The organism is Kitasatospora sp. NPDC096147 (assembly GCF_044763225.1).
Lineage (GTDB): Bacteria > Actinomycetota > Actinomycetes > Streptomycetales > Streptomycetaceae > Kitasatospora.
Genome location: NZ_JBIWFX010000003.1, coordinates 556,616 through 604,208, shown reverse-complemented (window position 1 = coordinate 604,208; position 47,593 = coordinate 556,616). Strand labels below are relative to the sequence as shown.

The window sequence follows — 47,593 nt, the reverse complement described above, 5'->3', positions numbered from 1 at the left end:
CGGTGGCGGAGTGGGTGGTCGGCCGGTGAGGGCTGGTGTTCCGTGCTCCACTCGCCGTCAGTGGCCTGGTTGCCTGGTCAACTGCCGCTCGGGGTCGGCGACTTCAGCTGCTCCTGGCTGCTCGCGACCACCCGCCCCGCCGGGCGCCGCAGGGCGGTGGCGGAGTGGGTGGTCGGCCGGTGAGGGCTGGTGTTCCGTGCTCCACTCGCCGTCAGTGGCCTGGTTGCCTGGTCAACTGCCGCTCGGGGTCAGTGACTTCAGCTGCTCCTGGCTGCTCGCGACCACCCGCCCCGCCGGGCGCCGCAGGGCGGTGGCGGCGATCGCGGTGGCCGCCAGCAGGAGCAGGGTGCCGAGCAGGAAGGCCGCCCGGAAGCCGCCGGCCAGCGCCTCGGCCTGACTGCGGCCGGCCTCGGCCAGCGCCTCGCCCCGGCTGCCCGCCAGGGTGACCAGCACGGCCACCCCGAGCGCGCCGCCGACCTGCTGGGTGGTGTTGAACAGACCCGAGCTGACCCCCGCGTCGGCCGGAGCGGCGTCCGCCATGGCCAGCGAGGTGAGGGCGGCGATGGCCAGTCCGAAGCCGCCCGCCAGCACCATGGTGGGCAGCAGGTGGAGGGCGTACGAGGCGTCCGCCGGGAGCCGGGTGAGCAGGCCGATCGCCACCACCAGCAGGCCCAACCCGCCCAGCAGCACGGCCCGTTCGCCGAAGCGGGCGACCAGCGGGGCGGACAGCAGCAGCGAGACGCCGCCGATCACCACGGCGGCCGGCAGCATCGCGAAGCCGGTGGCGGCGGCGCCGTAGCCGAGCACGTTCTGCAGGTACAGCGCGATCAGCACCTGGAAGCCGAACAGTGCGGAGACCATCAGCACCTGCACCAGATTGGCCGCCGCCACCCGGCGCGAGCGCAGCAGCCGCAGCGGCAGCAGCGGCTCGGCCGCGTGCCGCTGGCGGAGCAGGAAGCCGGCCAGCAGCAGTACCGAGACCGACCCGAGCAGCAGGGCGCCGGGGCCGGAGCGCTCGATCGAGACGATCGCGTAGACGCCGAGCATCAGACCGGCGGTGACCAGGGCGGCGCCCGGCAGGTCCAGGCCGCGCAGTGAGCGGGCCGGGCCGTCGGCGGCCAGCACCCGGAGCGAGAGCAGCACGGCGGCCAGGCCGATCGGCAGGTTCACGAAGAAGATCCAGTGCCAGCCGACCGCCTCGGTCAGCACCCCGCCGAGCACCTGCCCGAGCGAGGCCCCGGCGGCTCCGACGAAGCTGAACGCACCGATCGCCTTCCCGCGCTCGGCCGGTTCGGGGAACAGCGTGACGATCATCCCCAGGCTGACCGCCGAGGCCATCGCCCCGCCGACGCCCTGGGCGAACCGGGCCGCGATCAGCAGTTCCTGACTGCCCGCCAGCCCGGCCAGCAGCGAGGCCAGCGTGAAGACCGCCAGCCCGGCCGTGAAGATCCGGCGCCCGCCGAGCAGGTCGCCGAGCCGGCCGGCCAGCAGCAGCAGTCCGCCGAAGGCGATCAGGTAGGCGTTCACCGTCCAGGTCAGGCCCTCGGCGGTGAAGCCCAGGTCGGCCTGGATGGCGGGCAGCGCCACCGTGACGATGGTGCCGTCCAGGATGATCATCAACATCCCGGCGCAGAGCACGGCCAGGGCCGTCCAGCGCGAGTACGTGGTCATGGGTTTCCTCCCCGTTGCCGTTGGCGACAAGAAGGAAGCTATCAGATAGTCCCGTAGTGGACTATCTTTTACGGTCTTGGATTGTGGTGGACGGTCCGGTCGGCCTCAGCCGCGTGGCCGGCGGGCCCGGCGTACGGGGCGCTCGCTCTCCGCCGGGGTGGCGAGGTGGCCGTCGTACAGCGTGGTCAGCCCGCGCAGCAGCGCCGCGCGGTCCTCCTCGGCCACCGCGGCCAGGGCGGCCCGGTGCACCCCGTCGGCCACCTGCACCCCGGCCGCCACCGCCTCGGCGCCGGACGGGGTGACCGAGATGATCCGGGCCCGGCGGTCGGTGGAGGACGGCCGCCGCTCGGCCAGGCCGAGCCGCTCCAGCTCGTCCACGGTGACCACCATGGTGGTCTTGTCGAGGTCGGCGATCTCGGCCAGCTGGATCTGGGTGCGCTCCTGCTCCAGGGCGTGCAGCAGCACGCAGAAGCCGCGCGGGGTGATGCCGAGCCCGCTGGCCGCGAAGGCGGCGGACATCCGGGTGGAGAGCACGTGGCTGGTGTGGGTCAGCAGGGCCGACAGGTCCGGCTCGGTGCGCGAGGGTTCGGTCATCCCCGCAGTCTACAAACTGCGGCACCAGCGGGATTATCCGGAAGTGGACTACTCCACTCCCGCCGCCGTCGGCCCCTACTCCACCGCGAGGCTGAGGCCCTCGCGCAGCACCAGGGAGACCAGCTCGTGCTGGGAGTCGGTGAGCTTCGGGTCGGCGCAGTGCACCGTCCGGCCGTCCACCGTGATCGCGTAGTGGAACCCGTCCGGCACTCCGTAGGAGGGGTTGCGCAGCCCGCCGGCCACCGCCTCCCTGGCCAGTGCGTGGACGTGCGGCGCGTCGGTGCGCGCGGCGGTGTCCAGTTCGGCTCGGAAGGGGTGGCCGGCCAGGCCGCCGGTCCGGGTCACCTGGATACGCATGGTTGCCAGTGTGCTACCCACGGACGCGGTGGCGCTGCCCGTTTCGGTGAAAATTCGGCACCGGATCGGCGAGCGGATCAAGGAGGTGACACCCCGTCCGGCTGACGGCGCGTCAGTTCGAGCCGTCTCGCTGGGTGGGACAGTGGCCTGCCTCACTTCGGCGGGCACGTCACCTGGGTTACGCTGGGCGACATCATGCGCTACCGGCTGCTTCTTCTTAGCTGCCGCGGCGAGGGCCTGTAGACCACGAAGGCCGGCTCCCTCGCCGCGGGATGCTGTGCTGTTCCCGTACGGATGCGGGGCAGTGGTCGGCCGAGTCGGGTGTCATTCCACCCCGACCAGCCCGCAATCGAGTTCGGAAGCCGAGAGTCCCTTCATGACTGAGCAGTCCGCCATCGCTCGTGCCTTCAACGACCGCCCCACCCCGATCACGGCCGGCAGCGTCCAGCAGAAGCCGTCCGGGATGCCGTTCCAGCGGTACGTGCCGTTCGGCACCATCGACCTGCCGGACCGGACCTGGCCGTCCAAGGTCATCACCCAGGCGCCGCGCTGGCTCTCCACCGATCTGCGGGACGGCAACCAGGCGCTGATCGACCCGATGTCCCCGGCCCGCAAGCGCAAGATGTTCGACCTGCTGGTCAAGCTGGGCTACAAGGAGATCGAGGTCGGCTTCCCGTCCTCCGGCGCCACCGACTTCGACTTCGTCCGCTCGCTGATCGAGCAGGACGCGATCCCCGAGGACGTCACCATCTCGGTGCTGACCCAGGCCCGCGAGGACCTGATCGAGCGCACCGTGGAGTCCCTGGTCGGCGCCCCGCGCGCCACCGTGCACCTGTACAACGCCACCTCGCCGCTGTTCCGCCGGGTGGTCTTCAAGGGCAGCAAGGACGACATCAAGGCGATCGCCGTGGACGGCACCCGCCTGGTGATGGAGTACGCCGAGAAGATCCTGCGGGACGAGACGGTCTTCGGCTACGAGTACTCGCCGGAGATCTTCATCGACACCGAGCTGGACTTCGCCCTGGAGGTCTGCGAGGCGGTGATGGACGTCTGGCAGCCCGGCGAGGGCCGCGAGATCATCCTGAACCTGCCGACCACGGTCGAGCGCTCCACCCCGAACGTCTACGCCGACAAGATCGAGTGGATGTCCCGGAACCTGACCCGCCGTGAGTTCGTCGCGCTCTCCACCCACCCGCACAACGACCGGGGCACCGGCGTGGCCTCGGCCGAGCTGGCCATCATGGCCGGCGCCGACCGGGTCGAGGGCTGCCTGTTCGGCCAGGGCGAGCGGACCGGCAACCTGGACCTGGTCAACGTCGGGATGAACCTGTTCTCCCAGGGCGTCGACCCGATGATCGACTTCTCCGACATCGACGAGATCCGCCGCACCGCCGAGTACTGCTTCCAGATGCCGGTGGCCGAGCGTCACCCCTACGCCGGCGACCTGGTGTACACCTCCTTCTCCGGCTCCCACCAGGACGCCATCAAGAAGGGCTTCGACGCGCTGGAGGCCGACGCCGCGAAGGCGGGCGTGCCGGTCGGCGAGTACACCTGGGGCGTCCCCTACCTGCCGATCGACCCGAAGGACGTCGGCCGCTCCTACGAGGCGGTCATCCGGGTCAACAGCCAGTCCGGCAAGGGCGGCATCGCCTACGTGCTGAAGAACGACCACAAGCTGGACCTGCCGCGCCGTCAGCAGATCGAGTTCTCCCGGATCATCCAGGCCAAGACCGACGCCGAGGGCGGCGAGGTCACCCCGGCCGAGATCTGGAGCGTCTTCCAGGACGAGTACCTGCCCACCCCGGGGAACCCGTGGGGCCGGATCTCGCTGAGCGGCTCGCGCAGCCTGGAGACCGAGGACGGCCGCGACGCGCTGCGCGCGGAGGCCGTGGTGGACGGCCGCCCGGTCACCCTGAGCGGCACCGGCAACGGCCCGGTCTCCGCCTTCGTCAACGCGCTGGCCGGGATCGGCGTCGACGTACGGGTGCTGGACTACGCCGAGCACGCGCTGAGCGAGGGCGGCGACGCCCAGGCCGCCGCGTACGTCGAGTGCGCGGTGGACGGCAAGGTGCTGTGGGGCGTCGGGATCGACGGCAACACGGTGCTGGCCTCGCTGAAGGCCGTGGTCAGTGCGGTGAACCGGGCCCAGCGCGGCTGACGGTGCGTCAGGGGGGCCGCTCCGGCGGCCCCTTCGGCGTCTCCGGGGGCAGTTCTGGCGGGGGCGCGAGGATGTGTTCTGCGACACATTTTTACCCGTTCGGGGTGCTGACACCCGCGCTTAACCATGGCAGCATCTACCCACCGGAACCGGGGTCGGTGGGACGACCGCGGCGTCCGGTCGCGTGACCTGCCCATTGTTGTGCAGGCCGCCTGCCATGTCTGGGGAGTTGGCGCCGTGACAGGGTTGTGGGGTGTCCGTCCTCGGTGGCGGACTGACGTCCTCGGTGATTTCTACTGTCCGGGCTGCGGCGGGGACCGCAACTACCGCCGGCAGCACGGCCGGCGGTGGCTGCGGTTGTTCGGCACCCCGGTGCTGCCGGTCGGCCCGGTGACCGGCTGCGTGCAGTGCACCACCTGCCACCGGCGGTTCGGGCTGGAGGCACTCGACCAGCTCACCTGCGTGCGGCTGGCCGCGATGCTCCGGGACGCGCAGTACACCGTCGCGCTCGCGGTGCTGGCCGCCGGGGGCACCGCCGCCCGGGCCGCCCGGGACGCCGCCTGCGAGGCCATCCGGGAGGCCGGCTTCGAGGACTGCGGCGAGGCCCAGGTGCTCGCCGCCCTGGCCGCCCTCTCCGGCGTCGGCGGGGACACCCCGCTCGACCTCGACACCTCCGGGAGCGGCCTCACCGTCGAACTCCACGCCGCACTGGAGCCGTTGGCCCCGCACCTGGCCCAGCCCGGCCGCGAACGCCTGGTCCTCCAGGGCGCCTGGATCGCTCTCGCCGACGGCCGCTACCTCCCGCACGAGCGCACCGCCCTGGCCGCCGTCGGCCGCTGCCTCGACCTCCCAGCCGCCCGCACCGAGGAACTCCTCGAGGTCGCCACCCGCACCACCTCCCACTGAGCCGGGCCCGACTCCCCCCTCCGGGCCCGCCGCGACCCGCACCCGCAGGACGGTTCCCCCACGGACCAGGGTGCGGGTTCGCGGCTGCGTGCTTCCGGCAGGGCCGAGCCGGCCTGCGGCGGGCTGCGGGCTGCGGGAAGCGACGCGAGCCACTGCCGGTGGCCGCGCTGGCCCTGCGCGCCGTCGGCCGATCCTCCGCGCGCCCGCGGCGGGCGGCCGGGTTCCGACTCGGCCAGGTCTCGGGGGTCGGTTGCCTGGGGTGGGCTGACGGGGCGTGAGTCGAGCCTGGTGCCGCCGGAGGCGGCCGTCGGTAGTGCGCCTGCGGCGGGCTGACGGGGTGTGAGCCGAGCCCGGTGCCGCCGGAGGCGGCCGTCCGCAGCGCGGCCCAGCAGGGTCGCCCCTGCTGTCCGAGGCTCACCGCAGGCGTTGCGCTCGGAACTTCCCCGGTTCGCCGCAGGCGCTTCCCGTTCGGCTGTCCGAGGCTCGCCGTAGGTGTTCGGCCCTTGCCGGTGCTGTTTATCGGAGGCGGTCGTTGGTGGTCGGGTTCGGCTGTGTCGCCCTGGGTGGCTGCCGGAAGCTCGCCGCAGGCGCTTTCCGTTCGGCTGTCCGAGGCTCGCCGTAGGTGTTCGGCTCTCGCTGGCGCCGGTTGTCGGAGGCGGTCGTCGGTGGTCGGGTTCGGCTGTGTCGCCCTGGGTGGTTGCCGGAAGCTCGCCGCAGGCGCTTTCCGTTCGGCTGTCTGAAGCCCGCCGCAGGCGTTCCGCTGGTGAGGGCTGTCGGTGGGGTGCGGGAGAATGGGCGGCATGAGTCTGTTCCGGGACGACGGCATCGTCCTCCGTGCCCAGAAGTTGGGCGAGGCCGACCGGATCATCACGCTGCTGACGCGTCAGCACGGGAAGGTGCGGGCGGTGGCCCGTGGTGTCCGCAAGACCAAGTCGAAGTTCGGGGCCAGGCTGGAGCCGTTCTCGCACGTGGACGTGCAGTTCTTCAGCCGCAACGCGGATCTGATCGGCCGTGGGCTGCCGCTCTGCACCCAGGTCGAGACCATCGCCCCCTACGGCGGACGGATCGTCACCGACTACACCCGGTACACCGCCGGCACCGCGATGCTGGAGACGGCCGAGCGGTTCGCCGAGCACGAGGGCCAGCCGGCCGTGCAGCAGTACCTGCTGCTGGTGGGCGGGCTGCGCACGCTCGCGTCCGGCGGGCACGAGCCGCACCTCGTGCTGGACGCCTTCCTGCTCCGCTCCCTCGCGGTCAACGGCTACGGCGCCAGCTTCACCGACTGCGCCAAGTGCGGCCTCCCCGGCCCGAACCGGTTCTTCTCCCTCCAAGCGGGCGGGGTGCTCTGCGGTGACTGCCGCGTGCCCGGTTGTGCCGTACCCTCCCCTGAGACACTGGTACTGCTCGGGGCGCTGCTGTCGGGGGACTGGCAGACGGCGGACAACAGCGAGCCCAGGTACTGGCGGGAGGGCAGCGGACTGGTCGCCGCCTACCTGCAGTGGCACCTGGAGCGGGGCATCCGCTCGATGAGATACGTGGAGAAGTGAGCATGGCAGCGCGACGGCTCTTCGGCAGCAAGCAGCGGGAGTACGCCCCGCCGACCCCGCACCCGAGCGGTGCCCGCCCGCCGAAGCTCCCGGGGGAGCTGGTGCCGGGTCACGTCGCGATCGTGATGGACGGGAACGGCCGCTGGGCCAAGGAGCGCGGCCTGCCCCGGACGGAGGGACACAAGGTCGGCGAGTCGGTGGTGCTGGACGTGCTCAAGGGCGCGATCGAGCTGGGTGTGAAGAACGTCTCGCTGTACGCCTTCTCCACCGAGAACTGGAAGCGGTCCCCGGACGAGGTGAAGTTCCTGATGAACTTCAACCGGGACGTGATCCGCCGCCGCCGGGACGAGATGAGCGAGATGGGCGTCCGGATCCGCTGGGCCGGCCGGATGCCGAAGCTGTGGAAGAGCGTCGTCCAGGAGCTCCAGGTCGCCGAGGAGATGACCAAGGACAACGACGCCGTCACCCTCTACATGTGCGTCAACTACGGCGGCCGGGCCGAGGTCGCGGACGCCGCCGCCGCCATCGGCCGGGACGTCGCGGCGGGGAAGCTCGACCCGTCGAAGATCACCGAGAAGACCCTGGCCAAGTACATGTACCACCCGGACATGCCGGACGTGGACCTCTTCCTGCGCCCCAGCGGTGAGCAGCGCACCTCCAACTTCCTGCTCTGGCAGAGCGCCTACGCCGAGCTGGTGTTCCAGGACGTGCTCTGGCCGGACTTCGACCGCCGCGACCTGTGGCGGGCCTGCGAGCAGTACGCGATGCGCGACCGCCGCTTCGGCGGCGCGCTGCCGAACGAGGTCGCCGCCGAGGTCCCGCCGCAGCGCTGAGCCCCGCAGGCGGACGACGCCGAGCCCCGCAGACGACGGAGGGCCCGTACGGACGAGATCCGTACGGGCCCTCCGGTCGTTCTGGCGCCGCGTCAGACGACGGCCTTGGCCGCGCAGCTCGCGCAGGTGCCGAAGATCTCCAGGGTGTGCGCGATGTCGCTGTAGCCGTGCTCGGCCGCGATCGAGTTGGCCCAGCGCTCGACGGCCGGGCCCTCCACCTCGACGGTGGAGCCGCAGGAGCGGCAGACCAGGTGGTGGTGGTGTCCGCTGCTGCACCGGCGGTAGACCGCCTCGCCGTCGGCGGTGCGGAGCACGTCCACCTCGCCGGCGTCGGCCAGCGACTGGAGGGTGCGGTAGACGGTGGTGAGCCCGACCGAGTCGCCCCGGTGCTTGAGGAGGTCGTGCAGTTCCTGAGCGCTGCGGAAGTCCTCGACCTCGTCCAGGGCCGCCCAGACGGCGGCTCGCTGCCGGGTCGATCGGGCGCGCGACGGGCCTGCGGTGGTCACCGTGTGTCCTCCAGGGAGTGTGGGCGGCTGGCACCTCATTGTGCCAGCCCCCGACTGGTGACCGAATCCTCCCCGCGTGACTCCCCGTCGTGCCGGGCGGGCCCGTCGTGCTCCGGTCCGCCGTGCTGGGGTCCGGCCTGGCCGGGCAGCCGGACCTCGCAGACCTCGGGGCCGGTGTCCGGGGCGGCCCGGTGCCGGCGGCGGGCCAGCGGTGCGGCCAGTGCGCTGAAGACCGCGAAGACCACGATGGCCAGCAGCACGATGGCCGGGCCGGAGGGCAGGTCGGCCTGGTAGGAGCCGGCCACCCCGGCCACCGCGACGGCCACCCCGACGCCGATCGAGGCGGCCTGGGTCAGCGCGAAGGAACGGGTCAACTGCTGGGCGGCGACCACCGGGACGACCATCAGCGCGGAGACCAGCAGCAGGCCGACCACCCGCATCGCCACCGTGACGGTGACGGCGGCCATCACCGCGAGCAGCAGGTTGAGCGCCCGCACCGGCAGGCCGGTGACCCGGGCGAACTCCTCGTCCTGGCAGATCGCGAAGAGCTGGCGGCGCAGGCCGATGGTGACCGCGATCACCGCGGCGGCCAGCACCGAGATGGTCAGCAGGTCGGCGGGGGAGACGGTGAGGATGGAGCCCCAGAGGTAGCTCTCCAGGCTGGTGGCCTGCGAGCTCATGCTGACCAGCAGCTTCCCGCAGGCCATGCCGCCGTAGAAGAGCATGGCGAGGGCGATGTCGCCGCGCTGGTTGCCGCGCGAGCGGACCACCTCCATCACCACGGCGCCGAGCACGCAGACCAGTACAGCCATCCAGACCGGGCTGGTCTGGAAGAAGAAGCCGAGGCCGACGCCGGTGAGCGCGACGTGGCCCATGCCGTCGCCCATCAGGGCCTGCCGCCGCTGCACCAGGTAGATGCCGACGGCGGGGGCGGTGATGCCGACCAGCACGGCGGCGAGCAGCGCCCGCTGCATGAAGTCGTAGCTGAGCATCTCGGTCATCGCGGCAGTCCTGGGGTGGGGGTGGGGGCGGCGCTCATGCGAGCAGCCGAGGGGTCGTCAGGTGGTCGTCCCCGTGCGGGTGGACGTGGTCGTGGCCGGGGAGGGCGTGCTGGCCGGTGTTCGGGATCGGCGGGCCGTCGTAGGCGACGCAGCCGTCGCGCAGGACCACGGTGCGGTCGATCAGCGGCTCCAGCGGCCCGAGTTCGTGCAGCACCAGCAGGACGGCCGCGCCGCGTTCGACCTCGGTGCGCAGGGTGTCGGCCAGCACCTGCTGGCTCTCCAGGTCCACCCCGGCCATCGGCTCGTCCATGATGAGCAGCTCGGGTGTGCCGACCAGCGCGCGGGCGATCAGCACCCGCTGGTGCTGGCCGCCGGAGAGCCCGGCGACGCCGTCGCCGGCCCGCTCCAGCATCCCGACGGCGGCCAGCGCGCGGTCCACCGCCGCCCGGTCCCGGCGGCGGAACGGCAGCAGCCCGTGCTTGGGCAGCCGTCCGGTGGAGACCACCTCGCGGACGGTGGCGGGCACCCCGCTGGCGGCGGTGGTGCGCTGCGGCACGTAGCCGATCCGCTGCCAGTCGCGGAACTTGCCGAAGGGGGTGCCGAACAGCTCCAGGCCGCCGCGCTCCAGCGGCACCGCGCCGATCACCGACTTCACGGTGGTGGACTTGCCCGAGCCGTTGGCCCCGAGCAGGGCGACCACCTCGCCGGGCTGGACCTTGAGGTCCACGCCGCGCAGCACGGGACGGCCGCCGAGCGAGGCGACGGCGTCGCAGAGGCAGACGGCCGCGGGCGCGGCACCCTTACGGGGGCGCCGCGCCTCGGTGTCCGTCCCCTCGGCCACCGGGGCCTGGGGCATGACTGAACTCATGGTGATCCGGTGTCCTGTCAGTTCTGGATGCCGAAGGCGGTCTGGAGGTTGCGCAGGTTCTGCTTCATGACGGAGAAGTAGTTCTCCTTGGCCGGGTCCTTGACGCCCTCCAGCGGGTCGAGCACCGCCGTCTTCAGGCCGAGGTCCTTGGCGACGGTCTCGGCCAGCTTGGGGCTGACCAGGGTCTCGAAGAAGACGGTGGAGACGCCGTGCTCCTTGGCCTCCTTCTGGATCTCGGCCAGCTTGGCCGGGGTCGGCTCGGACTCCGGGTCCACCCCGTTGATGGCCAGCTGGTTGATCCCGTAGGCGTCGGCGAGGTAGCCGAAGGCGGCGTGGCTGGTGACGAAGGACCTCCCCTTGGCGTCCTTCAGACCGTTCTTGAACTCCTGGTCCAGGGCGGCGAGTTCGGCCACCACCCGGTCGGTGTTCCGCTGGTAGTCGGCGGCGTGCGCGGCATCGGCCTTGGCCAGCTCGGCGCCGACGCTCTTGGCCACGGCGGCGTAGCGGTTCGGGTCCAGCCACAGGTGCGGATCGCCGGCCGCGCCGGAGTGGTCGTGCCCGTCGCCCTCGGCGTGCTCGTGCCCGTCGTCCTCGGAGTGGCCCTCCGGGAGGTGGTGGTCGACCAGCGGGGAGGCGGTGGTGGCGTCCACCACGTGCTTGGAGTCGCTCTGCGCGACGGCCTTGTCGACGGTGGGCTGGAGGCCCTTGAGGTAGACCACGGCGTCGGCGCCCTTGACCTTGCCGACCTGCTTGGCCGTCAGCTCCAGGTCGTGCGGCTCGACCCCGGCGGCCGTGAGACCGGTCACCTTCACGTGCTCGCCGCCGATCTGCTGGGCGAGGTACTCCATCGGGTAGAAGGACGCGACCACGTCGAGCGTGCCCTTGCCGTCCTCGGCGCTGCTGGCTCCGCCGCAGGCGGAGAGCAGGAGGGCGGCGGTGGCGGCGGTGGCGGTGAGGGCTATGGAGGAGGGGAGGCGGCGCGACTTCATGACAACCATTCTCAACTTAAGTGGAAATGATTGTCAACTCACTCATCTGTCCGACCGTCCGACGACCCGTTCGACACACGGTGTGCACGCGAATACCGATTTGAACCCCCCACGGGGCCGCCCGGTAACCTCTGTCGGTATTCGGGTACGCGCAACCAGCCGTGCCCTGACCGTGCCGTCACTCGCGTGACGTCGTACTGAAGAGAGCACTGTGGCCGCCGACAAGATCGACACGATCGTCAGCCTGAGCAAGCGCCGAGGCTTCGTCTACCCCTGCAGCGAGATCTACGGCGGCACCCGGGCCGCCTGGGACTACGGGCCGCTGGGCGTGGAGCTCAAGGAGAACATCAAGCGCCAGTGGTGGCGTTCGATGGTCACCGCTCGGGAGGACGTCGTCGGTCTCGACTCGTCGGTGATCCTGGCCCGCGAGGTCTGGGAGGCGTCCGGTCACGTCGCCACCTTCAACGACCCGCTGACCGAGTGCCTCTCCTGCCACAAGCGCTACCGGGCGGACCACCTGGAGGAGGCGTACGAGGCCAAGCACCACAAGCTCCCGGCCAACGGCCTCGCCGACATCAACTGTCCGAACTGCGGCAACAAGGGCGCCTTCACCGCGCCCAAGGAGTTCTCGGGCATGCTGAAGACGCACCTCGGCGTCACCGAGGACGCGTCCGGCCTGGCCTACCTGCGCCCGGAGACCGCGCAGGGCATCTTCACCAACTTCGGCCAGGTGCAGACGACTTCGCGCAAGAAGCCGCCGTTCGGCATCGCCCAGGTCGGCAAGAGCTTCCGGAACGAGATCACCCCGGGCAACTTCATCTTCCGGACCCGCGAGTTCGAGCAGATGGAGATGGAGTTCTTCGTCAAGCCGGGCGAGGACGAGACCTGGCACGAGTACTGGCTGGAGCAGCGCTGGAACTGGTACGTGGACCTCGGTCTGCGCACCGAGAACATGCGCTTCTTCGAGCACCCCAAGGAGAAGCTCTCCCACTACGCCAAGCGCACGGTGGACATCGAGTACCGCTTCAACTTCGGCGGCAACGAGTTCTCCGAGCTGGAGGGCGTGGCCAACCGCACGGACTACGACCTCACCGTGCACAGCGAGGCGTCCGGCAAGGACCTGCGCTACAACGACCAGGAAGCGGGCGAGCGTTACTTCCCGTACGTCATCGAGCCGGCAGCGGGCCTCAACCGCGCCATGCTGGCCTTCCTGATCGACGCCTACTTCGAGGACGAGGCGCCCAACGCCAAGGGCGGCATGGAGAAGCGCGTCGGCATGCGGCTGGACCCGCGGCTGGCCCCGGTCAAGGTCGCGGTGCTGCCGCTCTCGCGCAACGCCGACCTCTCGCCGAAGGCCCGCGGCCTGGCCGCCGACCTGCGCACCGCGTGGAACGTCGAGTTCGACGACGCCGGTGCGATCGGCAAGCGCTACCGCCGTCAGGACGAGATCGGTACGCCGTTCTGCGTCACCGTCGACTTCGACACCCTCGACGACAACGCGGTGACCATCCGCGAGCGTGACACCATGGCGCAGGAGCGCGTCTCGCTCGACCAGGTGAAGTCCTACCTGGGCGCCCGCCTGATCGGTTGCTGACGCTCCGTCGGCCGTGAGCGGCCCCGTCACCCGTCCGGGTGGCGGGGCCGCTCCGCGTTCCGGCGCTCCGGTGGGGTTCAGTGTCCCGGCGGCTCAGTGCAGCGGGAGCCCGAGCGAGCGCAGCGCGGCCAGCGCGGCGCGGCGGCGGGGCTCGTCCAGGCCGGCCACGGCGGCGAGCACGGCGCGGTAGCGCGGCGGGGAGGCGGTGAGTGCGGCGGCGTAGTCCGCCAGGTCGGCGGGGGAGCGCAGCCGGGCCGCCTGGGCGGACAGCTCGGCGGCCAGTGGCTCGTCCAACTCCATTGCGGTGGCGGCCAGTTCGCCGGGGCGGCGGCCGGCCGCCTGGTGCAGCAGGCGGTGCGCGTCCTCGGCCCGGTCGGCCGTGTGCAGGGCGCTGGCCAGGGCAGCCAGCTCGGCGGGGGCGGCGGAGGCCCGCTCCCAGAGCAGGGTGAGCCCGTCGGCTGCCAGCCCGTGCCGCTCCAGCGCCGCCAGCAGGGAGGGGAGTTGACTGCCCGGCTGGCTCCAGAGCAGGTGGAACAGGGCGGCCGACTCCTCGGCCAGCCCGCCCCGACGCAGTTCGGCCAGGGTGCCGGCCGCCTGCTCCGGGCTGCCGTGCACGGCAGCCCGGGCCAGGTAGGGCGAGGAGCCGGCCGGGCCCTGGGCGCGCAGCAGCACCGCCAGCCGGGCCACGTCGGCCGGGGCCAGCAGGACGGCGGCCTGCGCGGTGAGTGCGGCGGACTGGTGGGCCGCCCCGCCCCGGTGCAGCTCGGTGATCCGCCCGGCCAGCGCGACCAGCTCCGGACCGGTGCGCTGGGGTGGGGGCGGCGGTGGTGAGGGGTCCGCCGGCCGGGGTGCCTCGGGAGCGGTGAACCGGGCACCCCGGGGCGGGGCGGCGGTGGCCACCGGTGCCGCCGGGGCCTCGTCGTCCAGGTACGCCCCGCCGAACCGTGCCCCGGTCGGCCGCCGCCGTGCCGCCTGCGCTCCGCTCACTCTTCGGTCCCCTCGGCTCGTCCGTGAACCGTCATCCTCCCGTCTCCACAAGGCAGTTGTGTTACGGCGGTGCTTCGGGTGGGTTTTCAGCCGGTGAGCCGGCCGGCCCGGAAGTCGGTGTACGCCTGCATGTCGAAGTGCCCGTGACCGGAGAGGCCGAACAGGATGGTCCGGGCCTCGCCGGCTTCCCGGCAGGCCAGCGCCTCGTCGATGGCCGCCTTCACCGCGTGGGTGGACTCCGGGGCCGGCACGATGCCCTCGGTGCGGGCGAACCGGACGCCCGCCTCGAAGCACGCGGTCTGCTCCACCGCCCGGGCCTCCATCAGCCCCAGCTCGTGCAGGTGGCTGATCAGCGGCGACATGCCGTGGTAGCGCAGGCCGCCGGCGTGGATGGCGGGCGGGGTGAAGGCGTGCCCGAGGGTGTGCATCCGGGCCAGCGGGGTGAGGCCGGCGCTGTCGCCGAAGTCGTAGTCGTAGCGGCCGGCGGTGAGCGAGGGACAGGAGGCCGGCTCGACCGCGACCGCCCGGACGGCCGGGCCGCCGGTCAGCTGCCGGCCCAGGAAGGGGATCGCCAGGCCGCCGAAGTTGGAGCCGCCACCGACCGCGCCGATCACCACGTCCGGTGCGTCCTCGGCGAGTTCGAACTGCCGGATCGCCTCCTGGCCGATCACCGTCTGGTGCAGCAGCACGTGGTGCAGCACCGAGCCGAGCGCGTACTTGGCGGTGCCGCCGCTGGTCGCGGCGGCCTCCACCGCCTCCGAAATGGCCAGCCCCAGGCTGCCGGTGGCCTCCGGGTCCTCGGCCAGCGCGGCCCGCCCGGCGGCGGTCAGCGGGCTCGGGCTGGCGTGCACGGTGGCGCCGAAGGTCTCCATCAGGGCCCGTCGGTACGGCTTCTGGTCGTGGCTGACCCGGACCATCCAGACCTCGCAGTCGAGGCCGAAGTACGAGCAGGCCAGCGCCAGGCTGCTGCCCCACTGCCCGGCGCCGGTCTCGGTGACCAGTCGGCGCACACCCGCCCGGTGGTTGTAGTACGCCTGCGGGACGGCGGTGTTGATCTTGTGGCTGCCGGTCGGGCTGACGCCCTCGTACTTGAAGTAGATCCGGGCCGGGGTGTCCAACTCCCGCTCCAGCCGCCGGGCGCGGACCAGCGGGCTGGGCCGCCACTGGCGGTAGACGTTCAGCACCGCGCCGGGGATGTCCACCTCGCGGGCGCCGGTGCCGAGCTCCTGGGCGATCACCTCGGCCGGGAAGAGCGGCTCCAGGTCGGCGGCGGTGACCGGCTCCTTGGTGCCCGGATGCAGCAACGGCGGTACGGGGGACGGGAGATCGGCGGAGACGTCGTACCAGGTGGTCGGGGTCTGGTCCTCGGTGAGCAGGTACTTGACGGTGCTGGAGGGTGCGGTGGTCATGGGTGCCCGGCTTCGATCGGTGGACGGTGACCGGTAGTTGCTTCCACCGGGCACCGGCGCTCACACTCGAACGGCTGACCGCCGGGGCGCGGACCGGGTACGGCGGTCCGGGCCCCGGCGGCGGCGGGGGAGGGTGCGGGTGCCGGTCAGGCGCCGAGCAGCAGCGCGGCGTCCACCACGCGGTTGGAGAAGCCCGACTCGTTGTCGTACCAGCCGAAGATCTTCACCTGGCGGCCGTCCTCGCTCACGGTGGTCAGGCCGGCGTCGAAGATGCAGGAGGCCGGGTCGCCGACGATGTCGCTGGAGACCAGCGGCGCCTCGCTGTAGCGGAGCACACCGGCCAGCGGGCCCTCCGAAGCGGCCTTGGCGAAGGCCGCGTTGATCTCCTCGACGGTGGTCGGGCGATCCACCCGGGCGGTCAGGTCGGTGATCGAGCCGACCGGGATCGGCACCCGCAGCGAGGTGCCGCCGAGCTTGCCGTTCAGGCTCGGCAGGACCAGGCCGATGGCCTTGGCCGCACCGGTCGAGGTCGGCACGATGTTGGTCGCGGCGGCGCGGGCCCGGCGGGCGTCCTTGTGCGGGCCGTCCTGGAGGTTCTGGTCCTGGGTGTAGGCGTGCACGGTGGTCATCAGGCCGTGCTCGATGCCGAACGCCTCGTCCAGCACCTTGGCCAGCGGGGCCAGGCAGTTGGTGGTGCAGGAGGCGTTCGAGACGATGTGGTGCACCTCGGGGTCGTACCGGTCGTCGTTGACGCCGATCGCGATGGTGATGTCCTCGCCGCTGGCCGGGGCCGAGATGATCACCTTGCGGGCGCCGGCCTCGATGTGCGCGCGGGCCTTGGCCGCGTCGGTGAAGACGCCGGTGGACTCGATCACCACGTCCACGCCCAGCTCGCCCCACGGCAGCTTGGCCGGGTCGCGCTCGGCGAACACCTTGATGGCGTGGCCGTCGATCACGATGCTGTCGCCCTCGGCGTGCACCTCGTTGGCCAGCCTGCCCAGCGAGCTGTCGTAGCTGAGCAGGTGGGCCAGGGTCTGCGCGTCGGTGAGGTCGTTGACGGCCACCACCTCAAGGTCGGCGCCGCGCTCCAGGGCCGCCCGGACGAAGCCGCGGCCGATCCGACCGAACCCGTTGACCGCTACCTTGACTGCCATCTCGACTCCTCGATTCCCGTGCTGCGTACGTCATGTGACGGAGCGATGCCAGGCGTCGTCGGCTGGTAACCACTCTGAGGGGTTATTCCTGAGGGTGCTACGAGCCTAACCCAGGTCCCTGCGGATAACCAGTCGTACCGGTTATCCGGGCGGAGTGCGCACTATGCTGGGGAAATGGAGTTCGTCTTTGTCAGTGGTGATCCGGCCCTCGACCTGGTCGGCACCGTGCAGCGCCGTCGCAGCCTCGCGCTGGACCAGCTCGCCACCCCCGCCGACCTGGCCGCCTGGGCGGTCGCGGCCGGGCTGGTCGACCAGCCGATGGCGGCCGATGCGGAGGACCTGGCCCAGGCCGTCCGGCTGCGCGAGGCCGTCTACCGCCTGGCCACCGCCGCCGCCCGCTCCACCCCCTACGGCGCGGCCGACCGCCGGCTGCTGAACCGGCTGGCCGACGGCCCGCACATGCGGCAGGAGCTCCGCCCCGACGGCACCCTGCGCCGCACCGGCACGGCCGAGGCACTGCTCGCCGCCCTGGCCCGCTCCGCCCAGCGCCTGCTCGCGCTGCCGCTGGCCGCCCCGGTCAAGGAGTGCGCCGCCGAACCCTGCACCCGGCTCTACGTCGACCACTCCCGCAAGGGCGCCCGGCGCTGGTGCGACATGACCCGCTGCGGGAACCGCGCCAAGGCCGCCTCCTTCCGGGAGCGGCACCTCGCCTGAGCCGGCGTCAGGTGGCGGCACCTCGCCTGAGCCGGTGTCAGGTAGCGTCGCCCGCATGACGACGGGGGAACTGATCGGCGCCGGCCGGACGGCGGACGTGTACGCGCTGGACGGGGAGTGGGTGCTGCGGCGCTACCGGGACGGCGGGGACGCCCGCGCCGAGGCCGCGCTGATGGCGTACCTGGCCGGGCACGGCTACCCCGTGCCACCGGTCCGGCCGGGCGGGACCCCGCAGGAGCTGGTGCTCGGGCGGCTGACCGGGCCGACCATGGCCGAGGCCCTGCTCGCCGGCACCCTCGGTGGGCCGGCGGCGGGTGCGATGCTGGCCGGGCTGCTGCGGGCGCTGCACGCCGTCCCGCCGCGGTCGTCCTCCGGCGGCCGGCTGCTCCACCTGGATCTGCACCCGGAGAACGTCTTCCTCACGCCCGACGGCCCCGTGGTGATCGACTGGGCCACCGCGCAGGAGGGACCGCCCGGCCTGGACACCGCGATGTCCGCCCTGATCCTGGCTCAGACGGCGCTCACCGTGCCCGCCCTCGGCGAGGCGATCCATCCGATCCTGCGGGCCCTGGTCCGTGAGCTGGGCGGCACCGACGGCATGCTGCTCGACCGGGCCAGGGTCCGCCGGGCCGCCGACCCGATGCTCTCCGCTGCGGAGACCGCGGTGCTGAACGAGGCGGTCGCGCTGGTCCGCACGGTCTGACGCACCCGCACCCGCACCCGCACCGGGCCGGGCCGCGCGCTCTAGGCGCCGGCGGCGAGCCGGGTACGGGCCTCCATCAGGGCGAAGCCGAGCAGGTTGAGGCCGCGCCAGTCGGCGGGGCGGGTGGCGCGCTCGTCGTCGGCGTGCAGGCCGATGCCCCAGATCCGGTCGATCGGGCTGGCCTCGACCAGGACCCGCCTGCCGGTGCCGAGCAGGTAGCTGCGCAGCGCCTCGTCCTGGCCGAACTTGGCGACGTTCCCCCGGACCACCAGCTCGAAGCGTTCGGCGTCCCAGCGCCGGTCGTCGAAGCGGCGGACCTGGCGGCCGAGCTTCTTCGCCTCCGGGGCCGATCCGGCGGCCAGCACCTTGGCGAGGACCTCTTCGTCCCCGAACAGCCGGGCCTTCCCCGCCATCATCCAGTGCTCGGCCGTGGGGTACCGGACCCCGTCCACCTCGAACACCCCCGGCCACCACTGGCTGAGGGCCCCGGCCCCGATCCGTCCGTCACGCTCCGGCCGGTGGCCCCAGAAGAACACGTACTTCGGCTGCGCTCCGGCCGCCACCAGGGCGGCGAGCGCCTCGCGGTCGCGGGTGTCGGTGGGCAGCTGAGGTGTCGTCATGACCCGATCCTCGCACCGCCCGCCCGGGCCGGACCACCGGTTTTGCCGCCGGGGAGCTCACCCGGTCGACCGGGGGAGGCCCAGGCTCAGGACGAGGATCGCGACCGAGCCGGCGGCCTGGATCCCCAGCACGACGGCCAGTGCGGGCAGGGCACCCAGGGTGGGTGACAGGGAGAGGTAGAGGGTGCCGAGGGTGGCGACGCCGAGGGCGAGGCTCGACTGCTGCGCGGTGGCGAGCACGCCGCTGCCGGTGCCGGCCCGGGCGGTGGGGACCTTGGTGAGGACGACCCGGAAGAGGGGAGTGCCGACCAGGCCCTGCCCGATGCCGGCCAGCGCGACGCCGGGCAGCATCCGGAGCGGGGACAGCCCGGTGGTGAGGGCGGTCAGCAGCAGGGTGAGCAGGCCGAGCCCCTGGAGGGCGGCGCCGGTGGTGATCACCCGGCTGCCGTGACGGCTCATCAGCCGGGGCGAGGCGAGCGAGGCGGTGAAGTAGCCGACCGCCATCGGGACCAGGGCCCAGCCCGCCGACACCGGGCCGAGGTGCAGCGACTGCTGGAGCAGCACGGCCACCACGAACATGAAGCCGCCGAAGCCGGTGAAGTAGGGGAGCGCGATGCCCAGCCCGCGCCGCATCTCGGGGATCCGCAGCAGGGAGAGGGGGAGCAGCGGATCGCCGCCCCGGGCCTCCAGCCGCTGCTCGGTGCGGAGGAAGAGGAGAAGGAGGAAGGGGAAGGAGCCGAGGGCGAGCCAGGACCAGAGCGGCCAGCCGAGCACCCGGCCCTCCATCAGCGGGACGAACAGCGCCAGCAGGGTGAGGGAGAGCAGGGCGGTGCCGGCCAGGTCGATCCGGGCGGCCCGCTCGGCCCGGTTCTCCGGGACGTGACGGAGCGCCAGCAGGGCGGTGGCCAGGGCGAACGGGACGTTCAGCAGGAAGACCGCCCGCCAGCCGGTGCCGAGCACGTCGGCCGAGACCAGGAAACCGCCGAGCACCTGGCCGATCACCACCGAGACGCCGCCCACGGCGCCGTAGACCGAGAGTGCCCGGGCCCGGCGGGGGCCGTCGGTGGCGGCGGTGATGGTGGCCAGCACCTGGGGGAGCAGCACGGCCGCCGCCGCCCCCTGGAGCACCCGCCCGGCCACCAGCGACCAGGCCCCGGGGGCCAGACCGCAGAGAAGCGAGGCCAGCGCGAAGCCGAGCGAGCCGCCGACGAACAGCCGCCGCCGGCCGAGCGCGTCGCCGAGCCGGCCGCCGAGCACCAGCAGGACGGCGAAGGCGATGCCGTACCCCGCGGCGATCAGTTCCAGGACGGCCGGGCCGGCCGCGAGGTCATGCTCGATGGTGGGGAGCGCGACGTTGACGATGAAGAAGTCCAGCATGGGGAGGAAGGCGCCGAGCAGGACGGTGGCCAGCCCGGCGGTGGAGAGGCCGGCGCTGGACGGGCCGGTGCCGGTCCGGCCGGTGGGCGAGGCGGCGGCGAGCTGCTGAGGGTGGGTCAGTTGCTGGGTCACGTCGACCAGCCTGGCCGAGTCGTCAGCCTGGTACCAGATGCTTCCTATCCTGGTACCGGCAGCACCTGGCAACAGGACCGTCCGCCCGCCATCCTGGTACCCATGACCACCACCGCCACCGCCCGCACCGAGCTGGCCGCCTTCCTGCGCAGCCGCCGGGAGCGGATCGCCCCCGAGCAGGTCGGGCTCCCCGCCGTCGGCCGCCGCCGCACCCCGGGCCTGCGCCGGGAGGAGGTCGCCCAGCTCTCTGCCGTGGGGGTGACCTGGTACACGTGGCTGGAGCAGGCGAGGCCGATCCAGGTCTCCGGCCAGGTGCTGGACGCGCTGGCCCGGGCGCTGATGCTGGACCGCAGCGAGCGGGCCCACCTGTTCGCGCTGGCGGGCAGCGAGGACCCGGTCGCCCAGCCGGTCTGCCACACGGTGACCCCGGCGGTGCAGCTGCTGCTGGACCGGGTGGACCCGTACCCGGCCGCCGTGGTGAACAGCCGGTACGACGTGCTGGCGCACAACCGGGCGTACACCTGGCTGGCCGGTGACCTGGAGGCGCTGCCGTTCGAGGAGCGGAACCTGATGTGGCTGGCCTTCACCGACAGCGTCTTCGGCTCCCGGCTGGTGGACCGCCGCACCGACTGCGCGGCGATGGTGGCCCGCTTCCGCGCGGCGATGGCCGACCACACCGCCGAGCCGGCCTGGAAGGCGCTGCTGCACCGGCTGCGGACGGCCTCGCCGGAGTTCGAGGAGCTCTGGCAGCGGCACGAGGTGTCCGCCCCGGGCAACGGCGAGAAGCGCTTCGTGGTGCCGGAGGAGGGCTTGCTCTCCTTCACCTACACCAGCCTCTGGCTCGGCCCGCGCCCCAGCACCCGGCTGGTCACCTACACCCCGCTGGACGGGGAGACCGCCGCGTCGCTGGAACGGCTGGCGGCCGGGCGGGGTGAGGGGAGTGCCGGGAGGCCGATGTGACGGACCAGAAGACCGCGGTGGTGCCGGACCGGTCGGCGGCGGGGCGGGGGCGAGGACGGCGGACGGCGGGACCGCCGCGTCGCCGGAGGGGTCGGCGGCCGGGAGCGGGTGAGGGGCGCCGCGGAGCCGGGCCGGACGGTGGCTGCGCCGAGTGGGGGACAATGGGAAGTCCCGTCCGCCGAGCCCCGAGGAACCGTCGCGTCATGACCACCACTCCCGCTCCCGAGTTCAAGCCGCTCGACATCGGGCCGATGCAGGTCTGGCCGCCGGTGGTGCTGGCGCCGATGGCGGGGATCACCAACGCCCCGTTCCGCACCCTGTGCCGGGAGCAGAGCGGCGGCAAGGGCCTGTACGTCAGCGAGATGATCACCACCCGGGCGCTGGTCGAGCGGAACGCCAAGACCATGCAGCTGATCCACTTCGACCCGAGCGAGAAGCCGCGCTCGATCCAGCTCTACGGGGTGGACCCGGAGACGGTGGGCCGGGCGGCCAAGATGATCTCGGCCGAGGGCCTGGCCGACCACATCGACCTCAACTTCGGCTGCCCGGTGCCCAAGGTGACCCGCAAGGGCGGCGGTTCGGCGCTGCCGTACAAGCGGAACCTGCTGCGCGAGATCCTCCGGCAGGCGGTGGCCAACGCCGGCGACCTGCCGGTGACCATGAAGATGCGCAAGGGCATCGACGACGACCACCTCACCTACCTGGACGCCGGCCGGATCGGCGCCGAGGAGGGCGTCAAGGCGATCGCGCTGCACGGTCGCACGGCCGCCCAGCACTACGGCGGCACCGCCGACTGGTCGGCCATCGCCCGGCTGCGCGAGTCGGTGCCGGACGAGGTGCCGGTGCTGGGGAACGGGGACATCTGGTCGGCCGAGGACGCCGTCCGGATGATGCGCGAGACCGGCTGCGACGGCGTGGTGGTCGGCCGGGGCTGCCTGGGCCGGCCCTGGCTGTTCAAGGAACTGGTCTCGATCTTCGAGGGCGAGGTGGACCGGGCCCGCCCGGCCTTCGCCGACGTGGCGAAGGCGATGGTCCGGCACGCCGAGCTGCTGGGTGAGTGGATGGGGGACGAGGCGCGCGGCGTGGTGGACTTCCGCAAGCACGTCGCCTGGTACACCAAGGGCTTCTCGGTCGGCTCGGAGCTGCGGGTGAAGCTGGCGATGTCGAGTTCACTGGCCGAACTCACCGAGACCCTCGCCCAGGTGGAGCAGACCCAGCTCTGGCCGGAGGGCGCGGACGGACCGCGCGGCCGGACCAGCGGCAACAACCGCGTGGTGCTGCCGGAGGGCTGGTTGGACGATCCGTACGACTGCGCCCTGCCCTCCATGGACGCCGAATCGGACACCTCGGGCGGATGAGTGCTACAGGGTGGCCAAATTGGCCACCCTGGTGCACAGGCCGACCCGGACGGGCCCTCTTGGACATCCTGGCCAAGAGGGCTCCTTTGTGGCCGTTTTCGGCGACAGGGAGTGCGGATAGCTCGACGGAAGGTGACGGAGTATCCGATCGGGGTACGCCCGTTGGCTGAGATGCGCTCGTGACGCTGGCCACATACGGTGGCCACTGACGGTCGGTCAGGTGGCCGGGTCGGCCTCCGGAGGGTGGATCGCTTCCCGAAGGGCCCGGATGCCGGATCCGCCCGACTGGCCACAGGAAATCAAGCCGGGGCAACATCGTGGGCGATCCGCCGCTACGCTCCGTCCGGTTCAGGTGATCTTCGCGTTTCGTTGCCTTCAAGAGTTGAAGACTTGCTCGCGTCAGCCGGACGATTTCAGCACCAGAGGTGAACGCCCGACCGGGCATTCGATCTGGCGGGTCGTCAGCCGTTCGCAGGAACGGAGGGCCTGCCAACGGCGCGAAACCGCCTTCGAAATGGGTATGTTCTCCGGCGTCAGGGCAACCGTGTGCGAGGAGACCGACCCGTGCCGTCGCAGCAGAAGTTCGTTTACTCCTTCACCGAAGGAAACAGGGACCTCAAGGACCTTCTCGGTGGCAAGGGAGCCAACCTCGCCGAGATGACCAACCTGGGCCTGCCGGTCCCTCCCGGCTTCACCATCACCACCGAGGCGTGCAAGGTCTTCCTGGAGACCGGCAGCGAGCCCACCTCGCTGCACGAGGAGATCAGCGCCCACCTGGAGGCCCTTGAGGCCGAGATGGGCAAGAAGCTCGGTGACGCGGCCGACCCGCTGTTGGTGTCGGTCCGCTCGGGCGCCAAGTTCTCCATGCCCGGCATGATGGACACGGTCCTGAACATCGGCCTCTCCGACACCTCGGTGCTCGGCCTGGCCGCGCAGTCCGGCAACGACCGGTTCGCCTGGGACTCCTACCGCCGCCTGGTCCAGATGTTCGGCAAGACCGTGCTGGGCGTCGAGGGCGAGCTGTTCGAGGACGCGCTGGAGGCGGCCAAGCACGCCAAGGGCACCCAGGACGACCTGGACCTGACCGCCGAGGACCTGCAGGCCCTGGTCGAGACCTTCAAGGGCATCGTGCTCGAGGAGACCGGCCGCGCCTTCCCGCAGGACCCGCGCGAGCAGATGGACCTGGCCGTGCACGCGGTCTTCCACTCCTGGAACGGCGACCGAGCCCGCCTGTACCGCCGGCAGGAGCGCATCCCGAACGACCTGGGCACCGCCGTCAACGTCTGCTCGATGGTCTTCGGCAACCTCGGCGAGGACTCCGGCACCGGTGTCGCCTTCACCCGCGACCCCTCCACCGGTGCGGTCGGCGTCTACGGCGACTACCTCTCCAACGCGCAGGGCGAGGACGTGGTGGCGGGCATCCGCAACACCCTCCCGCTCTCCGACCTGGAGGGGCTGGACAAGAAGTCGTACGACGAGCTGATGGCGATCATGCAGAAGCTCGAGAACCACTACCGCGACCTCTGCGACATCGAGTTCACCATCGAGCGCGGCAAGCTCTGGATGCTGCAGACCCGGGTCGGCAAGCGCACCGCCGCCGCCGCCTTCCGGATCGCCGTCCAGCTGGTCGACCAAGGCCTGATCGACCTGGACGAGGCACTGCACCGGGTGAACGGCGCCCAGCTCTCCCAGCTGATGTTCCCCCGCTTCGCCCCCAACGCCGAGTCCAAGCAGGTCGCCTGGGGCATCGCCGCCTCGCCCGGCGCCGCGGTCGGCAAGGTGGTCTTCGACTCCTACACCGCCGTCAAGTGGTCCCGCTCCGGCGAGAAGGTCATCCTGGTCCGCCGGGAGACCAACCCGGACGACCTGGAGGGCATGATCGCGGCCGAGGGCATCCTGACCTCGCGCGGCGGCAAGACCTCGCACGCGGCCGTGGTGGCCCGCGGCATGGGCAAGACCTGTGTCTGCGGCGCCGAGGAGCTGGAGGTCGACACCAAGTCCCGCCGGATGACCACCTCCGACGGCCTGGTGATCGAGGAGGGCGACCTGGTCTCGATCGACGGCGCCAACGGCCGGGTCTACCTCGGCGAGGTACCGGTGCTCCCCTCCCCGGTGGTGGAGTACTTCGAGGGCACCCTGCACGCCGGCGCCGACGTCCAGGGCGGCCTGGTCCAGGCCGTGCACCGCCTGATGGCGCACGCCGACGTCCGCCGCCGGCTGGCCGTCCGGGCCAACGCCGACAACGCCGAGGACGCCAACCGCGCCCGCCGCTACGGCGCCCAGGGCATCGGCCTGTGCCGCACCGAGCACATGTTCCTCGGCGAGGAGCGCCGCAAGGAGGTCGAGCACCTGATCCTGGCGGACAACGACAAGGACCGCGAGCTCGCGCTCTCCACCCTGCTGCCGCTGCAGAAGGGCGACTTCCTGGAGCTGTTCCAGTCGATGGACGGGCTCCCGGTGACGGTCCGTCTGCTGGACCCGCCGCTGCACGAGTTCCTGCCGAACATCACCGAACTGTCGGTGCGCGTCGCCCTCGCCGAGGCCCGCAAGGACCCGAACGAGAACGACCTGCGCCTGCTCCAGGCGGTGCACAAGCTGCACGAGCAGAACCCGATGCTGGGTCTGCGCGGCGTCCGCCTCGGCCTGGTCATCCCCGGCCTGTTCGGCATGCAGGTCCGGGCGATCGCCGAGGCCGCCGCCGAGCGCAAGCTGGCCGGCGGGGACCCGCGCCCCGAGGTGATGATCCCGCTGGTGGGCACCGTCCAGGAGCTGGAGCTGGTCCGCGACGAGTGCGAGCGGGTGCTGGCCGAGGTCTCCTCCTCGACCGGGGTGTCGCTGGACATCAAGCTGGGCACCATGATCGAGCTGCCCCGGGCCGCCCTGACCGCCGGTCAGATCGCCGAGGCCGCCGAGTTCTTCTCCTTCGGTACCAACGACCTGACCCAGACGGTCTGGGGCTTCTCCCGGGACGACGTGGAGGCCTCGTTCTTCACCGCGTACCTGGAGAAGGGCATCTTCGGCGTCAGCCCGTTCGAGACCATCGACCGCGACGGTGTCGGCTCGCTGGTGAAGAGCGCCGTCGAGGCCGGCCGGGCCACCCGCCCCGACCTCAAGCTCGGCGTCTGCGGCGAGCACGGCGGTGACCCGGAGTCGGTGCACTTCTTCCACGAGGTGGGCCTGGACTACGTGTCCTGCTCCCCCTTCCGGATCCCGGTGGCGCGCCTGGAGGCAGGCCGCGCCGCCCTCGAGACGGCGGGCAGCGATTCGCGCTGACACGAAGCAGCGCGGTCCCATCGCTGACCGCAACCCCTCCACTCCGACCAAGTTATGGAGGGGCGCACGGCGGAGCTCGGCGCAGGAGAGCCGCCGTGTGTGACAGCTGGGCCCGGTACGGACAATGGCGTCCGTACCGGGCCCAGCGGCGTTTTGCGCCCGGACGGGGCGGGCCGGGCGGCAGGCTAGGGCCCATGAAGCACCGTCACCACCTGCTGGCCGTCGCCCTGCTGCTCGCCCTCACCGGCTGCGGCAGCGGGAAGCCGGCGGCCACCCCGAGCGGCGCCGCCGCCGCGAGCACCCCGGCGGCCGTCAGCCCTCCGGCCACCCGCACGCCGCCCGTGCCCAGCCCGCCCGCCGGCGGCCCGTCCGCCACCGGCCTGTCCACCGGCCCGTCCGCGACGGGCGCGAAGCCGTCGCCGCCGAAGCCGTCGGCCCCGGGCACGGCGAGCCCGACCGGCTGGGTGCCGACCAGTGCCGCCTACCCGGACGTCTGCCGCTCCGCGCTGCCCCCGCAGGCCCGCGACACCCTGGGCCTGATCGCCAAGGGCGGGCCGTACCCGTACCGGAGCGACGGCATCGTCTTCGAGAACCGGGAGGGCCGGCTGCCGAAGGAGGGGAGCGGCTACTACCACGAGTACACCGTGGTCACCCCCGGCGCGCAGACCCGGGGCACCCGACGGATCGTCACCGGCTCGGCGGGACAGCAGTACTGGACCGACGACCACTACGACTCCTTCGCCGAGGTGGACTCCCGCTGCTGATCCCGTCGAAAGTACTTTCCAAAACGGAAAGTAGATGCCACCATGGAAGCACTTGCCGATCCGAGGGGGATTCCATGGACAAGTCGCTCACTCCTGCCGAGGCGCTGGAGCTCGCCGGCCGGGCCACTGCCGCCGCCGCCCGGCCGGTGCCGCCACCGGACTGGTACGGCCCGGCGATCGGGGCGGTCTTCCTGGCCCAGGGGCTGGTGATCGGCACGGCGATGCAGTTCGACCTGGACTGGCTGATGATCGTGGGCTGCGCGATGGTGGGCCCGGTCATCGGAGCGCTGGCCGGGGCGGTGAGTCGGCTGAGCGGGGTGGTCAACCGCCCGTCACCTGCCGCCGCGAAGGTGGCCGTGCGCACCGCCTTCGCCATCGCGCTGGTCGAGCTCGGGCTCGGCGGGCTCGGGTGGTGGGCCGGGCTGCCGATGCTGCTGGTGGGAGCGGTGGCGGGTGCGGCGGCCGGCGGGGTGTTCTGGCGGGCCATGCGCGGGGTCACCGAGCAGATCCGCCGGGAGTGCCCGGAGGACGGCCGGTGACCGGGCTCGATCCGCAGCTGGGCAATCCGACCCGGCTCACCGTGCTGGCCTTCCTGAGCGGCTGCCAGGAGGCCGAGTTCGGCGCCGTCCGGGACTACGCGCAGGTCTCCGACTCGGTGCTCAGCAAGACCGCCGCCGTGCTGGAGGAGGCCGGGTACGTCAAGGTCAAGAAGGGGTACGTGGGCAAGCGACCACGTACCTGGCTGGCCGCCACCAAGGCCGGCCGGGCCGCCCTGGCCGGGCACCTGACGGCCCTGCAGCAGCTGGCCGCCGCCGCTGCCGAGGCCGCCGGAGCCGTGGGGTAGTGCCCCTCGTCCGGTGCGGCGCCCACCGGGCGGGTGCCGTAGCGGAGCTGACGGCCGGTCACCGCGCTTTGCCCTGACCGGCGGAGACGGGGAGGATCGGTGCATGCCCACCTTCTCCGCCCCTGACGGCACCCTGCTGGCCTACCACCGCACCGGCAGCGGCGCCCCGCTGCTCTGCCTGCCCGGCGGCCCGATGCGCGCCTCCGCCTACTACGGCGAGCTCGGCGGCCTGGCCGCCGACCGCAGCCTGTACCGCCTGGACCTGCGCGGCACCGGTGGCTCCGCGGTGCCCGCCGATCCGGAGTCCTACCGGTGCGACCGGCAGGTCGGGGACGTCGAGGCGTTCCGGGCCGCGCTCGGGCTGGAGCGGGTGGACCTGCTGGCGCACTCGGCCGGGGCGGACCTGGCGGTCCTGTACGCCGCCGCGCACCCGGAGCGGATCGGCCGGCTGCTGCTGGTGACCCCGGCCGCCGCCGCCCTGGACGTGGAGGCCACCGTCGAGGACCGGACCCGGGCCGCCGCCCTGCTGGCCGACGAGCCCTGGTACCCGGCAGCCGCCGCCGCGCTGGAGGCGACCAAGCGCGGCATCTTCGACTTCGAGGGCTTCGCCCCGCTGCTCTACGGCCGCTGGGGGACGGCCGAGTTGGCCCACGTGGCGGAGCGTGCGGAGCAGCTGCACCCGGAGGCCGCGCAGGCCTACTACCAGGACGAGGCGTTCGCCCCGGCCGCCACCCGGGCGGCCCTGGCGGAGCTGACCGCGCCGGTGCTGGTGCTGGCGGGGGAGTACGACGGGGCGCCGACCCCGGCCCGGGCGGCGGAGATCGCCGCCGCCTTCCCGAACGGCGAGCACGCGGTGCTGCCCGGCGCGGGCCACTTCCCGTGGGTCGGCGAGGCCGGGCCGTTCCTGGCGGCCGTGCGGGAGTTCCTGGACCGCTGACCCGAGCCGCCGGCCCGTCCGCTGACCAGAGGCACCGGTCCGTGTGCCGGCACGTCCGCCGGTCTGGACGGGCCGGACGGGCGGCTGCGAGGATCGGCGGCGATGACCCCCTCCTACGACGCCCTGACGGGCCTGACCGTGGGCGACTCCTTCGGCGCCCAGTTCTTCGTCCCCGACAACCGCGACCACCTGACCCACCGTCGACTCCCGCCCGGCCCCTGGCCGTGGACGGACGACACCGAGATGGCCTGCTCGGTGCACGCGGCACTGAGCGAGCGGGGCGGGATCGACACCTTCGACCTCACCCACGCCTTCGCCCACCGCCACGACTTCGACCGGGGCTACGGCCCCGCCGCCAACCGGCTGCTCCGCCTGGTCCGCGAGGGCGGCGACGCCCGGGCGCTGGCCGCCGCGCTGTTCGACGGCCGGGGCTCGTACGGGAACGGTGCCGCGATGCGGGTCGCCCCGCTGGGCGCCGCGTACGCCGACGACCCGGCGCGGGCGGTGGAGCCGGCCACCGCGACCGCCGTGATCACCCACACCCATCCGGAGGCGGTGGCCGGGGCGGTGGCCGTCGCGGTGGCGGCGGCGTACGCGGTCCGGGCCCGGACCGAGCCGGTGACGCCGGAGGGCTTCCTGCGGGCCGTGCTGGCGCTCACCCCGGACGGTGCGGTGCGGCGCGGGATCGCCGAGGCGGTCCAACTCGTCGGCTCGGCCGACCACCTGACGGCCGCTCGGCTGCTCGGCAACGGGCGGCTGGTGAGTGCGGCCGACACCGTCCCCTACGCCCTGTGGGCCGCCGCCCGGCACCTGGACGACTACCCGGCGGCACTCTGGGAGACCGTCTCGGCGGGCGGGGACATGGACACCACCGGCGCGATCACCGGCGGCGTGGTGGCCGCCCGGACGGGGGTGGCGGGCATCCCGGCGCCCTGGCTGGCCGCCGCCGAGCCCCTGCCGGAGTGGGCCGACCCCGCGCCGGGCTCGGTGGCCGGGCCGCAGGGACGGGCGATGCTGCGGCCGGAGCCGGTCGGGCTGCCGGATGCGGGGCCGGGGGCGGAGCCGGTCTGGACGGTGGCCGACTGGCGAAGGGTCAGGAGCCGGGAGCAGCCGCCCGGTGTGTGGTTCCGGTACACCCGGGAGGGCGTGCTGTACCTCGGGCGGGGCGGGGACGTCGGGTACGCGGTGCTGGTCCGGCTGGTGCGGGGCGGCTTCCGGCCGGTGGCGGCGATGGCGGAGACCGACCCGGGGCGGCATGTGGCGGCGGACCCGGCGGGGGAGTTGGCCGGGCTGCTGACGGCGCTCTGACCGGTCGGAGCGGGTGCGGACGCCCGGGCCGGCGTGCCGGCGGGCAGGTGGGCGTGCGTCAGCTGCCGCGCCTCCCCCGACGGCCCTTCGGTGCGCTCGGGGGCGGGCCGTGCCCGGACGGCCCGGCAGGCCGGGTGCCGGTGATCGGGTGTCCTCCGCCGCGCGCGGTTCCCCACGCCCCCGGCGGCCGGCCGGCCGCCGGGTAAGGGTGTGCGGGGGCCCGGGGCGGGCACGTAGATTGCGCCGTATGGCTCATCTACGCTCCGTCAACCTTGCCCGTCCGCGCCCCAACCCGGCCCGGCCGAACGCCGCCGGGACCGGCATCGACAAGCGCCCGACCGACCGGTCCGTGCTGGTCACCGCGCCCGTCGAGGCGGGCGGCTCCGGACTGGCCGGCGACGTGATCTTCGACACCGACCACCACGGCGGGGCGGTCCAGGCCGTCTACGCCTACGCCGGGGAGACCCTGGACGCCTGGGCCGCCGAGCTCGGCCGGGAGTTCTCCGACGGTTCGTTCGGCGAGAACCTGACGACCAGTGGGCTGGAGGTGGACGGCGCCCTGATCGGCGAGCGCTGGCGGGTCGGTGAGCGGCTGCTGCTGGAGGTGACGGTGCCCCGGATCCCGTGCTCCACCTTCGCGGACTGGCTGGAGGAGCAGCGCTGGGTGAAGCGCTTCACCCAGCGCGCGCTGCCCGGTGCCTACCTGCGGGTGCTGGAACCGGGCGAGATCCGGGTCGGTGACACCGTCACCGTCGAGCACCGGCCGACCCACGACCTCACGGTGGCCGAGACCTTCCGGGCCCTCACCCTCGAACCGGCGCTGCTGCCCCGCCTGCTGGAGGTCGCGGAGCTCCCCGAGAAGACCCGCGACCGGGTCCGTACCCGCCTGTCGGCGCGGGTCTAGGGGCGGTCTCCTCCTCCTTGACGGGGCCGGGCGGTCGTGGCCGGAGCACGCGCCCTCCTGATCGAGGAGACCGCTCCCAGGGGCGCGGGCAGCACCGCGGACGGCCGCCACCCGGGTGACCACCGGGTGGCGGCCGTTCGGCTTCGCGGGCCCGGTGGGCCGCCGCTGCCAAGATCGGGCTGTCGGGCCGCACCGGCCGACCAGAGCCCCCGAGGAGCACCGGACATGCCTCGCACCCCGCGCCCCGCCGCACTGGCGGCCCTCTCCCTCGCCCTGCTGGCGCTGGCCGGCTGCTCGGGGACGGACGCCGTGCCGGGCGGCGGCGGTCAGGTGGTCGCGGCGCCCCCGCCGCCGGAGGACGCGTACGGCCAGGGCTGTGCCGCGCTGCCCGCCCAGGGACCGGGCAGTCTGGCGGCGATGGCCGAGGTGCCGGTGCTGACCGCGATCGAGCAGTCCGGGGGCCTGTCCCGGTTCGCCGCGCTGATCCGCACCGCCAAGGCGAAGGACCTCTTCGACTCGATGGAGAACGTCACCGTATTCGCCCCGGACGACGCCGCGTTCGGCCGGCTGACGGAGGATCAGAACAAGGCGCTGGCCACCCAGCAAGGGGCCGGCGAGCTGGTCCGCAGGCTGGTGGTGGTCCGGGACCTGCGCAAGGCCGACCTCCGCGACCGGGAGTACGCCTCGCTCCAGGGCGCGGTGCTCAGGGCCACCGGGAGCGGTGAGGAGTACCGGATCGGCGGTGCCCGGGTGCTCTGCGGGAGCATCGGCACCGCGAACGCCCGGCTGGCCGTGCTGGACGCGGTGCCGGCCGGCTGATCCCGGCTGCCGCCGCTCGTCCGCCGCCGCCCGTCCGCCACCGCCCGCCACGACCTCGGTCACGGCGGGCGGCGGCGGACGCGGTCAGGCCGTCAGCAGGGAGCTGCCGTGGCCCAGGCACTCCGGGGCGAGCGTCCGGTCGGGGGCGCTCGGCGAGGTGGCGGCGGCGATCCGCAGCTCGATGATGTCCCGCACGGCGGGCCACTCCTCGTCCAGGATCGAGTAGAACGCGGTGGACCGGACCACCCCGTCCAGCCCGCGCGAGTGGGCCCGGCGGACCCCCTCGCAGGTGGCGCCGAGCCGCTCGATCGCGGCCCGCGAGCGCAGGTTCCGGGCGTCGGCCCGGAGCGAGATCCGCTGGACGCCCCACTGCTCGAAGGCATGACGGAGCATCAGCAGCTTGGCCTCGGTGTTGATGCCGGTGCCCTGGGCCTTGGCCGAGAGCCAGGTGGCCCCGATCTCGGCGGCGTCGGGCACCGCCAGCAGCGGATCACCGAACGGCACGCCCGGGGTGGGCGGCCACACCACCGGGCCCTGCCAGTAGTCGAGCTCCTGGAACCGGGTCGAGCCCACCACCCGGTTGTCCGCCACCGCGACCGTGGCGAACGGCACCGAGCGTCCGGCGGCCTGATCGGCCAGGGCTCGCGCGATGTACTCCCGGGCGGCTTCTCGGCCGTGCGGGACAGGAGTGAAGGCGTAGGTCGTACGGTCCTCAGCGCCGGCTTCGGCGAGTGCCTCGGCGTGGTGCTCGGCCAGGGGCTCCAGCCGCACGGTGCGACCGATGAGGGTGAAGGGTACGGGCACGGAAACCTTCGGTCCTTCGGCTGTCGTAGGGGCCCGGGCACCGTGGTGCGGCACTCGGGCGGGACGTTTCGCCCCGGAACGCCGGGTCCGTCGCCCGGCTCGGCGCACCCCGGGAACGCCGGTCAGTGCGGGAGGTACGGCGGCGACGGCCCGCATCCGGGCAGCGCGGTGCCGGAACGGACACGGATCCACGGACCGGTCCGGCGGGGATGAGCGAGGGGACAGCGTGCGTCCGCGAGATGGCCGAGAGAGGTGAGGGTGCGCGAAGAGAAACAGGCGGCCAGGTGAAGGCAGGGTGCGGTGGGGGTGTCTGACCGCACCGTATCCGGGACGGGCCTACGGCGTGACGGACGACCGTGGCGACGACGCGGCGATGCGAGGCAGCGAGAGGACGATACCCGCCCGGAGGCAATGCGTCACTTCACGGCGCGTCATCCGTGGCGCGTGGTGTCAGGTCGCCCGCCGTACTCCATCTGCCGAGCGCTCCAGCAGGCCCCCCACCTGCGGTTTCGTGGCGGGATGCGATGATTCTGACGCGTTCGCCCCGCGCGGACGGCCGGGGGTCGGCAGAGTGGGAATGCCGGGGCAGCCGGGTGTGCTGGACTGAGCGAGCAGACGTTGAGCGACGACACGATCGGGGTTGGGTGCGCGGTGCGGGATCCCAAGGAGCTGTACACGCTGGAGCAGCAGGGCGTGGACGCGCTGGCCGCCGCCCGGGCCGCGGCCGGCCCGGACGGTGTCGGGTTGGTGCTGCTGTACCACTTCGAGGGCTTCATGGACGCGGGTGAGGCCGGCGGGCAGGTGGTCACCCACCTGCTGGAGCAGGGCTCGCCGCAGGTGGTCGCGCGCTTCGACCACGACCGCCTGGTGGACTACCGCGCGCGCCGCCCCGCGATGACCTTCGACCGCGAGAAGTGGACCGACTACGACCCGCCGGAGCTGCTGCTCCAGCTCGTCCACGACTCGGTCGGCACCCCGTTCCTGCTGTTCACCGGTCCGGAGCCGGACACCGAGTGGGAGCTGTTCGCCGCTGCCGTCCGGGAGTTGGCGGACCGCTTCGAGGTGCGCCTGGCGGTCGACTTCCACGGCATCCCGATGGGCGTCCCGCACACCCGTCCGGTCGGCCTCACCCCGCACGGGAACAGGCTGGACCTGGCGGCCGGCTACCCCAAGTGGTTCGACCAGGCCCAGGTGCCGGGCAGCGCCCAGGCGCTGCTGGAGTACCGGCTGGCCGAGTCCGGGCACGAGGTGCTCGGCTTCGCCGTGCACGTGCCGCACTACGTGGCCCGCTCGCCCTACCCGGCGGCTGCCGTGCTGATCCTGGAGGCGGTGCAGTCCGCCACCGGCCTGGTGCTCCCCGGCACCGAGCTGCGCGACCGGGTCGGCGAGGTCTACGCCGACATCGAGGAGCAGCTCTCCCAGGGCGACGGCGAGCTCGCCGCGGCCATCCGGGGGATGGAGGGCCAGTACGACGCGGTGGCCGGGGCGGAGGACCGGGACAGCCTGCTGGCCGAGCCGGTGGACCTGCCCTCGGCCGACGAACTCGGCCGCCGGTTCGAGGAGTTCCTCGCCGAGCACGAGCGCGGCGGGGAGTAGCCGGATGAGGTTCGGCCGGTGGGGGCTGTGGGCCGCCCCGGTGGTCCTGCTCGCCGGCTGCACGGCGGCGACGGGTGACGCCCCGTCGGGTGAGGCCGGTGCGCCCACCGCCACCCCGGTGGGCCGCTACGTGGCGATGGGGGACTCGTACACCTCCGGCCTCGGGGTGCCGCCGCAGAGCGGCGTGCCGGCGGGGTGCTTCCGCTCCGGGGTGAACTACCCGGCGCTGGTGGCGAAGGCGCTGGGCGCGGCGGACTTCGCCGACGTCAGCTGCAGCGCAGCCCGGACCACCCACCTGACCACCGCGCAGCAGGTGAGCGGCGGGCCGAACCGGCCGCAGTTCGACGCGCTCTCGCCGGAGACCCGGCTGGTCACGCTGGGGATCGGGGCCAATGACGCGGGCTTCATGGAGGTGCTGACCCGGTGCGGTCTGGCCAGCCTCACCGGCAAGGGCTGCCCGGCCGAGTTCACCGGCCCGGGCGGTGCGGACGAGGTGTCCGGCAGGATCGCGGCGGCGGGCGGGAACCTGGGCACCGCGCTGGCCGAGCTGAAGCGGCGGGCGCCGCAGGCGCGGGTGTTCGTGGTCGGGTACCCCGAACTGTTCCCGCCCGATCCGGCCGGCTGCGCGCAGACCCTCTCCGGGGTCGAGCCCGCGGACGTGGCCTACCTGACCGGGAAGCAGCACGAGCTGGAGGCCGAGCTGCGCCGCCGCACCGAGGCTGCCGGGGTCCGGTACGTCTCCACCGTCGCCCCGGGCCGGGACATGTGCGCGGGGCAGGACACCCGCTGGGTCGAGCCGTTGTCGGCGGCCGAGGGCCGTTCGCCGCTGCACCCGAACGCGGCGGGCGAGCGCGGCATGGCGGACGCGGTGCTGGCCGCCGTCCGCTGATCCCTGCGGGGTCGGCGGGCGGTCCGAGGGGTCGGCCGAGGCGGTGCGGGCCTCGCCGGGAGGCCGCCCTGCCGGCGGGAGCCCCAGGGGGCTCCGGGCAGCTCCGGGGATCGTGTGGGGGCGGCCCGGACCACGGGGGCCGATCGGCGCACCGGCCGTCGTCGGCGGGGTGACCGGGCGTCGGCTGTCGGACGTGCCGTGCCGTGCCGCAGGAGGCTGGTGGTCCACCGGATCGGCGCCGTCCTTCCGGTGGCGGCGCGGCAGCTGTGGACGCTCCGTCAGGGGGTCGGCGCGGGAGGGCCGGTGGCCGCAGATCAGGGCTGTGACTGCGGCCACCGGCGGATCGGGGCCCGGTCAGACGACGCGGGCGGGGTGGGCCGGGATGGTGACGGTGTCGTCGTCGAGGCAGGCGCCGGTGGCGAGGTCGAAGCGCTGCTTGAGCAGCGGGGAGGCGACGTAGACCCGCCCGTCGGGGGTCGAACCGAGCAGGCCCCGGGAGAGCACGTAGGCACCGGTGAACGGGTCCCGGTTGGCCACCGCGTAGACCCGGTCCTGACGGTCCGTGAAGACGGCGGCCTGGCTGCCGTCGGGGAGCAGGACGGCGACGCCCCGGCCGGGGGTGAGGCGGTCGCGGTCGCAGACCGGGATCCAGCCGTCGGCGGTGTGCAGTTCGACCCTGGCGGTGGCGAGGGCGGTGGTCATCGGACCTCCAACAGGTCGGCGGAGAGCTTGGCGAGCAGCTGCTCCGGGGTGGCGAGGATCTCCAGGTCGGGCTTGACCTGGTCGCGTTCGGCGGTGAACCGGATGCTCGGGTCGGGCACGCCGGGGGCGTTCACGAACGAGACGAAGCGGCTCAGCCGCTCCGGGTCGGCCAGCGTGGCGGCCCACTCGTCCCGGTAGTCGCCGACGTGACGCTCCATCAGCGCCTCCAGGTCGGCCGCGATGCCGAGCGAGTCGTGCACCACCACGTCGCGGACGTGGTCGAGGCCGCCCTCGATCCGCTCCAGCCAACCCGAGGTGCGCTCCAGCCGGTCGGCGGTGCGGATGTAGAACATCAGGAAGCGGTCCACATACCGGATCAGGGTCTCGTCGTCGAGGTCCTGGGCCAGCAGGTCGGCGTGCCGGGGGGTGGCGCCGCCGTTGCCGCCGACGTAGAGGTTCCACCCGTTCGAGGTGGCGATCACGCCGAAGTCCTTGCTCTGCGCCTCGGCGCACTCGCGGGCGCAGCCGGAGACCCCGGACTTGAACTTGTGCGGGGAGCGCAGGCCCCGGTAGCGCAGCTCCAGCCGGATCGCCATGCCGACCGAGTCCTGCACGCCGTAGCGGCACCAGGTGGAGCCGACGCAGGACTTCACCGTGCGCAGCGACTTCCCGTACGCGTGGCCGGACTCGAAGCCGGCCTCCACCAGGCGCTGCCAGATCTGCGGCAGCTGGTCGACCCGGGCGCCGAACAGGTCGATCCGCTGGCCGCCGGTGAGCTTGGTGTAGAGCCCGAAGTCCCGGGCCACCTCGCCGATCACGATCAGCTTCTCCGGGGTGATCTCGCCACCGGGGACGCGCGGGACGATCGAGTAGGAGCCGTTCTTCTGCAGGTTGGCCAGGAAGTGGTCGTTGGTGTCCTGGAGGGCGGCCTGCTCGCCGTCCAGCACGTAGCCGGAGGCGGTCAGTTCGGGGGCCAGGGTGGCGATGATCGAGGCCACCGTGGGCTTGCAGACCTCGCAGCCCTCGCCGTCCGTCAGCCGGCCGTGCTCGGCCAGCAGCTGACGGTGGGTCGGGATCCGCTTGACCCGGACGATCTCGTACAGCTCGGCGCGGGTGTGCGCGAAGCAGGCGCAGAGGCCCTTGTCGACCACCACGCCGGAGGCCTCCAGCTCCTCGGTGACCAGGGTGGAGAGCAGCTTGACGCAGGAGCCGCAGCCGGTGCCGGCCTTGGTGCACTTCTTCACCTCGGGCACGGTGGTGCACTGGTGGTCCGTCACCGCGCCCCGGACGGTGCCCTTGGTGACGTTGTGGCAGCTGCAGACCACCGCGTCGTCCGGCAGTGCGGAGGTGCCGAGCTGGACCGGGGCGCCGAGGCCGGCCGGGAGCACCAGCGACTCGGCCGGGACGGGCAGCGGGGTGCCGGTGCCGGCCAGCGGACGGAGGGTGGCGTACGCCTCGGCGTCGCCGACCAGGATGCCGCCGAGCAGGGCCCCCTCCGGGGTGACCACCAGCTTCTTGTAGATGCCGGAGCGGGCGTCGGAGTAGACCACGTCGAGGGCGCCGGCGGTGGTGCCGAAGGCGTCGCCGAAGCTGGCCACGTCCACCCCGAGCAGCTTGAGCTTGGTGGAGAGGTCCGCACCGGTGAACTCCTGCGCGGCCTGCCCGGCCAACCGGTGCGCCACTGTGGCGGCCATCTCGTAGCCGGGGGCGACCAGGCCGTAGACCCGGCCGTCCACCGCGAGGGCGCACTCGCCGATCGCGTAGACGTGCTCGTCCGAGGTGCGGCAGTGGGCGTCCACCGCGATGCCGCCGCGCTCACCCACCGTCAGGCCGCAGTCCCGGGCCAGCTGGTCGCGCGGGCGGATGCCGGCCGAGAAGACCACCAGGTCGGTGCCGATGGCGGAGCCGTCGGTGAAGGTCATGCCGCTGGCGGCGCCGTCGGTGGTCAGGATCGCCGAGGTGCCGACCCCGGTGTGCACGGTGACGCCCATCTCCTCGATGGTGCGGCGCAGTGCCTCGCCGCCGCCCTCGTCCACCTGGACGGGCATCAGGCGCGGGGCGAACTCCACCACGTGGGTCTCCAGGCCGAGGCCCTTCAGCGCCCCGGCCGCCTCCAGGCCGAGCAGCCCGCCGCCGACCACCGCACCGACCCGGGCCCCGGCCGCGTAGGCCTCGATGGCGTGCAGGTCCTCGATGGTGCGGTAGACGAAGCAGCCGGCCGCGTCCCGGCCCTCGACCGGCGGGACGAAGGGGTAGGAGCCGGTGGCCAGGACCAGGGTGTCGTAGGCGACGGTGTGCCCGGCGGCGGTGGTGACGGTCCGTCCGGCGCGGTCGATCGCGGTGACGGGGGAGTCGAGGTGGACCTCGAAGCCGTGGGCGTCGAGGAAACCGGGCTCGCCGAGCAGCAGGTCCTCCGGGGTCTTCCCGGCGAAGTACGAGGTGAGGGCGACCCGGTCGTAGGCGGGGCGGGGCTCCTCGGCGAGCACGACGACCCGGAAGCGGTCGGCGGCGCCGGTGTCGGCCAGGGCTTCCAGGAAGCGGTGGCCGACCATGCCGTACCCGACCAGGACGACGGTCGGCTTGGTGGTGGTGATCGGGCTGGTCGTCATCGGGAGGGCCCTTCGTGGTGCGCGCCCCGGGCGCGGTGGGTCATGCCGACGACTGTGATTCGCGGGTGTTTCCCGGTGGGAGCGCTGCTGTTTCGCAGCCGGAACTTCGGTCTCAGCGGGGGAGTGGCGCTGGTGTGAGCTGTCGGGGTCGCTCGCTATGGACAGCATGCTGTCAATGTGACAGGATGCTGTCCATAGTGAAGATCCGAGGAGGAGCAATGCCGAACCGCACCGTTCACCTTGCCGTCTACGACACCCTCGCCGACTGGGAGTACGGCCACCTGGTCGCCAATCTGCGCAGCGGGCTGGCCCACCGGGCGTCGGCCGGTCCGATCGAGGTCCGCACCGTCGGGGCCGGGGAGGCCGAGGTCACCACGATGGGCGGGCTGCGGGTGCGGCCCGATCTCACGCTGGACGGGCTGACGCCGCAGGACAGCGCGCTGCTGGTCCTGCCGGGGGCCCAACTCTGGGATGCCGGTGACGCGTTGGCGCCGTTCGCGAAGAAGGCGGCGGAGTTCGTGGCGGCCGGGGTGCCGGTGGCGGGGATCTGCGGAGCGACCGCCGGGCTGGCCCGGGCGGGCCTGTTGGACGGGCGGGCGCACACCTCGGCGGCGGCCGGCTACCTCGGCTTCCAGGAGGGCTACCAGGGCGGCGGGTCCTACCGGGAGGCGGAGGCCGTCACCTCCGAGGACGGGCTGCTGATCACCGCCGGACCGACCGAGCCGGTGGCCTTCGCCCGGGAGGCGCTGGGTCGGCTGGAGGTGATGGAGCCGGAGGTGCTGGACGCCTGGTACCGGTTGTTCCGCCACTCGGACCCGAGCGCGTACGAGGTGCTGGAAGCAGCGGGGCAGTCGTGATCGAGGCTCCGCTCCCCGCCGCCTCGTTGAGCCGGTCGGCACTCGCGGTCTTCCGGCTGAACGGCCGATTCCTCGGCGTGGCCGAGGAGTTGGCCGCCCCGGCCGGGCTGACGGCGGCCTGGTGGCAGGTGCTCGGTGCGGTGCTGGCCGAGCCGCTGCCGGTGGCCGGGATCGCCCGGGCGATGGGCATCACCCGGCAGAGCGTCCAGCGGATCGCCGACCTGCTGGTGGACCGGGGCCTGGCTGAGTACCGGACCAATCCGGCGCACCGCAGGGCCAAGCTGCTCGCCCCGACCGAGGAGGGCTACCAGGCGGTCCGGCGGATCACCCCGGGGCATGTCGAGGTGGCCGGCCGGCTCTCCGAACTGCTGGGTGGGGACGCCGAGTTCGCCGCCGTGGCGGAGGTGCTGGAGCGGCTGGCCCGCGCGCTCGACGAGCTGTAGCGCCCCGGCTCCCGGGTGGCCACGGCTGCGGTGCGGGCGGACCGGCGTCGGGCTGAAGGTGGCGCTGCGGGGGCCGGTGGGCAGCGCGCCTCGGGCCCTTTCGGCGGAGCCAACTCCGTTGCACAGCAGGAATGTTGGACCTGGCGCCCCACTGCCGGGCGCGGAGCGCCGGTCGGTCGCGCCGGTCGCGGCTGCCGGTCAGGAGCTCCGGGCCGGCAGCCGCAGAGCGTCGATCAGCCGCAGCGCCTGGGGCCGTCAGGACGGCGGGACGTCGAACCGCACGGCCGGTGAGCAGCGCGCCCCGGGCCCTTCCGGCAGTGCCGACTCCGTTACGCATCGAGAATGTTGGGCCTGGTGGCCCGCGGTCGGTCGCGGACCGCCGGTCGCGGCTGCCGGTCAGGAGCTCCGGGCCGGCAGCCGCAGAGCGTCGATCAGCCGCAGCGCCTGGGGCCGCCAGGACGGCGGGACGTCGAACCGCAACGGCCGGGGCTGCCCCGGGAACTGCAGCACCAGGGTGGGGCAGAGCAGCCCGCGCCGGGCCTCCCGGACCACGGTGCCGACCTGCTGGCGGTGCGCCAGGTGGACGGCCGTCCCCGGCATGCGGGAGAGGGCGCCCGCCCGGTGCAGCAGCAGGTGCCGGCGGGTGAGCGCCAGGTAGTGCGAGCCGCGCATCAGCGGGGCGCTGACCAGCAGGCCCGGGCCCTGCCGGAGGTAGGTGGCGGCTTCCAGTTCCTCGCCCGGCACGGCCGCCAGCACCTGCTCCCGGAGCTCCGCCATGAGCCGCATGTTGTACTCGGTCTGAGACCGCATCAGTCCCCCGTCCTCGGTGTCCGGGCGGCAGGCTACTGCGTGGCCACCGGGGTCCGGAAGGAGTGGCGGTAGGCCAGCGGGGCCACGCCGATGGTGGTGGCCAGGTGCTGGCGGAGCGAGACGGCGGTGCCGAAGCCGGCCTGGTGGGCGACCTGGTCGACCGGGAGGTCGGTGGTCTCCAGCAGGCGCCGGGCGTGGTCGACCCGCTGCCGGATCAGCCACTGGCCCGGCGGCACGCCGGTCTCGTCCTTGAAGCGGCGGCAGAAGGTGCGCACGCTCATCCGGGCGTGCGCGGCCAACTCGGCCAGCGGGAGCGGCCGGTGGAGGTTGGTCAGGGCCCAGGCCCGGGTGGCCGCCGTGCTGGCCTCCTCGGCCTCGGGCACCGGCCGCTCGATGTACTGGGCCTGCCCGCCCTCCCGCCACGGCGGCACCACGCAGAGCCGGGCCACCCGGTTGGCCGCCTCGGAGCCGTGGTCGCGCCGGATCAGGTGCAGGCAGAGGTTGATCCCGGCCGCCGAGCCGGCCGCCGTGAGCACCTCGCCGTTGTCCACGAAGAGCACGTCCGCGTCCACCCGCACCCGGGGGTAGGCCCGCTGGAACTCCCCCGCGTCGGTCCAGTGGGTGGTGGCGGGCCGGTCGTCCAGCAGTCCGGCGGCGGCCAGCACGTACGAGGCGGTGCAGATCGAGACGATCCGTGCCCCGGGGCGGAGCAGGGTCAGGGCGCGTGCCAACTCCTGTGGCAGCCAGTCCTGTTCGCTGCCTGTCTCGCAGGTGAACGGCGGGATCACCAGGGTGTCGGCGGTCCGGATCACCTCGGGCCCGTGCGGCACCTGCACGGTGAAGTCGGCCTCGGTGCGGACCGGCCCGCCATCCAGCGAGCAGGTCACCACCTCGTACAGCGGGGCGCCGTCCGGGCCGGCGGCCACGCCGAAGATGCGGTTCGGGATGGAGAGTTCGAAGGGGTAGACGCCGTCCAGGGCGAGGGTCACCACGCGATGCATGGCGAGATTCTTTCAGATGTCGGCAATCCTGCCACTCGTTCGGGGTGGTCAGCTGCGGGATCTTGGTGTCGGGCGGCCGGACGGGCCGCCGACACCCCTTCCCAGCAGGAGAGATGACGATGAGTGCGGTGCGTGTGATGCGTGCGATCGGCCAGGACGAGTTCGGTGGCCCCGAGGTGCTCAAGGTCGTCGAGGTGGCGCGGCCGGAGCCCGGGGTGGCCGAGGTGCTGGTCCGGGTGCGGGCCACCTCGGTCAACCCGACGGACGTCTGGCACCGGAGCAGCGGCGGCCTGGCGGGCCGGATCGTCCCCCTGGGCTGGGACGTCTCCGGCGTGGTCGAGGCGGTCGGCATCGGGGTCACCACGCTGGCCGTCGGCGACGAGGTCTTCGGCATGCCTCGCCACCCCGCACCGGCCGGCACCTACGCCGAGTACGTCACCGCCCCCGCCCGCCACCTGGTGCGCAAGCCCGCCGGGCTGACGCACGCTCAGGCGGCGGCCGTGCCGCTGGTCGGGATGACCACCTGGCAGGCGGTGGTGGACACCGCTGCGGTCCGCCCCGGGCAGCGGGTGCTGGTGCACGCGGCGGCCGGCGGGGTGGGCCACCTCGCGGTGCAGATCGCCAAGGCCCGGGGTGCCCACGTGATCGGCACCGCCCGGGCGGCCAAGCACGACTTCGTCCGGAGCCTCGGCGCGGACCAGGTGGTCGACTACACGGTGGAGGACTTCGAGAAGGTGCTGGAGCCGGTCGACGTGGTCGTCGACCCGGTCGGCGGGGAGTACGGGCCGCGCTCGCTGGAGGTGCTGCGGCCGGGCGGCATCCTGGTCTCGCTCGCCTCCCCGGCCGAGCAGTACCTGGCCGAGATCGCTGCCGGGCGCGGCCTGCGGGCCGGCTTCATGGCGGTGGAGGCCGACCAGGCCGGGCTGCGGGAGTTGGCCGCGTTGCTGGGGGCCGGGCGGCTGCGGCCCGAGGTGAGTGTCGAACTCCCGCTGGAGCGGGTCGCCGAGGCGCACGGCCTCAGCCAGACCGGTCGCACCTCCGGGAAGATCGTGTTGACGGTCTGACATCGCGGGCAGGAGCGCTGGGCGTCCTTGACGGACTGCCGGCTGACCGACCGTCGGCTGACCGACCACCGACCACCGACCGACCGACCGACCACCGACCGATCCGAGGAGACCCCGGATGACCACCTACGTCCTGATCCCCGGCGCCTGGCACGGAGCCTGGACCTTCGAGCCGCTCGCCCGCGCCCTGCGTGCGGCCGGCCATCACGCCTACCCCGTCACCCTGACCGGCGTGGGCAGCCGCCGTCACCTGCTCAACGCCTCGGTGAACCTGGACACCCACCTCGCCGACGTGGTCAACCTGATCGAGGAGGAGCAGCTGGAGGACGTGGTGCTGGTCGGCCACAGCTACGGCGGGATGGTCATCACCGGTGCCGCCGACCGGCTACCGGAGCGGATCGCCGGGCTGGTGTACGTGGACGCCGTGGTGCCCGCCGACGGCGAATCCTGCTGGTCGCTGGTGACCGACGCCGAGCGCGCGTGGTACCTGGACGGCGTCGGCACCGACGGCCTCACCTCTGCCCCGCTCCCGTTCTTCGACCCTCGGGCCACCCCGCACCCGCTCGCCTCCCTCCTCCAGGCCGTCCGCCTGACGGGCGGGCCGGAGCGCTTCCGGGCCCGGGACTACGTCTACGCCACCGGCTGGCCGACCCCGTCCCCGTTCACCAGCCTGTACGAGAAGCTCGCCGCCGACCCGGCCTGGCGCACCCACGCCGTCGACTCCGCCCACAACGTGATGCGGGACGCCCCGGACGAGTTGCTGCGCATCGTGCTGGCGGCCGGCCGGGAGGCCGCCTAGTCTGCGGGCCATGACGACGCCGTTGGACGGACTGGACGACCTTCCCTGGGAGGGCATGCGGGTGCCCGGGCCCGGCCACGATGCCGGGCGCATCCCGTCCGCGCTCCGGGAGATGGCGACGGCGGAGGAGGGCACCACCGACATCTGGGGTGCCGCTCTGGACGTCGGCCGGGGGTACTTCGGCGACCGTGGCGACCGCTACTCCGAGGCGGCCGAGCACGTGCTCCCGTTCCTCATCGCGCTCTGTGCCTCGCCCACCGCCGAGACCGCGTCCGAGGCGGCCGACCTGCTCCGCGACCTCGCCCTCGCCGAGCCGGACGAGGCGGAGACGGCGGCCGGGAACGCCGGGATGCTGGAGCGCGTCCGGGCCCTGCTGCTGGCCGGGCGCCCGGCCTACTATGCGATGCTGGAGCGGCCCGAGCCAGTGGTCCGCCGGGCGGGCCTGGAGCTGCTCCACCCCGTCGACGCCGGGGCGCCCCACCACGCCGCCGCCCTGGAGCGGGCCCGGCGGGCCGAGACCGACGAGGAGACCCACCGGGCGCTGGGCTTCCACCTCGACTCGCTCGCGCTGAATCCCGACGAGCGCGGGTTCGGTGCTGACCTGCCGCTGGGGCCCGGCCTGCCCGGAGGGGAGGCCGGGCCGCGCGGCACGACGAGCCCGTTGGACGGACTGGACGACATCCCGTGGGCCGGGATGCGGGACGAGTACGCGTACGAGCGGGCGGCGCGCATCCCGGAGCTGCTGCGGAAGTTGGACCAGGGCGGGCCGGACACGGGCGCGGTCCGCCGCGACCTGGAGGACACCTTCGTCCACGGGCACTCCGGGTGCTACCTGGAGCCGACCGAGTACCTCGTCCCGTTCTTCCTGCGCCTGTGCCGGTCGGACGACGCGGCGGTGGTGGCGGCGGCGGTCGTGCTCCTGTGCGACGTGGCCGGCTCCGATCCGTTCCACACCGAGCTGGAGGCCGGGAACGTGGGCCTGTACGAGCGGGTCGAGGCGCTGCTGGCGGCGGAACTGCCGCTCTACTACCGGTTGTTGGATCACCCGGACGAGCGGGTGCGCGGTGCGGCGGTCGAGCTGGTGGTGCTGGTCGACGGCGGGGCGCCCCGGTGCCGGGAGGAGCTGGAGCGGATGTGGCGGACCGAGCGGACCAAGCGGGTCCGGGGCGTCCTGGCGGAGGAGATGCGGGGGCTGGCGGGCGGCTCCGGGGCTGACGCCCCGTAGCGCGGGACGGTCCCGGAGGGCGCACGCTCCCGCCGGCCTTCGAGCCGAAGGCCGGCAGGTGTGGCGGCTGCGGCGCCGTGCCCTCTCCGGGGTGGGGCGGGCCGCTGTGAGGTCCGGTTAACGGGGGCTTGACCGGGGCGGGCGCGGAGGCGAAACAGGGAGCGGGCAGGCTGTCCGCATGACGACGACCTCCACCGCCGGCCCGGCCGTCCGGGTGCTGCACGCCGCCCGCCGCCCGGCCCTGGTGCTGGTAGCCCACGGCTCCCGGGACCCGGGGACGCTGGCCGAGATCCACCGGCTGACCGCGCTGCTGCGCGCCCGCCGCCCCGAACTCGACGTCCGGCTCGCCCACTTGGGCCTGAACGCCCCGCTGCTGCCGGAGGTGCTGGACGGGCTGCGCGGCCCGGCCGTCCTGGTGCCGCTGCTGCTCAGCCGGGGATACCACGTCAAGGTGGACCTGCCCGCGCTGCTGGCCGGCGCACCGCAGGTGGCCGGGGTGGTGACGGCACCGCTGGGACCGGACGTCCGGCTCGCCGAACTGCTGGAAACCCGTCTCCAGGAGGCGGGTTGGGGCCCGGAGGGGGACGCGGTGGTGCTCGCCTCGGCGGGCTCCCGCGATCCGGACGCGGCCGTGGACACCGAGGCCCAGGCCGCCCTGCTGGCCGCCCGGCTCGGCGTCCCGGTCCGGGTCGGCACCGTCGCGGCGGGCGGCCCGAGCGTGACCGAGGCGGTGGCCCGGCTGACCGCCGAGGGCCACCGGCGGATCGCGGTCGCCTCCTACTTCACCGCCCCGGGCGACTTCGCCCGGCTGGCCGCCGCCGCTGCTCCGTGGATCGTCGCGGCTCCGCTGGGAGCGCACCCGGATCTGGCGGAGCTGGTCCTGACGCGGTACCAAGGGGCGGTCCGGGCGGCCGTGGTGGCGCGGTAGCCGGGCGGGAGGGCCGGCCCGGAGCGGGCCCGAGCGCTGAGCGGCCGCGCGCCCGGGGGTGGGCGGGGTGGGCAGGCCCGGGCAGGCAGGCCCGGGTGGGCGGGGCGGCACGGGGCAGGGCGGTGATGTGCGGGTGGCCCGTGGCCCGTGGCCCGTGGCCGGGGACGGCGGACGGGCCGGGCCCGAAGGCGTCCCCCGCCCCCGGGCCCGGCCCGCTCTCGGTGAGGATCCGTCAGGACAGGCCCTCGCGGATGGCCTTGGCCGCCTTGACGCCGGCCAGGTAGCCGCCGCCGGCGCCGGCCAGCACCGCACCGTGGGTGGCGGCGGCGATCGGGGCGGCCGCGACGGGCGCGGCCACGGCTGCCGCCCCGGCCGCCGCGGCGGTGGCGGCGCCGGCCGCGAGGCCGGCCGCCAGGCCGACGGCGTGGTCGAAGAGGTTGTCGGACTCGTGCTGGGCCTGGTGGATGGCCCGGTGGGCGATGTGGTGGCCGGCCTGGCCGGCGGCGTTCCCCGACATGGGGTGCTCCTTCTCGGTGTGCAGGGGGACTACGACGAAGGTCGTGCTAGTGGCGCTTGCGGTCACGGGACTTGCCCGTCATCTCCTCGACCGCGCGCCCGGCCAGCCGGGAGGCGATCAGCGCGGCACCGGGGACACCGGCCGCCGCGACGGCGGCGGTGGTGACGACGGCACCGACCGCCTTGGCGACCTCGCCGGCCGGGACGGGGGGCAGGCACCCGCCCACGTGGAAGTCGTTCTCGTGCACCTCGGACTCCTTCCTGAGTGGCAGGATCACGCGAACCGGCCGGGAGCACCGGCCGGTTCGCCGCCCTGATGACTTCATGCTGGGCCCGCGCCACGGGGGCAGGAAGGGGAATACTTCGTACGGTCCGTCAGCCCCGCCGGACGGTCCGCAGCGTGGTCGAGGTCTCCGGCCACGGGCGCGGCCACGGGCGCAACCTCCGCCAGTCGTACGGCGGGTGGCCGAGCCGGGGGTGGCGGCGGTCGTACCGCAGCAGCAGGGCCCAGCCCAGCACCAGGAGCAGCAGCGCCGCCTTGGTGAGCACGGCCGCCGGCCCGCCGCCCCGGGTGAGCAGCCCGGCCGCCGAGACCACCAGCACGCCGGTGCCGAACAGCGGGTAGATCACCAGCTGGTGCCAGATCTTGGTCGGCGAGCAGGCCTGGGCGGGCAGGTAGAAGCCCGAGCGCAGCTCGTCCCGCCACTGCCAGAGGCCGAACAGCAGCCAGCCGCCGGCCACCAGTGCGGGCAGCCACCAGGGCGGCGCCGCGACCGGACGGACGGTGAGCAGCCGGGTGCCCAGCGCGGCGGCCAGGGCGAGCAGCGGATCGCCGACCGCCAGGGCGCGGAACTCCTCGCGCGGCCTGGGCATCCGACGCTCCATCAGGAGCGCGAGCAGCAGGTGGCCGCCGGGCGAGACGAGCAGGGCGGCACCCAGGACGGCGAAGGGACCGGCCGCCAGCAGCCCCTCCAGCGGCCAGGGCCAGCCGGCCCGGCTCACGAGCGGCCTCGCCGGGGGCGGCCGAACAGCGTGCCGGCTCCGGGGTGGCGCGGCGGCGCAGGCACCTGGCGGGCGGCCAGCAACAGGAGCACCTCGGGGTCGGCGAAGAACCGGGCGTTGGCCCGGGCGAAGGAGCAGACCGGGATGATCAGCGCCTGCCGGGCGGCGGCCCGGCCGGCCTCCGCCGGGGGGAGGGCGGGGCCCGCCGGACTCCGGCGGTGGTACCGCTGCTCCAGCTCCTCGACCACGGGGTGACGGGCCTTCAGGAAGTTGTCGATCCACTTGGTGCTGCGGTGGGTGACCCGGGCCAGCTCCTCCCGGCGCGAGTACTGGCTGAGCGCCCGCCAGACCGGCAGGTCGCCGGGGCCGGCCAGCAGCCCGTCCAGCAGGCTCGGTCCGGCGGCGGGCGGCCGGTAGCGTTCGGCCAGGGCCGCCGCCGGGCCGGGGGCGCCGTCGGCGATTCCGGCGGCCATCGCCCGGATGTCCCGGCTGGGGGCGTTCTTGGGCATCAGGCCGACCGGCCGGTGGTACTGGAAGGCGGTCAGCAGGAAGAGCAGCCGGCTCTGCTCGCTGTCCGCCGAGTAGACCACCGTGGGCACCTCGCGGTCGGCCAGCAGGCGGAGCGCGGCCAGCCCGCTGAGGGTCGATTCGTGGCCGAAGTCCAGGTCCACCAGGGCGAGTTCGAAGGACTGCTGGTCGAGCAGCGGCTCCAGTGCCTCCGGGGAGAGCGCCACCGTCACCCGGTGGCCATCGGCCGCCAGGGCGCGTTGCACCGTCTGCCCGACCTCGATGTAGTCGTCGACCACCACCACCCGCACCGCTCAGCCCACCCTTCCGTCCGGCCGGGGGAGCAGGGCCACCGAGCCGGTGCTCTGCCGCCGCCAGCGGGCCTGCACCCGGGTGCCGCCGGGCGTCCCGGTCCATTCGATCCCGCCGCCGAACAGCTCCAGCCGCTCCCGCAGGACGGTCAGGCTGGCGTGCGGCGCGCCCAGGGCGCCCGCCGGGATGCCGCCGGCGTCGTCCTCCACGGTCAGCCACACCTCGGCCGCCGGGTCGTCCGG

General features: G+C 73.6%; 48 protein-coding genes (1 of these 48 only partly in view). 26 read left to right on the top strand and 22 right to left on the bottom strand.

Translation table 11 applies throughout. The annotated features are described in order from the left end of the window. On the top strand, positions 1–183 hold a 183-nt coding region (locus ACIRBX_RS13430; RefSeq protein ID WP_402296216.1), incomplete at its 5' end, for a hypothetical protein. A 48-nt stretch (positions 184–231) separates the two neighbouring features. Here ACIRBX_RS13430 and ACIRBX_RS13425 read toward each other — a convergent pair. The 3 genes from ACIRBX_RS13425 to ACIRBX_RS13415 form a co-directional block, all read right to left on the bottom strand. Next, complete coding sequence (locus ACIRBX_RS13425; protein WP_402296215.1) at positions 232–1,671, bottom strand: MFS transporter; 1,440 nt, start codon at positions 1,669–1,671, stop codon at positions 232–234. Between the two features lie 105 nt (positions 1,672–1,776). Further along, on the bottom strand, positions 1,777–2,265 hold the full coding sequence (locus ACIRBX_RS13420; RefSeq protein WP_402296213.1) for a MarR family winged helix-turn-helix transcriptional regulator: 489 nt from the start codon (positions 2,263–2,265) through the stop codon (positions 1,777–1,779). Positions 2,266–2,340: 75 nt separating this feature from the next. Then, complete coding sequence (locus tag ACIRBX_RS13415) at positions 2,341–2,622, bottom strand: protealysin inhibitor emfourin (RefSeq protein WP_402296211.1); 282 nt, start codon at positions 2,620–2,622, stop codon at positions 2,341–2,343. Positions 2,623–2,998: 376 nt separating this feature from the next. On the opposite strand from ACIRBX_RS13415, the gene leuA reads away from it, so the two are divergent. The 4 genes from leuA to ACIRBX_RS13395 all read left to right on the top strand — a co-directional run bounded on the left by leuA (position 2,999) and on the right by ACIRBX_RS13395 (position 8,066). Then, positions 2,999–4,780 (top strand): 2-isopropylmalate synthase, encoded by a 1,782-nt coding sequence (gene leuA / locus ACIRBX_RS13410; protein ID WP_402296209.1) that lies wholly within the window; start codon positions 2,999–3,001, stop codon positions 4,778–4,780. 357 nt (positions 4,781–5,137) lie between these two features. Beyond that, complete coding sequence (locus ACIRBX_RS13405) at positions 5,138–5,686, top strand: TerB family tellurite resistance protein (RefSeq protein WP_402296208.1); 549 nt, start codon at positions 5,138–5,140, stop codon at positions 5,684–5,686. Positions 5,687–6,486: 800 nt separating this feature from the next. Beyond that, on the top strand, positions 6,487–7,233 hold the full coding sequence (recO, locus tag ACIRBX_RS13400; RefSeq protein ID WP_402296205.1) for a DNA repair protein RecO: 747 nt from the start codon (positions 6,487–6,489) through the stop codon (positions 7,231–7,233). A 2-nt stretch (positions 7,234–7,235) separates the two neighbouring features. Then, complete coding sequence (locus ACIRBX_RS13395) at positions 7,236–8,066, top strand: isoprenyl transferase (RefSeq protein ID WP_402296203.1); 831 nt, start codon at positions 7,236–7,238, stop codon at positions 8,064–8,066. A gap of 92 nt (positions 8,067–8,158) precedes the next feature. Here ACIRBX_RS13395 and ACIRBX_RS13390 read toward each other — a convergent pair whose 3' ends face one another. Genes ACIRBX_RS13390 through ACIRBX_RS13375 form a run of 4 tightly spaced genes read right to left on the bottom strand, consistent with a single transcriptional unit; the run spans position 8,159 to position 11,430 of the window. Then, positions 8,159–8,572 (bottom strand): Fur family transcriptional regulator, encoded by a 414-nt coding sequence (locus ACIRBX_RS13390; RefSeq protein WP_402296202.1) that lies wholly within the window; start codon positions 8,570–8,572, stop codon positions 8,159–8,161. A 35-nt stretch (positions 8,573–8,607) separates the two neighbouring features. Then, positions 8,608–9,573, bottom strand: coding sequence for a metal ABC transporter permease (locus ACIRBX_RS13385; protein ID WP_402296200.1), 966 nt, complete (start codon positions 9,571–9,573; stop codon positions 8,608–8,610). Between the two features lie 34 nt (positions 9,574–9,607). Beyond that, positions 9,608–10,429 (bottom strand): metal ABC transporter ATP-binding protein, encoded by an 822-nt coding sequence (locus ACIRBX_RS13380; protein ID WP_402296198.1) that lies wholly within the window; start codon positions 10,427–10,429, stop codon positions 9,608–9,610. 29 nt (positions 10,430–10,458) lie between these two features. Continuing rightward, the gene (locus ACIRBX_RS13375) at positions 10,459–11,430 is read right to left on the bottom strand and encodes a metal ABC transporter substrate-binding protein (protein WP_402296197.1); all 972 of its coding nucleotides are present in this window, start codon (positions 11,428–11,430) and stop codon (positions 10,459–10,461) included. Positions 11,431–11,641: 211 nt separating this feature from the next. Between ACIRBX_RS13375 and ACIRBX_RS13370 the strand changes: the two genes are divergently transcribed. Then, positions 11,642–13,024 carry a glycine--tRNA ligase gene (locus ACIRBX_RS13370; protein WP_402296196.1) on the top strand — a complete coding sequence of 461 codons (1,383 nt, stop codon included), beginning with the start codon at positions 11,642–11,644 and terminating at the stop codon, positions 13,022–13,024. A gap of 93 nt (positions 13,025–13,117) precedes the next feature. Here ACIRBX_RS13370 and ACIRBX_RS13365 read toward each other — a convergent pair whose 3' ends face one another. From ACIRBX_RS13365 to gap, 3 genes are all read right to left on the bottom strand, one after another. Further along, positions 13,118–14,011 carry a hypothetical protein gene (locus ACIRBX_RS13365; protein ID WP_402296195.1) on the bottom strand — a complete coding sequence of 298 codons (894 nt, stop codon included), beginning with the start codon at positions 14,009–14,011 and terminating at the stop codon, positions 13,118–13,120. An 86-nt stretch (positions 14,012–14,097) separates the two neighbouring features. Then, on the bottom strand, positions 14,098–15,420 hold the full coding sequence (locus ACIRBX_RS13360) for a TrpB-like pyridoxal phosphate-dependent enzyme (RefSeq protein WP_402296194.1): 1,323 nt from the start codon (positions 15,418–15,420) through the stop codon (positions 14,098–14,100). A 146-nt stretch (positions 15,421–15,566) separates the two neighbouring features. Next, entirely contained in the window at positions 15,567–16,574 is a 1,008-nt protein-coding gene (gap, locus tag ACIRBX_RS13355; protein WP_402296192.1) for a type I glyceraldehyde-3-phosphate dehydrogenase, read from the bottom strand. Between the two features lie 174 nt (positions 16,575–16,748). Here gap and ACIRBX_RS13350 point away from each other — a divergent pair, with 174 nt between their 5' ends. Both ACIRBX_RS13350 and ACIRBX_RS13345 read left to right on the top strand, forming a co-directional pair. Beyond that, on the top strand, positions 16,749–17,288 hold the full coding sequence (locus ACIRBX_RS13350) for a CGNR zinc finger domain-containing protein (protein ID WP_402296191.1): 540 nt from the start codon (positions 16,749–16,751) through the stop codon (positions 17,286–17,288). Between the two features lie 55 nt (positions 17,289–17,343). Further along, positions 17,344–17,991: a phosphotransferase gene (locus ACIRBX_RS13345; protein WP_402296189.1), complete on the top strand. Its 648-nt coding sequence runs from the start codon at positions 17,344–17,346 to the stop codon at positions 17,989–17,991. A gap of 41 nt (positions 17,992–18,032) precedes the next feature. On the opposite strand, the gene ACIRBX_RS13340 is transcribed toward ACIRBX_RS13345, so the two are convergent. Then, positions 18,033–18,611, bottom strand: coding sequence for an NADAR family protein (locus ACIRBX_RS13340; protein WP_402296188.1), 579 nt, complete (start codon positions 18,609–18,611; stop codon positions 18,033–18,035). 57 nt (positions 18,612–18,668) lie between these two features. Continuing rightward, positions 18,669–20,120, bottom strand: a complete 1,452-nt coding sequence (locus ACIRBX_RS13335) for an MFS transporter (RefSeq protein ID WP_402296186.1) — start codon at positions 20,118–20,120, stop codon at positions 18,669–18,671. Positions 20,121–20,222: 102 nt separating this feature from the next. On the opposite strand from ACIRBX_RS13335, the gene ACIRBX_RS13330 reads away from it, so the two are divergent. The 10 genes from ACIRBX_RS13330 (at position 20,223) to ACIRBX_RS13285 (ending at position 31,287) form a co-directional block, all read left to right on the top strand. Then, on the top strand, positions 20,223–21,080 hold the full coding sequence (locus ACIRBX_RS13330) for a helix-turn-helix transcriptional regulator (protein WP_402296184.1): 858 nt from the start codon (positions 20,223–20,225) through the stop codon (positions 21,078–21,080). A 203-nt stretch (positions 21,081–21,283) separates the two neighbouring features. Continuing rightward, positions 21,284–22,438 (top strand): tRNA dihydrouridine synthase DusB, encoded by a 1,155-nt coding sequence (gene dusB / locus ACIRBX_RS13325; protein WP_402296183.1) that lies wholly within the window; start codon positions 21,284–21,286, stop codon positions 22,436–22,438. 564 nt (positions 22,439–23,002) lie between these two features. Beyond that, entirely contained in the window at positions 23,003–25,711 is a 2,709-nt protein-coding gene (gene ppdK, locus ACIRBX_RS13320; protein ID WP_402296182.1) for a pyruvate, phosphate dikinase, read from the top strand. Positions 25,712–25,905: 194 nt separating this feature from the next. Further along, positions 25,906–26,475, top strand: a complete 570-nt coding sequence (locus tag ACIRBX_RS13315) for a ribonuclease domain-containing protein (RefSeq protein ID WP_402296180.1) — start codon at positions 25,906–25,908, stop codon at positions 26,473–26,475. Positions 26,476–26,549: 74 nt separating this feature from the next. Further along, entirely contained in the window at positions 26,550–27,014 is a 465-nt protein-coding gene (locus ACIRBX_RS13310; protein ID WP_402296179.1) for a hypothetical protein, read from the top strand. Further along, complete coding sequence (locus tag ACIRBX_RS13305) at positions 27,011–27,319, top strand: transcriptional regulator (RefSeq protein ID WP_402296177.1); 309 nt, start codon at positions 27,011–27,013, stop codon at positions 27,317–27,319. The genes ACIRBX_RS13310 and ACIRBX_RS13305 overlap by 4 nt, the downstream gene beginning before the upstream one ends. 103 nt (positions 27,320–27,422) lie before the next feature. Then, complete coding sequence (locus ACIRBX_RS13300; protein ID WP_402296175.1) at positions 27,423–28,256, top strand: alpha/beta fold hydrolase; 834 nt, start codon at positions 27,423–27,425, stop codon at positions 28,254–28,256. A 102-nt stretch (positions 28,257–28,358) separates the two neighbouring features. Further along, on the top strand, positions 28,359–29,564 hold the full coding sequence (locus ACIRBX_RS13295) for an ADP-ribosylglycohydrolase family protein (RefSeq protein ID WP_402296173.1): 1,206 nt from the start codon (positions 28,359–28,361) through the stop codon (positions 29,562–29,564). Positions 29,565–29,811: 247 nt separating this feature from the next. Further along, positions 29,812–30,468, top strand: a complete 657-nt coding sequence (locus tag ACIRBX_RS13290) for an MOSC domain-containing protein (RefSeq protein ID WP_402296172.1) — start codon at positions 29,812–29,814, stop codon at positions 30,466–30,468. Between the two features lie 225 nt (positions 30,469–30,693). Then, positions 30,694–31,287, top strand: coding sequence for a fasciclin domain-containing protein (locus tag ACIRBX_RS13285; protein WP_402296170.1), 594 nt, complete (start codon positions 30,694–30,696; stop codon positions 31,285–31,287). Between the two features lie 84 nt (positions 31,288–31,371). Here ACIRBX_RS13285 and ACIRBX_RS13280 read toward each other — a convergent pair whose 3' ends face one another. Then, a complete protein-coding gene (locus ACIRBX_RS13280; RefSeq protein ID WP_402296169.1) occupies positions 31,372–32,091 on the bottom strand; it encodes a GNAT family N-acetyltransferase in 720 nt (239 codons plus the stop codon). 651 nt (positions 32,092–32,742) lie between these two features. Here ACIRBX_RS13280 and ACIRBX_RS13275 point away from each other — a divergent pair. Next, complete coding sequence (locus ACIRBX_RS13275) at positions 32,743–33,687, top strand: PAC2 family protein (RefSeq protein ID WP_402296167.1); 945 nt, start codon at positions 32,743–32,745, stop codon at positions 33,685–33,687. Between the two features lie 4 nt (positions 33,688–33,691). Then, positions 33,692–34,576 carry an SGNH/GDSL hydrolase family protein gene (locus ACIRBX_RS13270; RefSeq protein ID WP_402296166.1) on the top strand — a complete coding sequence of 295 codons (885 nt, stop codon included), beginning with the start codon at positions 33,692–33,694 and terminating at the stop codon, positions 34,574–34,576. 354 nt (positions 34,577–34,930) lie between these two features. On the opposite strand, the gene nirD is transcribed toward ACIRBX_RS13270, so the two are convergent. Beyond that, complete coding sequence (nirD, locus tag ACIRBX_RS13265) at positions 34,931–35,278, bottom strand: nitrite reductase small subunit NirD (RefSeq protein ID WP_402296164.1); 348 nt, start codon at positions 35,276–35,278, stop codon at positions 34,931–34,933. Further along, positions 35,275–37,887, bottom strand: a complete 2,613-nt coding sequence (gene nirB / locus ACIRBX_RS13260) for a nitrite reductase large subunit NirB (RefSeq protein ID WP_402296163.1) — start codon at positions 37,885–37,887, stop codon at positions 35,275–35,277. Before nirB ends, nirD begins: the two co-directional genes overlap by 4 nt. A gap of 218 nt (positions 37,888–38,105) precedes the next feature. Between nirB and ACIRBX_RS13255 the strand changes: the two genes are divergently transcribed. Both ACIRBX_RS13255 and ACIRBX_RS13250 read left to right on the top strand, forming a co-directional pair. Further along, positions 38,106–38,744: a DJ-1/PfpI family protein gene (locus ACIRBX_RS13255; RefSeq protein WP_402296161.1), complete on the top strand. Its 639-nt coding sequence runs from the start codon at positions 38,106–38,108 to the stop codon at positions 38,742–38,744. After that, on the top strand, positions 38,741–39,187 hold the full coding sequence (locus tag ACIRBX_RS13250) for a MarR family winged helix-turn-helix transcriptional regulator (protein ID WP_402296159.1): 447 nt from the start codon (positions 38,741–38,743) through the stop codon (positions 39,185–39,187). Before ACIRBX_RS13255 ends, ACIRBX_RS13250 begins: the two co-directional genes overlap by 4 nt. Positions 39,188–39,583: 396 nt before the next feature. On the opposite strand, the gene ACIRBX_RS13245 is transcribed toward ACIRBX_RS13250, so the two are convergent. Together ACIRBX_RS13245 and ACIRBX_RS13240 are read right to left on the bottom strand one after the other, a co-directional pair. Continuing rightward, entirely contained in the window at positions 39,584–39,997 is a 414-nt protein-coding gene (locus ACIRBX_RS13245; protein WP_402296157.1) for a hypothetical protein, read from the bottom strand. Between the two features lie 32 nt (positions 39,998–40,029). Continuing rightward, positions 40,030–40,998, bottom strand: coding sequence for a GlxA family transcriptional regulator (locus ACIRBX_RS13240; RefSeq protein WP_402296156.1), 969 nt, complete (start codon positions 40,996–40,998; stop codon positions 40,030–40,032). A gap of 113 nt (positions 40,999–41,111) precedes the next feature. Between ACIRBX_RS13240 and ACIRBX_RS13235 the strand changes: the two genes are divergently transcribed. The 4 genes from ACIRBX_RS13235 (at position 41,112) to ACIRBX_RS13220 (ending at position 45,014) form a co-directional block, all read left to right on the top strand. Then, complete coding sequence (locus ACIRBX_RS13235; protein WP_402296155.1) at positions 41,112–42,062, top strand: NADP-dependent oxidoreductase; 951 nt, start codon at positions 41,112–41,114, stop codon at positions 42,060–42,062. Positions 42,063–42,180: 118 nt separating this feature from the next. Further along, positions 42,181–42,861 (top strand): alpha/beta fold hydrolase, encoded by a 681-nt coding sequence (locus ACIRBX_RS13230; RefSeq protein WP_402296153.1) that lies wholly within the window; start codon positions 42,181–42,183, stop codon positions 42,859–42,861. Between the two features lie 10 nt (positions 42,862–42,871). Beyond that, positions 42,872–44,086, top strand: coding sequence for a hypothetical protein (locus tag ACIRBX_RS13225; protein WP_402296151.1), 1,215 nt, complete (start codon positions 42,872–42,874; stop codon positions 44,084–44,086). 178 nt (positions 44,087–44,264) lie between these two features. Next, positions 44,265–45,014: a sirohydrochlorin chelatase gene (locus tag ACIRBX_RS13220; RefSeq protein ID WP_402296149.1), complete on the top strand. Its 750-nt coding sequence runs from the start codon at positions 44,265–44,267 to the stop codon at positions 45,012–45,014. A gap of 232 nt (positions 45,015–45,246) precedes the next feature. Here ACIRBX_RS13220 and ACIRBX_RS13215 read toward each other — a convergent pair whose 3' ends face one another. The 5 genes from ACIRBX_RS13215 to ACIRBX_RS13195 all read right to left on the bottom strand — a co-directional run. Beyond that, positions 45,247–45,531 carry a hypothetical protein gene (locus ACIRBX_RS13215; protein ID WP_402296148.1) on the bottom strand — a complete coding sequence of 95 codons (285 nt, stop codon included), beginning with the start codon at positions 45,529–45,531 and terminating at the stop codon, positions 45,247–45,249. Positions 45,532–45,577: 46 nt separating this feature from the next. Continuing rightward, entirely contained in the window at positions 45,578–45,778 is a 201-nt protein-coding gene (locus ACIRBX_RS13210) for a hypothetical protein (RefSeq protein WP_402296146.1), read from the bottom strand. A 127-nt stretch (positions 45,779–45,905) separates the two neighbouring features. Next, positions 45,906–46,532 (bottom strand): hypothetical protein, encoded by a 627-nt coding sequence (locus ACIRBX_RS13205; protein WP_402296144.1) that lies wholly within the window; start codon positions 46,530–46,532, stop codon positions 45,906–45,908. Continuing rightward, positions 46,529–47,350: a hypothetical protein gene (locus ACIRBX_RS13200; protein ID WP_402296142.1), complete on the bottom strand. Its 822-nt coding sequence runs from the start codon at positions 47,348–47,350 to the stop codon at positions 46,529–46,531. The genes ACIRBX_RS13205 and ACIRBX_RS13200 overlap by 4 nt, the downstream gene beginning before the upstream one ends. A gap of 3 nt (positions 47,351–47,353) precedes the next feature. Next, positions 47,354–47,593, bottom strand: the end of a protein-coding gene (locus ACIRBX_RS13195; protein ID WP_402296141.1) for an ATP-binding protein. It continues 1,113 nt past the right edge of the window; 240 of the gene's 1,353 nt are visible here — the last part of the coding sequence; its start codon lies off the right edge, out of view; it ends in the stop codon at positions 47,354–47,356.

What these genes read in the sequence shown, in the direction of transcription:
- ACIRBX_RS13425 (WP_402296215.1), bottom strand. Translation starts at nt 1,671, where the DNA reads ATGACCACGTACTCGCGCTGGACGGCCCTGGCCGTGCTCTGCGCCGGG.
- ACIRBX_RS13270 (WP_402296166.1), top strand. Translation starts at nt 33,692, where the DNA reads ATGAGGTTCGGCCGGTGGGGGCTGTGGGCCGCCCCGGTGGTCCTGCTC.
- nirD (WP_402296164.1), bottom strand. Translation starts at nt 35,278, where the DNA reads ATGACCACCGCCCTCGCCACCGCCAGGGTCGAACTGCACACCGCCGAC.
- ACIRBX_RS13330 (WP_402296184.1), top strand. Translation starts at nt 20,223, where the DNA reads ATGACCACCACCGCCACCGCCCGCACCGAGCTGGCCGCCTTCCTGCGC.
- ACIRBX_RS13385 (WP_402296200.1), bottom strand. Translation starts at nt 9,573, where the DNA reads ATGACCGAGATGCTCAGCTACGACTTCATGCAGCGGGCGCTGCTCGCC.
- ACIRBX_RS13230 (WP_402296153.1), top strand. Translation starts at nt 42,181, where the DNA reads ATGACCACCTACGTCCTGATCCCCGGCGCCTGGCACGGAGCCTGGACC.
- ACIRBX_RS13295 (WP_402296173.1), top strand. Translation starts at nt 28,359, where the DNA reads ATGACCCCCTCCTACGACGCCCTGACGGGCCTGACCGTGGGCGACTCC.
- ACIRBX_RS13395 (WP_402296203.1), top strand. Translation starts at nt 7,236, where the DNA reads ATGGCAGCGCGACGGCTCTTCGGCAGCAAGCAGCGGGAGTACGCCCCG.
- gap (WP_402296192.1), bottom strand. Translation starts at nt 16,574, where the DNA reads ATGGCAGTCAAGGTAGCGGTCAACGGGTTCGGTCGGATCGGCCGCGGC.
- ACIRBX_RS13285 (WP_402296170.1), top strand. Translation starts at nt 30,694, where the DNA reads ATGCCTCGCACCCCGCGCCCCGCCGCACTGGCGGCCCTCTCCCTCGCC.
- ACIRBX_RS13240 (WP_402296156.1), bottom strand. Translation starts at nt 40,998, where the DNA reads ATGCATCGCGTGGTGACCCTCGCCCTGGACGGCGTCTACCCCTTCGAA.
- recO (WP_402296205.1), top strand. Translation starts at nt 6,487, where the DNA reads ATGAGTCTGTTCCGGGACGACGGCATCGTCCTCCGTGCCCAGAAGTTG.
- dusB (WP_402296183.1), top strand. Translation starts at nt 21,284, where the DNA reads ATGACCACCACTCCCGCTCCCGAGTTCAAGCCGCTCGACATCGGGCCG.
- ACIRBX_RS13420 (WP_402296213.1), bottom strand. Translation starts at nt 2,265, where the DNA reads ATGACCGAACCCTCGCGCACCGAGCCGGACCTGTCGGCCCTGCTGACC.
- ACIRBX_RS13340 (WP_402296188.1), bottom strand. Translation starts at nt 18,611, where the DNA reads ATGACGACACCTCAGCTGCCCACCGACACCCGCGACCGCGAGGCGCTC.
- leuA (WP_402296209.1), top strand. Translation starts at nt 2,999, where the DNA reads ATGACTGAGCAGTCCGCCATCGCTCGTGCCTTCAACGACCGCCCCACC.
- ACIRBX_RS13220 (WP_402296149.1), top strand. Translation starts at nt 44,265, where the DNA reads ATGACGACGACCTCCACCGCCGGCCCGGCCGTCCGGGTGCTGCACGCC.
- ACIRBX_RS13380 (WP_402296198.1), bottom strand. Translation starts at nt 10,429, where the DNA reads ATGCCCCAGGCCCCGGTGGCCGAGGGGACGGACACCGAGGCGCGGCGC.
- ACIRBX_RS13300 (WP_402296175.1), top strand. Translation starts at nt 27,423, where the DNA reads ATGCCCACCTTCTCCGCCCCTGACGGCACCCTGCTGGCCTACCACCGC.
- ACIRBX_RS13225 (WP_402296151.1), top strand. Translation starts at nt 42,872, where the DNA reads ATGACGACGCCGTTGGACGGACTGGACGACCTTCCCTGGGAGGGCATG.
- ACIRBX_RS13315 (WP_402296180.1), top strand. Translation starts at nt 25,906, where the DNA reads ATGAAGCACCGTCACCACCTGCTGGCCGTCGCCCTGCTGCTCGCCCTC.
- ACIRBX_RS13235 (WP_402296155.1), top strand. Translation starts at nt 41,112, where the DNA reads ATGACGATGAGTGCGGTGCGTGTGATGCGTGCGATCGGCCAGGACGAG.
- nirB (WP_402296163.1), bottom strand. Translation starts at nt 37,887, where the DNA reads ATGACGACCAGCCCGATCACCACCACCAAGCCGACCGTCGTCCTGGTC.
- ACIRBX_RS13375 (WP_402296197.1), bottom strand. Translation starts at nt 11,430, where the DNA reads ATGAAGTCGCGCCGCCTCCCCTCCTCCATAGCCCTCACCGCCACCGCC.
- ACIRBX_RS13350 (WP_402296191.1), top strand. Translation starts at nt 16,749, where the DNA reads ATGGAGTTCGTCTTTGTCAGTGGTGATCCGGCCCTCGACCTGGTCGGC.
- ACIRBX_RS13215 (WP_402296148.1), bottom strand. Translation starts at nt 45,531, where the DNA reads ATGTCGGGGAACGCCGCCGGCCAGGCCGGCCACCACATCGCCCACCGG.
- ACIRBX_RS13245 (WP_402296157.1), bottom strand. Translation starts at nt 39,997, where the DNA reads ATGCGGTCTCAGACCGAGTACAACATGCGGCTCATGGCGGAGCTCCGG.
- ACIRBX_RS13415 (WP_402296211.1), bottom strand. Translation starts at nt 2,622, where the DNA reads ATGCGTATCCAGGTGACCCGGACCGGCGGCCTGGCCGGCCACCCCTTC.
- ACIRBX_RS13345 (WP_402296189.1), top strand. Translation starts at nt 17,344, where the DNA reads ATGACGACGGGGGAACTGATCGGCGCCGGCCGGACGGCGGACGTGTAC.
- ACIRBX_RS13310 (WP_402296179.1), top strand. Translation starts at nt 26,550, where the DNA reads ATGGACAAGTCGCTCACTCCTGCCGAGGCGCTGGAGCTCGCCGGCCGG.
- ACIRBX_RS13290 (WP_402296172.1), top strand. Translation starts at nt 29,812, where the DNA reads ATGGCTCATCTACGCTCCGTCAACCTTGCCCGTCCGCGCCCCAACCCG.
- ACIRBX_RS13255 (WP_402296161.1), top strand. Translation starts at nt 38,106, where the DNA reads ATGCCGAACCGCACCGTTCACCTTGCCGTCTACGACACCCTCGCCGAC.
- ACIRBX_RS13360 (WP_402296194.1), bottom strand. Translation starts at nt 15,420, where the DNA reads ATGACCACCGCACCCTCCAGCACCGTCAAGTACCTGCTCACCGAGGAC.